This is a genomic window from Streptococcus marimammalium DSM 18627, from assembly GCF_000380045.1.
GTDB lineage: Bacteria > Bacillota > Bacilli > Lactobacillales > Streptococcaceae > Streptococcus > Streptococcus marimammalium.
The window spans coordinates 1-57,671 of the sequence record NZ_KB904360.1; the positions used below are offsets into that span (position 1 = coordinate 1).

Here is a 57,671-nt window from a genome sequence, read left to right on the forward strand (position 1 = left end):
TAGCAAGCTACGGTGATCAAAATGCGTTCCACTTGCATGTATTAGGCACGCCGCCAGCGTTCGTCCTGAGCCAGGATCAAACTCTCATTAAAGTTTGAGTCTCTACTCATTACTGTCCTCTGACAGATTTATTGCTTCTTGATTCTTTTGACAGGTTATTTTATTAACCCTGCACGTTTGGTTTCTTGTCTTGTTCAGTTTTCAAAGGTCATTACTCTTTCGAGACAACTATTATATTCTAGCACCTCTTCTTTGCTTTGTCAATACATTTTTATGTTTTTATTGAAATTTCCTATCAAACATTATGAACCAACTCAAAAATTAGGTTTTAAGTCAAACTTTTGGGCTGGTTCATTACTAGTATGATTAATATAATTAGACTTTATTCATATTTGTCAATATTTCAAGAGTTTCTAATAAGTTTGATTCACTTACTTCTATGGAATCACCACTGGATTTTATTTTGATTTCTATAATACCATCATCAGCTTTTTTTCCGACAATAATTCTAATTGGCAAACCAATTAAATCACTATCTGAAAATTTCGAACCAGCTCTCTCATTACGATCATCTGTTAATACACTATACTTGGCTGTAATTAGTTGATGTTCAATTCTATTTGTCAGTTCTACTGCTACTTCATCTTTAACATTAACAGTAATAAGATGAATATCATACGGAGCCAATTCTTTTGGAAAATTAACACCCCAAGAATAACGAAAATCTCCCTTTGGAGTTTTTGTCACAAAAATTCTAGCGTGTTGTTCCATGACAGCTGATAAAATTCGACTGACACCTATGCCATAAGAACCCATGATAAGTGGTTGACTACTTCCGTGTTCATTTAAAATGTTAGCTCCCATACTTTCGGAATATCTTGTCCCAAGTTTAAAGATGTGTCCAATTTCAATCCCTTTTGTAAATTTCAGTCTTCCAAGGCCGTCAGGTGATATTTCACCTTCTTTTACTTCTCTTAAATCTGCATACTCTGCTTCAAAATCTCTAGTTGGGTTAACATTTCTAAAATGGTAACCATCTTTATTAGCGCCAGTAATTGTATTTGTACAGTTTTTTATATTAAAATCAGCAATAATTCTAATATTATTTGGTAAATCAATTGGTCCAAGAGAACCAAAAGAAACATTTAATATCGTTCTACTATCATTTTCTGTAGCTGCTTCTAAAAAATCAGCACCCAAATAATTTTTTAATTTTACTTCATTAACTTGATCATTACCAACTAAAAGAACAACAATTGGTTTTTTGTCTGCTAAATAAAGAAGTGTTTTAATAGTTTCTGATGGACTTACTCCAAAAAATGAAGCCACTTCTTCAATTGTTTTACTATTAGGAGTCTCAACTTTTTCAAGATTTTGCATCGCTATTACTTTTGAGGTTGGTTTAAATTGACTACTTGCCATTTCAAGATTGGCTGCATAACTTGATTCTGTTGAATAGGCAATAGTATCTTCTCCCGAGATTAACCAAGAAGTTAGTTCTTGTTTAATTGCTTCTAAAACATCTTTAGGAATATCATCAATTTTAGCTATAGTCTTGTCAAGAATTAACCATCTCTTAAGATCAGTTCTATCCGGAGTGATAGCCATAAATTCTTGGCTATCCTTACCGCCCATTGCACCACCATCACCAATAATTGCTTTAAAGTCTAATTCAATCCGATTAAAAATTCTTTCATAGGCATTTTTATAATCATCATATGTTACATCTAAACTATCATAATCACTATGAAAACTATAGGCATCTTTCATAATGAACTCTCGTGTTCTTAATAAACCGTTTCTTGGTCGTTTTTCGTCTCGATATTTAGATTGAATTTGATATACAGTTAGTGGTAATTGTTTGTATGATTTAATAGAATCTCTCATTAAAGCGGTAAAAGTTTCCTCATGTGTCGGTCCCAAAATAAAATCTGATTGCTCTCTATTTTTTAATTGATATAAATCTGGACCATAAGTATCAAAGCGTCCTGATTCTTTCCATAAATCAGCTGTCAATAATGCTGGTGTAAGCATTTCAACAGCTCCAATTTTTTCAAATTCTTCACGCATAATATTTTTTAATTTTTCAATTAAACGGTTAGCTAACGGTAAGTAAGAATATATACCAGATGATACTTGTCGCACATAACCAGCTCTAAGCATCAGAGCGTGACTAATGACTTGTGCATCACTTGGCATTTCCCTAAGTGTTGGAATCAGCATTTTACTTTGTTTCATTATTTGTCTCCATCTATTTATTTCATTTTAAAAGAATGTTCTCAAGATATCATTCCATGTCACTGAAATCATCAAAATTACCATGACAACAACACCTGCTAGAGTAATATACATTTCAGTTTCTTGTTTTAAGGGTTTTCTTCTGATTGCTTCTAAGATGTTCATAACTATTTTCCCACCGTCTAAGGCTGGAATTGGTACAAGATTTAAAATTCCAAGATTCATTGATAACATAGCCATTAAATAAAGAATGTCCGAAAATCCTGAGGCTGCGGCTTGGTTACTTAATTGATAAATAGCAACTGGACCACCTAGTTTATTAATATCAGGATGAAAAATGAGATTTTTAAGACCATTTAAAATGGAAAAAGCTGATGTATAAGCCATTTGAAAACCACCGAATAGTTTATCAGTAAAGCTGGTCTTTAAACTTCTCGTTACACCAATATAATAAGTACTATTATGTTTTTTAGGGACAACAGAAACTGTTTTTTCTCCGTTGTCTCCTTTAACAATCAAGCTAATGGCAGCACCTTCATTTAAATCTTTTGTAGCATCAGCTACACCTTGTGTCAATTCATGCCAATTGGAGATAGTTTTTCCTTCAATAGACAAAATCTGACTATTTTCATCAACTCCTGCTTGAGCTAGTGGCCCATTAGGTATTACTTGTACTCGATTGGTTGTTTCATCTGGCACACCACCTTGTATAAAAGCCAAAAAGATAAAAACAATAATTCCAAGAATAAAATTATTCATCGGACCAGCAAAGTTAGTCATCATTCGTCCTGAAATACTAGCGTTTTGGTATTGAACATCTTTTGGAGCAATTAAAACTTCTGTCCCGTCTTCTTCAATGATAGTAGCCTTGTGATTTACCTTAAATGTCTTTGTCTCTTCAAGAACTAACCCTGTAACTTCCAATTTGTTTTCCAAATCATAAGACACAATGTTCATTGGAAGACTATTAGGCGAGATTGAATGGTTAGAAAGGTTAATTCGTTTTATTTCTGAAGAATCGTTAAATTCTAAATTCACTAAAGCCCCGGTTTTAATATCTGTTTTGTCATCTCCCCAACCCGCCATACGTACGTAACCTCCTAAAGGAAGAAGGCGAATAGTATAAGTTGTACCGTCCTTACCACGATGAGCAAAAATTTTTGGCCCCATACCAATAGAAAATTCTCTTACCAGGATACCTGATTTTTTAGCAAAGTAGAGATGTCCATATTCATGGATGACTACGATAACGCCAAAAATAAAAATAAATGTTAAAATACCAGTCATGTCATTTTCTCCATTTTAAAATAATCCAAATAAATGCATTAGCGGTAGCACAAACAACATGCTATCAAATCTATCTAGAACACCACCATGACCTGGGATAAATCTACCAGAGTCTTTGACGCCAAAGTAACGTTTTATAGCACTTTCAATTAAGTCTCCAAACTGGCCAGCAATACTAAATAAAGTAACCAATAACATCATCACTGGAAAAGAGTATGGTGCATAAACAGAAGCATCAAAAAGCATAAATAAACTTGCGATAACCAATGCAAAAAAGATTCCTCCTAGACTTCCTTCAATGGTTTTATTAGGAGATACTGGAGTTGGAAGTTTTCTACGTCCATAGCGGATACCAATTAAATAAGCACCAGAGTCTGTCGCCCATATTATCAATAAAGCTAACATCACCTTATTAAAGCCAGATTGTTGTGCAATAATAAGATTTTGAAAACCAATACCAACATATAAGCTTGAAGCTACTGGAAAGACTACATCGTCAAAAGAATAGTTTGGATAATTAAAAACGATTCCTACAAATAGTAACAATACAATCAAACTAAATACTGAAAAATTAGCATCAATGGGTAAAAAGTTGAGATAATTACCAATAGGAACAGTCAAAACAAAAGCACCCAACATAGCCAAAACGCCCTCAAACGAAAAAACTTCTAATTGTTTCATTCTAAGAAGTTCTGAAACAGCTAACATTGATAAAAAGCCAATAAATAATTGAAAAGTTATGCCTCCTAAAAATAGTAATGGCATGAAAATAGCTAGTGCTATTAAAGCAAAAATAATTCGTTTATGCATAATTTCCCTTTCTTAAACTTTTCCAAATCGTCTTTGACGATTACTAAATTCCTCTAGTGCTTTAGTATATTCTTCTTGATTAAAATCTGGCCAAAGAACTGAAGTGAAATAAAATTCACTATAGGCAGATTGCCAAGGTAAAAAGTTACTAAGTCTTATTTCACCACTGGTTCGAATAATAAGATCAGGATTTTGGTATAAATCAGGTAATTCCGACGTCATTAGATGATTGGCAATCATTTTTTCAGTAATTTCTTCAAGTTTGATTTCACCTTGACTCACTTTTTTTGAAATTTCTCTTATAGCTAGTGTTAACTCAGCACGCCCACCATAGTTGAGAGCGAAATTAAGAATTAAACCTGTGTTATCTTTAGTCAATTGACAGGCATTATCCAAAGCTCTTAGAGTGTCTTTGGGGAGAGGATTTCTTTCTCCAATTACTTGAATTTTGACATTATTTTCATGTAATCTTGGAACATATTTATCAAAAAAATCCACGGGTAACTTCAAGATAAATGAGACTTCATCTTCAGGACGCGACCAGTTTTCAGTTGAAAATGCATAAACAGTTAATACTTTAACTCCTATTTCAGAAGACATTAATGTAATATCTTGAAGAGCATCCATACCTGCCTTATGACCAAACACACGTGGCTGCATTCTTTTTTTAGCCCATCTACCATTACCATCCATGATGATTCCAACATGTTTTGGAATTATTTCTAGTTCTATTGCTTTACTATTTTTTAAAAAATTAAACATCATTTTATCCTAATCATTAAAATACTACTGTTATTTTACCATATTTTCAGTTTTATAGTAGTTTCTAATAATTTCTAACTATAAAAAATAAAAAATTTCCTTTCGAGGAGGAAATTTTTATCATTTATTCTTCAATAGCTGACTCAATAGTATCGTCTTTAGATTCTTCAACAGCAAGTACTTGTTCATTTGCTCTAGAAACAATACGCTTAATTGATGTTAATTCATAAGTGAGATACACTCCCTCAGCATCAAGAACAACTTTGTTGTTGTCTTTATCTACCTCATCAACTAGGGCAAACATGCCTCCAATTGTCACAACTTCATCACCTTTTGACATGGTTTTTAGCTCATCTAAACGTTTTTGCATTTGTTTTTTTTGTTGGTGTTGCATAAAAAAGGTAATAGCAACAAAAATAGCAAACATGCCAATCATTGTAAGATTAAAATTCATAACTTCCTCCATACTATTAAATTCATTCTTACTATATCAGAATAAGATCAAATAGGCAAGACAATACCATTAATTTCAAGGATAAACATTATTTTTCACTTGAATTATAAACCCTCAACATTATGGTAAACTTTTTGGACATCATCATCAGACTCTAAAGCATCAATTAATTTTTCTACAATTTCCAAATCTTCTTCAGACAAAGTTACCTCTGATTGAGGAATCATCTCAATCTCTGTTACTTGGAATTCTGTAATCCCTTCTGTTTGAAGAGCTTCAACTCCTTTGTGTAAATCTGTAGGGGCTGTGTAAACGGTGATGCTACCATCTTCAACCTCAACATCTTCAACATCGATATCAGCTTCTAGCAATATCTCAAAAATGTGCTCAGGATCTGTTCCTTCAAAAACAATAACACCTTTTTTATCAAACATGTAAGAAACAGCTCCACTAGCTCCCATATTTCCACCATTTTTCCCAAAAGCAGTTCTAATATTGGCAGCTGTACGATTAACATTAGATGTTAAAGTATCAACAATAATCATTGAACCATTTGGTCCAAAACCTTCGTAGCGCCCCTCAACAAATGTTTCATCTGTATTTCCTTTTGCCTTATCAATAGCTTTATCAATAATGTGTTTTGGTACTTGTGCCTGTTTTGCACGTTCTAAAACAAACTTTAGTGCTGAATTTGATTCTGGGTCTGGTTCTCCTTGTTTGGCCGCTACATATATTTCGACACCAAATTTGGCATATATTTTTGAGTTTGCTCCATCTTTTGCAGTTTTTTTGGCAACAATATTAGCCCATTTACGTCCCATTATTAATCTCCTTTATTTTTTTGCCTTATTATTATATCACAAAAATTCTATGATAAAAAAGACTTTATAATCCATTACAATTTTTCTTTACAAGAATCTTTTTAGTCTATTGATTTTTCCATAATAGGAATTCGACCATAGGTTTGTGGTGTCATTTTTTTATTTCCCATTTGATAAATAATATCTGCTTTTTGAGTCATAGAATCCCAAGGTTCTTTACCAATTCTTGTTATCAGCATTTCCTTGTTTTTAAGTTGAGATAAATAACGCTGTCCTTTTTGACTAAATCCAAGAACATGGATTTTCTCAGGCAGTGAACAGTCTTTTGCATTGACTAAAATATAAGTTAATAGTCTTCTGACACGTGATTTAGTATAGCGTTTCGTTACCACTTTGTTGATCAATTCTTCTATGTTATCTACTTTTGTTATTGCTTTTTTAATTCGACTAGCCATTTCTTTATTAACTTGATAAATTTCAGTTAAATGTTGGTGAGATAAAATTTGATATTTAAGTAAATGAAAATAGTTATCCCATGAAACATGTGGTTCTTTTAATAAGTTTTCCCAGATTGGCGTAGATTGTTTTAAAAAAACTTTATCTTCAATATGATGTCTGATAGCAGTAGCTGAAGCAATAAAAGCAGTTTTATCAAGAGAGTGAAAACCAGAACCCACTCTTTTAACAGGCTTTAGCTGAATATCATAAGGTGCAATCGCCTTAATATAAGAAAGTGCCAAGATATGATTAGGTGTTTGTCTTGAAAATGTTATGCCTAAAAATTTTCGCCACATTTCTTGGGATATTTCTGGATAAGATTTTAAATGTGATTGACTTTTTAAAAAGTCTTCCATCTCTTTTTGTTTTGTGCGATAATCTTCTAATATCTGTTGATAACAACTGTTTTCTTCCGTTCCAAAGGCGAGTTCTTGAATTCCTAACTGGTTTAAAATCGCAACAGCCCCTTTAGCAAAATGATCAGCGGATTGGACACTCACTAAAAAAGGCAATTCAACAACGATATCTGCTCCATTTTCAATAGCCATTTGTGCTCTTGACCACTTATCAACAATAGCAGGCTCTCCTCTTTGCATAAAATTACCAGACATGGCAATAATTTTCAAACCAGAGATTTGTTCTAATAAGTAGCGATGACCATAATGAAATGGATTAAATTCAGCAACAATACCAGTAATAGTCATTTTCTTGCCACAAAAAACCAGCGTTTTGAGGTTTCATCTGGCTTTTTGTCCTCAAAATCTGCATAAACCTCGATATTTTTAAAACCAGCCTGCTCTAGTAAAATATCATAAGTTAGTATCTCATAGGTTCTTTCCTCATGAACTTCATCAAAACGTTTAAAGTCACCGGTTTTATCCTTAACAAAAAAAGTGAGCTCATGAACAACAGAATGAGGTGCTTCATCAGCATAGCTATCCCAAAGAAAAGCAAAGTCTTCAGCATTTTCATGATAACTGTAACCAGGAAAAATTTTGTCTGTTTGAAAAGTGGAGTGAACATCAAAAATAAAAACACCATCAGAATCTAATATGTTATAAATCTCTTTAAAAACATTGCCAACTTCTACCTCATCTTGTAAATAACAAATCGAATCCGAATAACAAGTGACCATATTAAATTGTGGCAACTGAGATAAGTCTCTCATATCCCCTTTAATAAAGGTAATATCAAGATTTTTTGAATCACGTCGTTTTTTAGCGATATCTAGCATTTCAGCACTTAAATCTAATCCAGTCACATCAAAGCCTGCCTCAACAAAGTGAATAGATTGGAAACCTGTTCCACAAGCCAATTCTAATAACTTTTTTTTATCTTTAGCGCTAGGTAAATGACGAAGACTAAAATCAGTCCATTTTTGATAGAGAGAGTCATCCATCACACTATCGTAAATCCTAGCAAACATTTCATAATTAATCATTGTTTCATCTTTCTAATAATTCAGACCAACAACACCATCAGAAAAAACCTGTTCTTAAGAACGAGGTTAATTAGTTTATAATGTTTTCTAAGGCTATGAGTGGTGCTTCGTGCCATAATTTTTCTAAATTATAGTGAGAGCGTTCTTCTTCTGAGAAGATATGAACGATGACACTGTTTAAATCAAGCAAAATCCAACCAGCTTTAGCATCACCTTCAATACGACTGCTATCTTGTCCAGAAAGCTTCACCTTCTCACGAATATTATCTGAAATAGCTTCGAGTTGTCTACTATTAGTAGCACTCATGATGACAAAGTAGTCAGTCATACTTGTTAATCCTTGTAAATTTAAAACTACGATATCTTCAGCTCTTTTTTCATCAGCAGCAGATATGATGATTTGTAGTATTTCTTTCTCTAACATAATTCCTCTTTCTCTAGGTTTTAACCAAAACATAACAAAGTAATCATTTTTCGTTTAAATGATGAATATATCTATTATAAGTTTGAAGTGTCTGGGGATGGATTGGAATTCTTTTTTTGACAAGATAACTAATCGTTTGAGCAGTTTCAAAAGCAACTGCCTTATCAAGAGATTCCTCAGCTAATTTTCTAGCTTCTTTAACACCTGGAAAATCACGATTGGGTTCAATATAATCAGCAACATAGACTATTTTATCAAGAAGAGACATATGATTAGATCCAGTTGTATGGCATCTAATGGCTTGAAGAATATCTTTATCTGTTATGCCCAAATCTTCTTGAATCTTATAGCTACCAACGAATCCATGCCAAATATTATTATTCCATTGTTTCAAGTCTTCATCTAGCTGATACTTATCAATTAGATGGATAAATTCAGAATCAGACAAGTTTTTTGCATAGTCATGAAGAAGACCAGTTAAACCTGCTTTTTCAACATCATAATCATTTAGACGTGCTAAGCGGATACAAGTTTCTTCCACACCTATCATATGTTTTAAGCGATCTTTTGTCACTATTTGCTCAAGTTTTTTTATGAGTTGGTCACGACTCATATTAAGGTATTTACGATAAGTCATGATATAATCTTTCTTTTTTTATATAATCCAAGACAGTTTTAGGTAACAGAAAATTAGGCTCTCTTTCTTTTTTTATGAAATCACGAATCATACTAGATGAAATATCCATTAATGGGACATCAACCCAAATTACTGGATAGCTAGTTCCTGATTTATACTTGGGACGTTGAACACCAACAAATTGAACCATCTGAATTAAGTCATCAATTCTATACCATTTTGGTAGATAATCAACCATATCAGCACCAATAATAAAATAATAATCAACTTCAGGATCTTTTTTTATCAACTCTACCATTGTATTGTAAGTGTAGCTGATGCCTTTTCTTTCAAGCTCAATGGTCTCAATCGCTAAACCCTTAACACCTTCGATGGCTAGTTCAAGCATTTTAAGCCGATGTTTTTCATCAATTGTTGTTTTTGTGTCAACATGTGGAGGTTTGTATTCAGGCATCAGTAAAACTTGGTCAAGACCAAGTTGCTGACGTACTTGATCAGCTACAATCAAGTGGGCATTGTGGACCGGATTAAAATTCCCCCCTAAAATACCAATTTGTGGTCGATTGTTGGTTTTTGTTTTTACTTCTAATTCAACTTTTGTAAAAGGTGTTAAAAGTTCAATTGCCATTTATACCTCCGAACAACTTTAAAGTATTTTTACTTTTTCAGAAATTTTGCGATTTTCTTTTCGGCTTGACTCTTTGAATAAAATCAAAATGCGACCAATCTTTAAAACAGTGTCTACACCAATTTCATCTTCTAATGTCTCTGCCACTTCATGAATATCTTCATCAGTATTTTGAAGCAGGGTAACTTTAATCAGTTCTCTAGCGTCAAGAGCATTTCTGATACTAGTTTTAATAGGATTATTCAAGCCATTTTTGCCAATTTGAATAATCGGTTTTAAAGAATGTGCTTGACTTTTTAAAAATGCTCGTTGTTTACTTGTTAATGCCATGTTTTTCCTCTTATACTATTGCCTTACGTAAAATGACTGAGACACCTTCTGGAGCCCAAGCTGCAATTCTAGCTTTCTCTTTGATACGAATCCAACCAAGACCAGCAAAAACGATATCCGTTTTATCGATGATATCAAACTCATGCTTGATCAGATTTGGAAATGTTTCTAATTGATCAACTTTTGGTGGATTTAATAATTTTCCGAGATGTTTTTTATAAAATCCATCAGCACCTTCTAACTTTGTCCGATGTAACGGGAGAGTATTTTCAACAAAAATGGTAAATCCTTGTTTATTTCCTTCAATAAAATCAAATCTTGCTAAACCAGCCATAAAAATAGTTTGACCCTTATTAAGTTGGTATGTTTTTGGTTTGATTTCCTTTTTAGGATTGACATACATTAAATCTTTTTTTGATAAATAATGAGCCATTTGATGACGGTGAATAACTCCAGGAGTGTCAAATAGGTAATGCCCGTCTTCTAGGGGGATTTCTATTTTATCCAAAGTAGTTCCTGGAAAACGAGATGTGGTAATCACATTTTTGTTGCCAGTAATTTCTTGGATGATGGCATTGATCAAGGTGGATTTCCCAACATTAGTCACACCAACAACATAAACATCTCTTCCTTTTCGTAATAAGTCAATTTTTTGGATTAACTCTTTAATAGTTTGACGATTTTGGGCGCTTGTTAAAACAATATCTTTAGGACGAAGACCCTCTTCATGAGCTCTTTCTAGCAACCATTGAGTCACTTTAAAATCTTTAACAGATTTTGGTAAAATATCTTTTTTATTTCCAACTAGCAAAATATCATTATTAGCAACAAACCTTGATAAACCAGGAATAACAGAACCATTAAAATCAAAAATATCAATAACATTGACAATCAAGGCATTGCTTTCACCTACATCATGTAAGAATCTTAAAAAATCATCATCGGACAAATAAACATCTTGAATATCGTTATAATGTCTGAGTCGAAAGCATCTCTGACAATAGATATCACCCATTTCATGATTTTTTTCTAGTGTTGATATCGGGGTATACCCGATTTTGTCTTTATCAGTGGTTTGAATTTTGCAACCACAACCAATACAATACAATTTTTTCACTCAAATTCCTTTTTTATAGTTGATTTTACCATATTTTTTTTCAATTTTAGCAAGTACTCGACGTTCTCTCATACGATTAATTTTTGTGTTCCAAGCATCAGATGTGACAAGTGGTTTCACCAAAATAGATCTTATGCCAGCTCTATGGGCAGCCCTAATGTCAGTCATTAGCTGATCACCTACCATAACAACTTCATCACGATCAAAACCATATCTTTCAATAGCAATATTGATCCCTCTAGCAAAAGGTTTCATTGCGCGACTAACAAAGTCAACACCAAATTTGTCAACAGCTCGCTCAACTCGGTCATGCTTATTATTAGAAACAACCACTACAGGAATATCAGCAATAGTCATTTCATCTAACCAAGCTCGAAGCTCAGCAGTCCCATCTGGATTGTTCCAAGCAATCAAAGTATTATCCAAGTCAGCTAACACAGCGCGAATTCCCTGATTTCTCAAGTTATCCGGCCTTAAATCATAGATAGCTTCGACCGCAAAGGTCGGTATATAATCTTCTATACTCACATCTCTCTCCACAAATATATAATACTTTTATTTTAACATAATTTAGATAAAAAAACATCTTCTTAATATAAGTATCAATTTAAAATAGCATTTCATCCATTATTGATTAAAATTATTACTTTACTTCAATGTATAAGTCAACTTGAAGAGAACAGCTAGTTGAGCTAGTAAACTAACAAATACTTCGCTCTATACTAAAATCACCATTATTAGCCAATCTTACGATGAAATTAGCTTTTTCAACTAATTTTAATAAACAAAAAACCAATGAAGCTATCATTAAACTAAATTAAAACGTGATTGTTTTTACCATTATAACTGTTTTCTCAGTTTTTAAAATACTTTTTCAATCATATAAAATAATTTACCAAAATTTTACACTTAACAACCTTAAAAATCTATCTTTTTAATGCAATAAATATCACCACAAATTAATTTTGTGGTGATACAAATTATTAAGCTGCTGTTGCAATTAGTGCTTCAAGTTTCTGATATTGTTCCTCAGTTAAAAATTGGCGATAAAACTCTAATTCTTTCATTAAATCTTCTTTAGAATAAAAAGAAAGATTATCTTTAATCTGATTGAATAGTTCTTGAAATTCTTCATCTGTTAATTCTGCTTGATAAACTTCTGATGATATTATTTGTAACTCATCTAAACTAATGATTTTTGATGTGCTTGGTACTTTAGGAGCAATATATTTAACTTTTTTCGATACTATTTCAATAGTAATAGACTCAAAAGCGTTATCTAAACCTTCTGCCATCTTAAGATCAATAGTCACATTAGCGCTGCCATCTTTTTCTAATTGGTATGTAACCAAACTGCTATCATCAATGTAAGCAGTCATCATGTTAAAATAAGTATTTGCTGAATCATCCTTAGACATGTCCTTAATCATTTCTAATAATTCCGATATTTTAACTGTTAAAACAATAGCATCACCATCTTTTTTAAATTTTTTAGCATCAAGTTTTTTAAAACTATTTGCCAAGTCATTTGAATTTTCTACGTCATCAAAAACATGACCATAATCCTCACTAAAATCCGCAACATTGACATAACGATCCTTTATGTTGTCATTTTTTATACCTGAAAACATTCCCCAAAATTCGGCATTGATATAAAAATCATCATTGGTGCCAATTACATCAAGTTTAGGGTAAGATGGGTCGAGTTGAGATAAATCAGAAGAGATTGAAAATATTTTATCTTTTAATGATTGAGAAACATTAAAGATGAAAACTTTATTTTTCAAGTTTTCCAATTCAGGCATCGCCACACCATCATTTGGTAGCTTAAGATCTGTCATTTTGACACTATGTATAAAACTTGTTTCTTCTTGTTTAAGATTATTATTATAACGTGAAATAAATTCGTCTCGAGGATTTTTTGAACAAGCTACAAGAAGAATCAGTAATGGTAAGAATAATAAAAATTTTAATTTTTTCATTTTTTATCCTTTCTATATATATATATATATCACTATTATAACTATTATAAAGCGTTTTCACAAGTTAAAATTGAATAATTTAAAAAGATTGAAAGCTGGTTTACCTTCAATCTTTTTATCATTACAGTTTAGCTAATTCATCATTTAATAATCGTTGTGCTACTTGGGGGTTAGCTTGCCCTTTTGTGGCTTTCATTAATTGTCCAATCAATGATTTAGCAGCATTTTTATTACCTGATTTATAATCATTGAGAGCTTTTTCATTGTCAGCAAAGACTTCCTTAATAATTGGAATGAGTTGATCAGGACTTGAAATTTGAATAAGGCCAGCTGATTCAACATATTCTCTTGCACTACCACCATTTTTTGCAAGATGGACAAAAACTTTCTTTGCAATCTTAGAGGAAATAGTGCCATCTGCAATTAAACTTAGCATTTCAACAAGATTCTCAGGTGTTAATAATATATCACTAATCGTCTGATTAACAGTATTTAAATACTGCGCTACCTCTCCTTGAAGCCAGTTGGAAACGAGTTTGGCATCACCTCCAATAGCAACTGCTTTTTCAAAAAAGTCTGATACAGCTTTTGTTGCCGTTAATTGCAAGGAATCGTAAGCTGATAAACCAAATTTTGTTGTGTATTTTTCACGACGTTGTTTTGGAAATTCTGGTAAGGTTGAGCGAACCGCTTCAATCCAGTTATCCTCAATTTCAAAAATTGGAAGATCGGGTTCAGGGAAATAGCGGTAGTCACTTGAACCTTCTTTTACGCGCATTAGAATAGTTTCACCAGTCGATTCATCATATCGACGAGTTTCTTGTTGAATTTGACCACCTGAGCGAAGAATTTTTGCTTGGCGTTCCACTTCGTATTGAAGACCACGACGTACAAAGTTAAAGGAGTTTAAATTCTTCAACTCAGTCTTAGTTCCAAAGGCTTCTTGACCATATGGTCGTAAAGAAATATTAGCATCCACACGCATAGATCCTTCTTCCATTTTGACGTCAGAAATACCGGTATATTGGATGATTTCCTTCAATGCAATTAAATAAGCATAAGCCTCTTCAGGACTTCTCATATCTGCTTCAGAAACTATCTCAATCAAAGGTACCCCTTGACGATTGATATCTACATATGAATAACCTTCACTACCATGCGTGTTTTTACCTGCATCTTCTTCAAGGTGAGCACGTTCAATACGAATTGTTTTTTTCAAGCCATTTTCTAATTCAATCTCAATAGAGCCATTATAGCCAATTGGTTCATCAAATTGAGAAATTTGGTAGGCTTTTGGGTTATCTGGATAAAAATAATTTTTTCGGTCAAAATGCATCCTTTGATGAATATCCATATTTAGTGCTAGGGCTGCTTTAATCCCATAATCAATTACACCCTTATTCATCACTGGAAGAACACCTGGAAAAGCCCAATCAATAATATTGGTATTGGTGTTTGGGTCTTCACCAAAATGGGCTGGGGCAGGTGAGAAGATTTTTGAATTTGTTTTTAATTCGACATGGACTTCAAGCCCAATAACTGTTTCAAAATTCATTACTTTTCACCTCCAAAAATGATTGGTTGTTGTTTATAGTAGTCTGTTGTTGCTTCAAAGGCTTGAGCTACTTGATAGATTATCTCTTCACTATATTTTGGTCCAATTAGTTGTAAACCAACAGGTAACCCTTCAACAAAACCTGAAGGAATGGAAATAGCTGGAAGACCAGCAAGATTAACTGGAATAGTCAACAAATCAGCCAAATACATAGCTACAGGATCATGACTTTGTGTCCCAAGACCATAAGCCACATCAGGAGCTGTTGGTCCAAGTATTAAATCATAATCAGCAAAAACTTGATGAAAGTCATTGATAATTAAAGTCCTTACTTGACCAGCTTTTTTAAAGTAGGCATCATAATAACCTGATGATAAACTAAAGGTTCCAAGCATTATACGACGTTTCACCTCATCGCCAAAGCCTTCACTTCTAGTATTGATATAAACATCTTCAAGATTATTATAATTTTCCGTTCTAAAACCATAGCGAATACCATCAAAACGCTGTAAGTTTGAAGAGGCTTCTGAGGAAGCAATGATATAATAAACAGCAACACCATATTTACTATGGGGTAAACTGACCTCCTCAATGATAGCTCCTAGACTCTCTAAATGTTTTGCTGCTTTTATAATATTATCTTTAACTGCAGGATTGATGCCTTCTCCCATATATTCTTTAGGAAGAGCAATCTTCATTCCTTTAATATTTTGACCAATTTTACTGGTGAAATCAGATACTTCTTTTTTAGATGATGTTGAATCTTTTTCATCAAAACCTGAAATGACATTTAATAACTGTGCATTTTCTTTAACGGTTTGTGAAAATGGACCAATTTGATCAAGAGAACTTCCAAAAGCAATTAATCCAAAACGAGACACACGCCCATAAGTAGGTTTCATACCAACAATACCATTAAATGATGCTGGTTGACGAATTGAACCACCAGTATCAGACCCTAATGATAGACGTACTTGCCCTGAGGCAACTGCTGTAGCAGAACCACCTGATGACCCACCAGGTACTTTAGTTGTATCCCAAGGATTTTTCGTAATTTTAAAGAAAGAATTTTCAGTTGAACCACCCATGGCAAATTCATCCATATTGGTTTTTCCGATAATCACCATATCATTATTATAAAGCTTTTCAACACTTGTGGCATCAAAAATAGGCGTATAATTATGAAGCATCTTCGATGCTGCTGTTGTTAAAATACCTTTTGTTGAAATATTATCTTTAATCGCTAAAGGAATACCACTCATGACATTATGGGGATCAATACCTTTTTCATCAATAGCTTTAGCTTGTTTTAGAGCATCTTCTTCAGAAATAGTGATAAAACTACCAATTTTTTCTTCACGTTCTGAGATATCCTTAAGGGTTTCTTTTGTTAATTCAAGAACTGAAATATCCTTTGACACAAGAAGGTCATGTAATTCGTCGATTGTTTTGTGATTTAAAGACATTAAGCATTTCCTCCTTCATCAATTATAGTAGGCACTTTTATTAAACCATTTTCAGTTTCTGGTACATTTTTAAAGAGTTCGTCTCTATTGCAACCCTTAAAAGCAACATCTTCTCGCATAACATTTACTGTATCAGCCATTGTTGTTGTGATAGCAACATCTGTTGTATCGACTTCATTTAACAATTCAACCATCTCCACTATTTTTGAGAGTGTCTTTGCAAATTCTTTTGTATCTTCGTCATTGAAGGCTAATTTTGACAATTTAGCGACATGACGTACTTCTTCTTCAGAAATTTTCATTTGTTACTAATCCTCCATTTGGTCTATCGTTAAAATTATACCATATTTTCTGATAGTTCGTCTTATGTTTCCAATATTTCCAGTGACCTCTCTTTTTAATCTTTTTCACTTTAAACATTTTCAGAAAAAAACTTTTTTAATATGATGAAAGATTAAAAGTACTTTAATCACAAAGAATTAAAGTACTTTATTTTTATCGATAATCTAATCAACGATTTTAGCTCCTAAAACATGCTCAAAATGATTTAATGCCCATTCATGATTTCTATTATCAATACTTGCTACACAAGACTTTGGAATTTCAATCTGATAACCTAGATTATAAGCATCAATAGCTGTATGTAACACACAAATATCAGTTAAAACACCAGTTAATACAACAGTATGAATCTTTCTTTCACGAAGACGAATATCAAGATCAGTGCCTGAAAAAGCTGAGTAATGACGTTTATCTATCCAAAAAACTTTGTTTGAATCTTTAATTTTTTCAAATAAATCATTTAATTTACCATACAACAAGCGACCTGATGTCTCTTTAATATTGTGAGGTGGGAATAATTTCATTTCTGGATGAAAAACATCATCTTCTGTATGATAATCAATAGTAAAGAAAATAAAATCACCATTATCATACGCCTCTTTCGTTTTTTCAACAATACTTATTTCAATGTTCTGAGCAGGTTTACCTGCTGTTAATTTACCATCGTCAGCAACAAAATCATAAGTATAATCAATTGAAATTAGAGCTTTTGTCATTTTATTCATAATCTTTCATTTTTTGAAAAATGCCATCATTAATGACCTTAAGATAGGTACCTTTCATCCCAAGAGAGCGACTCTCGATAATTCCAGCACTCTCTAGTTTACGAAGGGCATTAACAATCACACTTCTAGTAATACCGATACGATCAGCAATCACAGAAGCTGTCAATCGTCCTTCATTGCCATCCAATTCATTTAAGATAGCTTTTATTGCTTTCATTTCAGAATAAGAAAGGGTGTTGATTGCCATATTGACAGCTGTCTGTTTTCTAACTGTTTCTTCTAAATTTTCATTTTGTAAATTCAATAATTGAACACCTACAACGGTTGAAGCGATTTCACTCAAAACAAGTGCATCGTCTTCAAAAGGCTTATCATTTCTCCAGATAATAAGAGTTCCTAGCCTCATTCCACCACTATAAATTGGTGTTAATGTGGTTAAACCATCAGGGTAAATATCTTTTGATTCTACTGGATAAACAGTTAACGGACTACTGATTGGTAAATTGGCCACTGTATCAAATATACGATTAGCTGCTTCAACATAAGAATCTGGAAATTGATGTGATTCAAAAATTTCTTCTACCCGATCATTATTTGTGCTATATTTCATCGCATAACCAAGCATGTGCCCAGTTGCATTTATTATACAAGCGTTACAGTCAATAATATCAGCTAATTGAGCTGCAGTGGTGTTATAAGGTAATTCTTCTTGAAGTTGATCAATAGCTTTCTGCAAAATTGATGTCATTCTTCTTGTTTTTGTAAGTAAGTTAGCCATAATCCACTCTTTCTATAATAATCATTATCATTATATCAAAGTGATATTCTATTTGCAAACAATTGTCAGAAAATTTATATTATTTCAATGTTTGAGCTGACAATAGTTCCTTAACGACGATATTGATGTAAAAAACGCGTCATTTTTTCTTGTAATTCTGCTAATTCTTCCACTCTTGGTAAATAAACCACTCTGAAATGATCAGCATCTTTCCAATTGAAACCACGACCATGAACTAGAAGCACTTTCTCTTGTTTTAAAAATTCTAAAACAAAATTTTCGTCATCTTTAATATCATACATCTTTTGATCTATTTTAGGAAAAATATAAAGACCAGCTTTAGGTTCAACTGCAGATAGTCCAGGAATATCATTAATCGCTTTTGTTATAAAATTACGTTGTTCAAAAATTCGTCCACCTGGTAATAAAAGGTCATCAACAGATTGATAACCACCTAATGAGGTTTGAACAACTTGCTGTGCTAAAACATTTGAACAAAGTCGCATATTTGACAACATATTTAGTCCTTCTATATAACCTTGAACATGGTCTTTTTTCCCTGAAAGGACCATCCAACCCACTCTAAAGCCAGCAATGCGATGCGACTTTGATAAACCATTCATGGTTACCACAAACACATCCGGTGCAAGACTTGCAATTGGAATATGTTTTAGACCATCCATCACCATACGATCATATATTTCATCAGAGAAAATGATTAACTCATGCTGCCTAGCTAATTCGACAATTGCTTCTAAAATATCCTTTGGATATAAAGCACCCGTCGGATTATTTGGATTAATGAGAATAATAGCTTTTGTTTTTGACGTGATTTTGGATTTCATATCTTCAATGTCTGGATACCACTCTGATTGCTCATCACAAATATAATGAACAGCATGACCACCAGATAAACTAACAGCTGCTGTCCATAAAGGATAATCAGGCATAGGCACTAAAACTTCATCACCTTCATCAAGTAACCCTTGCATAGACATCGTAATCATCTCACTAACACCATTTCCAATGAAAATATCTTCAATATCAATATTTGGAAATTTTTTTGTTTGACAATATTGCATAATTGCTTTACGAGCACTAAAAATCCCTTTGCTGTTAGAATAGCCCTCACAATCTCTTGCATTCATAATGAGGTCTCGAATTACCTCATCAGGTGCAGTAAAGCCAAATTCTGCTGGGTTTCCAGTATTTAATCGTAAAATTTTCTTACCATCAGCAATCATACGATTAGCTTCGTCAAGAACTGGCCCTCTTATATCATAAGCAACATGTTCTAATTTAGATGATTTTTCATATCGTTTCATAGTATTTACCTCGTGTTAAGTATTATAGAACTAATTTTTAAAAAAGTAAAATAGCATTCATTTTTATTTTTTTAGATATAACTGTTATCAAACTATTATCCCTTTTTTATTAAAAATTGTATAATAAAGATAGAAATAAAGGAGGTGCTTACTATGACTTACCAATATAAACGCATTTTAGTTGGTGTTGATGGCTCACCCCAAGCGGAAATAGCTTTAAAAAAAGGGATACAGATTGCTATCAATGATAAGGCAGAACTTATTTTAGCCCATGTTATTGACACTCGTGCTACTCAAAGTGTAGCTACTCTCGATGGTTTTGTTTTTGAACAATTAGAAAATGAAGCCAATCGTATTTTAGAAAAATACAAAGCCTTAGCAAAAGAAAGAGGGCTTGACAAAGTTGAAACTATCATTGAATTTGGGAATCCCAAAACACTTTTAGCAACTGAGATACCTGAAAAGGAAAACATAGACTTAATTATGTTAGGAGCAACGGGTTTAAGTACCTTTGAACGATTACTAATTGGATCTTCTTCTGAGTATATTATGCGTCATGCTCCTGTTGATATTCTCATTGTTAGAAAATAATAAAAATAGAGATTTCTATTTAGAAATCTCTATTTTAGTTCTTGAAGCCTTTTGAATTTGGCGATCTAATTCGCGTTTAATAGCTGGCTCTGGTGCAAAACGTTCTTCCCAGTTATCTGGTTTCAAAATTTTATGAGTAATAGGATCAAAATGAGCTTTACCATCTGGAAAAATTTTTCCCATATTAGCACCATGAACCGTATCAAAAAAAGGTTTAGGGTCAACACCCATGAGAACAAAACTTCCATAGACGAAATAAAGTAAATCTGTCAAAGCATCAACTTGTCCTACAATGCTATCTACATCAATTGGCTTTCTAGCTACCTTTTTAGCAGCATCATCTATGGCTCCATGTAAATCAATCATAGCTTTTTTAAAATCTTGATTATTTCCTTGACTGGTTGCATAGAGAAATTCTACAATTTCTTCAATTTTAAAGGCTGAACGATAACTTGCTTGTTCTAGATTATAGGCCATAGGTACTTGACGAATTTCTCCATCCATTAATTGATGGAAATCTTTAACCTTGTTGAAATTCTCATCTTTACTTTTAAACGTCTGACTCGGATATAAATGAACAAGACCATAATGGTCAAGAGCCTTAGAGATCCCGTCATTATTATTAGTATCTGTAATATAGTGAGCTATTTTTTTAACAGATTGACTAGCATTCCCCATAGCAACACCGATACCAACACCTGATAACATTTCAATATCATTATCAGAATCCCCAAAAGCCATTACTTCAGAAATATCAAAACCAAAAAATTCTCCTACCAAAGAAATACCTTTTAACTTAGATTGATTTTTTGAAATGAGATCAGCAGAGTAAGGACTACTTCTTGTTACTGTTAATTGAGGAAAACGTTTTTCTATTTTTTTTGTTTCTTGTTGACTAGCTACTAACACAACTTGAAAGATGGGTTGTCGCATCATTGTCAATAAACTAGCTCTATTTTGAGGTTTAAAGCGCCTAATTAAATGTTTAAAACTTTTTTCAACAGTTTTGGCCATTTTTTTAGGAATGAGACGGCTGACAATTTGACCAAAACGACTGGTACCCATATTAATAATTTGTGAACCAACTAATCCAGAGACTGTTCCTAAAGAAATTTCTTTTTTTTGATCAGAGGCATACTTAATAACCTTGTAAACAGCTGATTTTGGCAAGGTTTTTTGATATAAAATATGATCTCTCGTAAAAATATATTGTCCATTATAAGTGATAGCAAAATCAAGTCCTAGATTATCCATAAAAGGATCAACAAAACCTGGCCCACGCCCTGTTGCTAATCCAACAACAATTCCTTGTTTTTTCATTTCTTTTATTGCTTGGTGGGTTGATTTTTGGACTGATTTAATATCATTTAAAAGTGTTCCATCAATATCAAAACAAACTGCTTTTATCGCCAATTGAAATTCCTCTATCAAATTTTATGTTAAAATAAGTATAGCATATTTTTTAGAAAGCTGAGATTCTTATGAAAAAAATTCTTGTGCTTCATACTGGGGGAACCATCGCTATGCATAGTGATCGCTCAGGTCACATTGTCACTAATGATAGTAATCCTATGGCTAGTGTTGAAGTAAATTTTAATAATATTGAGGTGACTGTACAAAATGTTTTAAATATCCCTAGTCCTCATATAACTGTTGAGCACATGCTTCTTTTGTTTAGTCATATTAAAGAAGCCGATAAAATATTTGATGGGGTTGTCATTACTCATGGGACAGATACTCTTGAAGAAACTGCTTATTTCCTTGATACCATGGCAATCCCAAATATCCCCATTGTCTTAACTGGTGCCATGAGAAGTTCTAACGCACTTGGGAGTGATGGTATTTATAATTATCTTTGTGCTTTAAGAGTTGCCGCACATCCCAAAGCTTATGACAAAGGTGTCTTAGTAGTAATGAATGAAGAAATTCATGCCGCCAAATACGTCACTAAAACTCACACTACCAATGTTTCAACTTTTCAAACACCAACACATGGTCCACTTGGAATTATAATGAAAGATGATATTCTTTTCTTTAAAGCAGCTGACACACGCATTCGTTTTGATTTAAAAAATATTTCTGGTGTTGTGCCTATTATTAAAGCCTATGCAGGTATGGAAGATGACCTTATCAATCTTCTTCAACCTGATGGTATCGATGGGGTTGTTGTAGAAGCATTTGGTGCTGGAAATATGCCTCCTAAAGCAGCTATCGCCTTGGAAAATTTGATAAAAGGTGGTACACCTGTGGTACTTGTTTCTCGCTGTTTTAATGGAATTGCTGAAGCTATCTATGATTATGAAGGAGGGGGTATTCAATTATCACAAGCAGGGGTTATGTTTGTCAAAGAATTAAACGCTCAAAAAGCCAGACTAAAATTATTAATTGCTCTTAACGCTGGCTTAGCTGGTGATGACTTGAAAGATTACATTGAAGGTTAGATTAAAAATATACTAATAGATTAATACGACAACATAAAGGCAGTAAGTCAATGCTTACTGCCTTTATGTTGATAATAATTTTAGTCAAATGTTTTTTGTGGTTTGAGATTAATAGCCAAAAGTGCCCAATCCGAGCTTTCTTCCCAATTATTTTTAGATACAATTGTTTGTGCCACATGTCTAGCTTCTTCTAAGATATGGTAATCTTCAACAATATCTGCTGTTTTAAATTCTGGAAGTCCTGACTGTCTTGTGCCAAAAATTTCACCTGCACCCCTCATTTTTAAATCTTCCTCAGCAAGAACAAAACCATCTGTTGTCTCTGTCATTAGGGTCATTCGTTTTTTACCATGTTGAGTTTTTGGATTAGATACTAAAATAGCATAGGATTGTTTTTCGCCACGACCAACTCGACCTCTTAGCTGATGCAGTTGACTAAGCCCAAAGCGATCAGCATCCATAATAATCATTATAGTGGCATTTGAAATATTGACTCCTACTTCGATAACTGTTGTTGACACCAAAATATCTATTTCATGATTTTTAAAACTATGCATAATAGCTTCTTTTTCATTAGTTTTCATCTTACCATGTAAAAGTGCAACTCTTGCTTTATCTGCAAAATAATGATTTAACTCTTCATACAGATTCACAGCATTTTTTAAGTCAAGTGCTTCTGATTCTTCAATCAATGGTGAGACAATATAGATTTGTGCTTCTTTAGCAATTTCTTTTTCCAACCATATTAAAACAGATGAGAATTGTTCATGTTTGACCCAACGTGTGATAATTTTTTTTCGCCCAGTTGGTAATTCATCAATGATTGAAGCATCCATTTCTCCAAAAGCTGTAATAGCTAAGGTTCTTGGAATAGGAGTTGCTGTCATCATTAAAACGTCTGGGTTATTTCCTTTTTCACGAAAAAGACGACGTTGATTGACACCGAATCGATGCTGTTCATCTGTAATTACAAGTCCTAATTTTTGATAATTAACGCCTTCTTGGATCAAAGCATGAGTGCCAACAATCATATCAACACTTCCACTAGCAATAGCTTTTAGTGTTGCTTTTTTTCCACTAACAGTCATTCCAGAAATTAAAAGAGCAATTTTATTTTTAGGAAATAATTGAGATAAGCTTTGAAAATGTTGCTCAGCCAGAATTTCTGTTGGTACCATCATTGCTGATTGGAATCCTGCTGTGTAGGCTGCATACATAGCTAACCCAGCAATCACTGTTTTTCCAGAACCTACATCCCCTTGCAAAAGGCGATTCATGTGAGCACCTGAGGTCATGTCAGTTAAAATGTCAGTTAATACTCTGTCTTGAGCTTTTGTTAATTGAAAAGGAAGTTCCTTAATTTTTTTATTAATTTTTTCTTTATTAATGGGTAAACTCAAACCATTTGTTGCTAATTTGTTTTCTTTTTTCAATACTTGTAATTGTAACTGAAAATAGAGCAATTCTTCAAATTTGATACGTCTTAATGCTTGCTTATATTCCTCAATATCTCTAGGAAAATGCATAGCCATAATAGCAGCTTGCCTAGGCAAAAGTCGATAGCGATTTAGCAAAGATTCAGGTAAATTTTCTTTAATCAATTGTCCATAACCTGATTCAAATGCTATTTTTATAACTTTAATAAGTTGGTGTTGAGAGACACCTTTTGTTACATGATAAACTGGTTGAAGCTCATCATCAACTTGAGGTAATAATTTCATTCCCGTTAAAGAAGATTTTAATTGATTCCACTTTCCAAAAATAGCAGTTGTTTTTCCAACAACAATTTTATCTTGTAAAAAAGGTTGATTAAAAAAATTAATAGCAATAACAGCTTCACCTTGTCTTAGTTTAAAGTGTAATCTATTTTTTTTGAAACCATAGTATTGTACACTTGGAGGAGTAAGAACAATACCAGTAATAACTGCCTTTTCCCCATCTACCAATTCTTCTATTATGCGACTTTTAAAATTGTCGTATCTAAAAGGAAAGTATAATAAAAGGTCTTCTATGGAAAAAATACCAAGCGTATTAAATTTTTCAGCAGATTTAGATCCTAATCCTTTAAGCACGGTAATATTATCATTTAAATCCACAGCCTTCCTCCATTTTCTTTTCAATTATCTAAAATAAAACTCTTGTACATCTATTATACAAGAGTTTTCTTTATTTTCACACATATTCTCTAGGAATTCGCTCACTAAGCAAACATAAAACTTCATAATTAATTGTTTTCCTTTGTTGAGCTACTTGAGTTGCAGTAATTATTTGCTTGCCATCTCTACCAATTAAAGTCACTTTGGTGCCTAGAGGATAATAGTTAGGCAAACGAATAGTCATCTGGTCCATCGACACACGTCCAACAATCTCACAAAATAAGCCATCAACTAAAACTGAGAATCCTTGCATATCTCTGGTCCAACCATCTGCATAACCAATTGGAACTGTTCCTATCCATTCAGATTTTTTAGCACAATAAGTAGCACCATAGCCAATCAACTCTCCTCTACTTATCTCTTTGACATTGACCAAAGCAGATTCTAAATGAAGTGCTGGCTTTAAAGGGTAAGGTAGCGCCAATGCATCACCACTAGGATTAAGCCCGTAAATCGCTATTCCTATTCTAACAGCAGTCATGATACTATCAGTATGCCATAAACTAGCAGCTGAATTAGAAGCATGAATAATTGCTGGTTTGTTTTTTAATTGACCAATCAATTCTTTAAAGAAGATTAGTTGCTTTTGATATTGAGTATTATTTTTTTCATCTGCTGATGCAAAATGGGTAAAGATACCTTCAACATTAGCTCCATGCTTTGTTAAACCATTAATGAGTTGATTAGCTTCTTGAAAACTTCTAACGCCTATTCTTCCCATCCCTGAGTCAACTTTAATATGGACAGATAAATGAGATAAACAAACTCCTTCTTTTTTTGCCAATTTTAACCACTCTAGACTGGCAATGGTAATTATCAAATCATACTGGATGGCAACTTTAATTTCATGAGGCAAAATCACGCCTAACACTAAAATAGGTATTTTAATTCCAGATTGGCGCAACTCTAAACCCTCATCAATATTAGAAACACAAAAGGTATCCACTTGATGCTCAATTGATTTTGCAACTTTAACAGCACCATGCCCATAAGCGTTAGCCTTCACAACAGCAAAAAATTGAGTGTTTTTAGGAAGATGAGCTTTAGTAATCTCAATATTGTCACTAATAACTTGTAAATCAACCTTAGCTTTCGTTGGTCGATGTAAACTAGAAACCATCTTAACCCTCCAAAATTACACTAGCTTGTACGAAATGACCGCTATGAGAAATACTAATAAATATCCTTCCTTCAAAAGGAGCTTTGGAGATATAAGGTGCACCTTTAACATTATTTAATACCTCAATATCTTGAAAGCTCACCTTACCAATACCAGTTCCTAAAGCCTTAGCAAAAGCTTCTTTTGCTGCCCAGCGACCTGCCAAATATTCCATCTTACGCTTACCCTTAAATTGATGAAAAACTACTTCTTCTTGACTGGTTAGAATTCGCTTTAAAAAAGAAGTATTTTTATCATAGGCTTTTTGAATAGCTGTCACATCTTGTAGGTCAATACCGTGTCCAATAATCATAATAACCTTCCATAATCTAACCATTATTAGATTTCTTTATTAGCTAATGTTTGGTATATTTCTTTTACTAACAACTCTGTTTTTTTCCATCCTAAACAAGGGTCAGTTATCGATTTACCAAATACATCTGGTTTGTCTTGGCGTCCATCTTCTAGGTAGGATTCAATCATGAAACCTCTAACATGTTGTTTAATTATTTTATTCCAATCACGATTTAATAATGTTTGGCGAACAATTCTAATTTGTTCCAGATGATTTTTTCCTGAGTTATCATGATTGGTATCAATTATCACAAAAGGATTAATCAAATGCATCTCTTTATAATAAGCAATCACTTTCAACAAGTTATCATAATAATAGTTTGGGATGTGCTCACCATATTCATTGATTGCTCCTCTAAGAATGACATGAGCATAAGGATTACCATCTGTTTCGACCTCTTCGTTATGGTAAATAAAATTTTGCTTATTTTGAGCAGCATATATACCATTAAACATCACATTAAGATTCCCTGAGGTGGGGTTTTTCATCCCAACTGGTGTATCAATACCAGAAGCAAGAAATCTATGCTCTTGATCTTCAACTGATCTTGCACCAATAGTATGATAGGAAACAAGATCATCAATCAATGGATAATTGGAAGTATAAACAAGCTCATCAGCTGTGGTTAATCCTGTCTCTGTAATCACACGATAATGAAGCTTTCTAACCATTTTAATACCATTGATTAAATCTGGTAATCCTTGAAAATTGGGTTGGTGGACTAAACCCTTATAACCAATTCCACTTGTTCTAGGTTTTGCTGTATATACACGCATAATTATAAAAAGTTTATCACTGACTTCTTCTTGTAGTTTTGATAAACGTTTAGCATATTCTAATACAGCTTTCTCATTATCTGATGAACAAGGTCCAATTAATAATAAAAGACGTTGGTCTTTTCCTTTTATGATATTTATTAATTCTTTATCCCTTATTTGTTTTTTTCTTAAAAATGTACCTGTTAGTGTGGTCGCTTTTTTTAATCCTTTAATATTTATTTTGCTACTTTTTTGATGTATTCCCATCTTTTTCTCCAACACATTAATTGATATTTTCTATTTCTAAACAAAAATGTCTTTTAATGTGTACAACGATTTTTTAATGAAAAAGAGTCGCACTCATCATTAGTGATGACTTGCGATTCTTTCTCATCATTTTTTAAAGTAACATTGTGAAATCAACTGTTACGCTTTTGACGTCCGTGACAATTTTTAAATTTCTTACCTGAACCACAAAGGCATTTATCATTTCGTCCAACATTAGAGAAATCATATTGAGAAAGTTCTTCTTTTTCTTCTGAGGTTCTAGCAGAAATATTTGCAACTGCTGTTGTTCGTGATTGGATTGGTGCTTTCTCACGTTCTTGTTCATGAATTTGTGCTTTCATCATAGTTCTTGTGACATCAAATTCAATAGCTCCAATCATTTCTTGGAACATTTCAAATCCTTCTGATTGATACTCAACGATTGGATTATTTTGAGCATAACCTCTCAAACCAACAGCACTACGTAGTTGATCTAAAGCATCAATATGGTCAGTCCACTTGTTATCTACAACCATTAGTAACAATACCTTTTGAAATTCAATGACTGCCTCTTCATCACGTAATTTTGAAATTTGCTGTCTGTAAACTTTTTCGGCTCTCTCAAATAACTCTTTTTTAATCTCAGCATCATTAAGGTTTTCAATATCTGATAAGGAAATTGAATCCTCAGGTAAAAGGTTAGTTTGAGCAAAGTTTAAAATAGCTTCAAGGGCAAGTTTTCTTTCACTACGACTATGACCATCAACTGTACGGTCAATTGTCCGCTTAATCATTGACTTGATCTCTGGACCAAGATCACGATTAGCTGTTATTACATCGTAACGTTGCGCATAGATAATTTCTCTTTGTTCACGCATAACATCATCATATTGTAAAACTTGTTTACGAGTATCATAGTTGTTACCCTCAACACGTTTTTGTGCTGACTCCACTTGATTAGTTAACATTCGTGACTTAATCACAGTGTCCTCTTCATCAAGATTCATTCTTTCAAAGAAGCTTTTAATCCTTTCTGAACCGAATCGACGCATTAAATCATCTTCTAGTGAAAGATAAAATTGTGATTCACCGGGATCTCCTTGACGTCCAGAGCGCCCACGTAGCTGATTATCGATACGACGACTTTCGTGACGCTCGGTACCAATAACACAAAGACCACCACGTTCTCTAACACCATCACCAAGTTTAATATCGGTACCACGACCAGCCATGTTGGTAGCAATGGTTACTGCTCCTCTTTGTCCAGCATTCATGATAATTTGTGCTTCTTTAGCATGATTTTTGGCATTTAATACTTCATGAGGAACACCAGCTTCAACAAGCATTTTAGAAAGTAAATCACTTGTTTCAACAGCAACTGTACCAACAAGAACAGGTTGCTCATTTTCATAACGTTGTTTTACATCTGCAACTACAGCTCTAAATTTTGAACTTAGAGTTGGGTATAGTAGATCAGAATGATCAATACGAGCAATTGGTCGATTGGTAGGAATAGGAATAACTCGCATGTTGTAGATTTCACGAAATTCATCTTCCTCAGTTTTACCAGTACCAGTCATACCTGCCAATTTTCGATACATACGAAAGAAATTTTGGTAGGTAATTGAGGCACTTGTTTTTGATTCATCTTGGATTGGCACACCTTCTTTAGCTTCAATTGCTTGGTGTAGTCCATCTGAGAAACGACGACCTTCCATTGTACGACCAGTAAATTGATCAACAATAAGAATCTCTTCTTTTTCACTAACCACATAATCAATATCAAGTGTCATGATAAAGTTAGCTCGAAGTGCATTATCCAAGAAGTGGGTTAAAGCTACATTTTCAATATTATAAAGATTTTCTAAATTGAAATACTCTTCGGCCTTATCAATTCCTGAATCTGATAATCCAATAGTTTTTGTTGGCACATCAATGATATAATCATCCTTTGTCAGAGTTTTAACAAAACGATCAGTCCAGTCATACAATTTGTTTGTTTCAGCACTCTCAGCACCAGAAATAATAAGTGGAGTTCTTGCTTCATCAATTAAAACTGAGTCAACCTCATCGACTAAAGCATAATTTAGAGGACGTTGAACCATAGCTTCTTTACGAACAACCATATTGTCTCTGAGATAATCAAATCCAAACTCTGAGTTAGTTGAATAGGTAATATCACAAAGATAAGCTTCACGTTTTTCTGCAGGAGACTTAGCTGCCAAATTAATCCCAACAGACAGACCTAACCAACTATATAATTCTCCCATTTCTGTCGCATCACGTACAGAAAGATACTCATTAACAGTAACAACATGAACCCCTTCACCTGAAAGAGCATTTAAATAAACCGGCATTGTTGCCGTCAAAGTTTTACCTTCTCCGGTTCTCATCTCAGCGACATCACCGTGATGTAAAACAACTCCTCCCATGATTTGAACATGATAAGGAAATAGTCCTAAAACACGTTTTGAAGCTTCACGAACAACAGCAAAAGATTCCGGAAGCAACTCATCGAGTGTTTCACCTTTTTGATAACGTTTTTTAAATTCCTCAGTCTTAGCTTTTAAGGCGTCATCAGAAAGTGATGCCATTTCATTTTCATAACTTTCAACTTTTTTTGCGATTCTATCTAGTTTTTTTAATTCACCGTTATCATTTTCAATAATTTTACGTATAATATTTGCCATTATCTTTCCTTTCGATACACTTATCGGTTTATTTTATCATATTAATCAATCTATTTCAAGATTTGAAGGCAATGAAAAGACTTATTTTAATTCAAGTCATTTTTAAAAATAACATTTAAAAAAACGAAACTACTCAAGTTTCGTTTTTTTATTAATTTTATCAAAAAATAAAGTATAAAATTCATTAACCAATCGATCAAATTCTTTTTGAAAAAAATCTTCATTTTCCGTATCAAAAAAGAAAGATTTTATCGGATTTGTTTCATAATCAACATAAGAAATGAATTCTACTTTTTTTCCATCGTAAAGAAATTTAAGCATAGGATGTGGTGTATTTTCACCACAAAATCCTGGAACAGAAATAGTCAAACTATAGACATTATCATTATGTGATTTTACGCGATAGTAGCGCCCATTATGATAATCTCGGTTATTATTACAATAGTTTAAAATGATATCAAGCTTCTTCATTCGGAAAGTCCTCTTCATTGCTATAACTAGCAATAATTTCTAATTGTTCTCCACTAAAAGTCCATTGTTTAATCGAATAAGGTAAAATAAAATGATTTCCTTTTTCAATAGGATAGATGTCTTCATCAATTATGAGATTGCCTTTACCTGATAGCACACTAATCAAATAATAAGGTGCTACTTGATTAAAAGTCACTGATCCATCAATTTCCCATTTGTAAACCGTAAAAAAGTCCTCATCTACCAAAAGAGTTGAAGTCAGATGTTTTGTTTTCAACGTATTTGGATAACTATTTTTTGGAACACCAATGGTTAAAACATCAATTGATTTTTTTAAGTGTAATTCTCTTTTTTGACCTTTTTGATCTTTACGATCAAAATCATAAACACGATAAGTTGTATCACTTGATTGTTGTGTTTCTAAAATCATGATACCCTTACCAATAGCATGCATGGTTCCACTTGGAACGTAGAAAAAATCACCTGCTTTTACAGGAATTTTAGTCAACAAGTCATCCCATTTTTTATTTACAATCATTTGGGCTAGTTCTTCTTTATTTTTGGCGGTGTGACCATAGATTATTTCTGCGCCTTCATCTGCTGAAATAATGTACCAGCATTCCGTCTTACCAAACTCTTTTTCGTGTGTCATCGCGTATTCATTATCCGGATGAACTTGGACACTCAACCAATCATTAGCGTCAATAATTTTAGTTAGTAAGGGAAAAACAGAAGTTTTGGGTTGCCCAAATAAATTAGGGTGATTATGATATAGAAAGTCAAGTTTTTGACCTGCATATTGGCCATTTTTAACAACTGAAATACCATTGGGATGTGCAGAAATAGCCCAACATTCACCTGTTTGATCACTAGGAATATTATAGCCAAATACATCTCTTAATTTAGAACCACCCCATATTTTTTCTTGCATAACAGATTCTAAAAATAACGGTTCTGACATAATCTTTCCTTCTTTCTATTTTCTACAATTTTAACACAAAATAAAGAAAAAGAAGAGACTATACTGTCACTTCTTTTTCAAGAAGAACATTGGTAATTGCTTTAAGTTATTGACCAATGTCTATTTTTTATCAGTCATAAATTGATTTAAAAGACCATTAATAAATTTGCTTGATGTAAGGTCAGAATATTTTTTAGCCAATTCAATTGCTTCATTAATTGCTACTCTATCAGGAGTATCCTCAAAAAAGCAAATTTCATACAATCCTAAACGTAGGATTATTTTATCTGGTTTTGTTAGACGTGAAAGAGTCCAACCGGTCTTTAATTTTTCTTCAATCAATTGGTCAAGTTGTGATTGTTTATCAACTACTCCCTTAACAAGAGAAATAAGAAAATTTGGGATTTCCACTTGCCTGTCATCTATTTTTTGTTCTTTATCATAAGTATAAATAAAAGAAATAGCATCATCTATGTTATTGCCATATTCTAAACTAAAAAGAGCTTGAAAGGCACGTTCTCTTAAATCTCTTCTAGAATCCTTAACGTTATTAGTCATCTAGAAAATCCTCATCAAACAAGGATTTCATATCTGGTTTTGGTGCTTTTTCAGGGACGATGCCAACGATATGAACGTTGACTTGAGAAATTGTTATTTCTGCCATATCATATATCGCATCTTTGACTGCTTTTTGGATTGCTATTGATACTGCTGGAGCATTGACACCATATTGCAGGTAAACAAAAAGATCAGCAATCACATCACCCGTCTCCTCAGTTTTGAGATAGACACCACGTCCTCTATGTGCTTTGTTAAAAGTGTCTGCTACTTTTTTATTGTGAAGGGAGTGAACACCATCAACTTTAGTAGCAGCAATACCTGTAATCACTTCAAGCACGCGCGGAGAAATAACAATTTCTCCAATTGATTCATTTGTCATAGATTTGTCCTTTCAAATATCTATCGCTTCACTTTGCTTAATAAAATTAAGCACGAGATACATACGATCCCTCAGCAGTGTTGATGATTAATTTTTGACCCACTTCAATAAAGTCAGGAACATTAACCACTAAACCAGTTTCTAACGTTGCTGGTTTCCCAGAACCAGTTACAGTAGCACCTTTAATTGATGGTTGTGTTTCGGTAACTGTCAATTCAACAGTTGTAGGAACTGTAACACCAATCACCTCTGATCCATAAAATTGAATTTTGACATCGGAATTCTCGAGAATATACTTCAATTCTTCTTCAATGTTAGCCACTGGGATTTCATATTGATCATAGCTGTCTGTATCCATAAAGTAAGCTGTGCCATCCATTTGATATAGATATTGAGCTGGATGCGTTTCTATAATCGCTTGCTCAAATTTTTCTTCAGGACGGTAGCTAGTATCAAAAGTTGAACCAGTGCGAACATCGCGCAATTTCATACGCATAATAGTATTTCCCTTACCTGGTTTATGGTGACTAGCTTCTAATACTTTAATCAATTTGCCATCCGTTGTTTCAAATGTCATTCCTGCTTTAAGCTTACTTGCTTCAATCATTTTTTTACCTCTTATTAATTATATTTATCATCTCATTTTATCATAAAATTGGCCTTGACTCAAATTTTTATGGTAATAGTCTCTTAGTAATCGTTCAATAAGTTTTATTTTGTTATTTTCCTCAGTATTATCCTCCCAAAGTTAATTTGGGAACACCATGCTCTATATATTCTACACCTTTTTGTGCCATTAATTCTTTAGCAAAAGCATGAGGATTGTACGGTGTTTTATAAGTAATTTTTTTGATACCTGCTTGTAAGAGCGCCTTTGTACAGTTGATGCAAGGAAAATGGGTGACATAAATTTCAGTATTATTAGTTGAAATGCCCTCTTTAGCACACTGAATCAAAGCATTCATTTCAGCGTGAACAGTTCTAATACAGTGACCATCTTCCATTTGATGACCTACTTCACTACAGTTTGCTGTTTCAGAGACACCACCATTGTAGCCAGTTGCAATAATACGATTATTCTTCACCAAAACTGCACCAACATAAGCTCTATCACAAGTAGAGCGTTTTGAGATGAGTTCAGCATTGGCCATAAAATAATCCTGCCAGGTTAACCGTTTTTCTGCCATCATTTTTCCTCCTACAAAACAATTAATTCTTTTGGAGCCTTGGTTAGCACTTCGCACCCTGTTTCAGATATCAATAAATCATCTTCAATGCGAACACCATATTTTCCTTCAAAATATATTCCAGGCTCATCTGTGACTACCATACCAGCTTCTAATTTTTTATCACTTTTACCAAAAAATGGAAGTTCATGCACATCTAAGCCCATGCCATGCCCAATACCATGAGTAAAGTAGGAACCATAACCTGCTTTTGCAATAACATCTCTTGCAATGCCATCATAATCTCGATAGCTAAGGCCTGCCTTAGCTTTTTCAATCAATTGTTGATTACTCTGATAAACTACATCATAAATAGCATGTTCTTCATCACTCACCTGACCAATATGGATAGTTCTTGTCATGTCACTGACATAGTGCTGATAAATGCAACCAAAATCAAGGGTCAAGCTTTCACCATTTTCAATAATTTTTTGACTAGCAACACCGTGAGGCATAGAAGAACGATAGCCTGAAGCAACAATGGTTTCAAAAGAAATCCCTGAAGCCCCTAGTTCACGCATACGAAAATCAAGAAAGTTAGCTACTTCAAGTTCTGTTTTACCTGGTTTAATAAAATCAAGGGCATCAATAAAGGCTTGATCAGAAATCTGACAGGCTTTTCTTATCAAAGCAATCTCACTTGTATCCTTAATAGTCCTCAATTCTTCAATAAAATTATCTAAAGGCTGTATATCATACCTTGAAAAAAGTTCTTTAATCGTTTGATAAAAAGCAAAAGAGATTTGTTTATCAAAACCAATTTTCTTGATGTTATTACCTTCAATCACTTTTAAGATTTCAGTTAGTGGGGAACGTGTTTCAATAATTTCAAAGCCTTCAATCGTTTGCTTAGCAATCAAAGAATACCTAGCATCCGTTAAAAAGAGACGGTGATTTTGACTGATAAAAACTGTTCCTGCTGAACCCCAAAATCCGGTTAGATAATAAATGTTTTTTTGACTAGTCACAAGAATGGCGTCGATATTAGCTTGTACTAATTTTTCTTCAAGTTTTTTAACTCTCGCTTCCATATAATTTCTCCTTCAAATAATGACCAGTATAAGAGTCAGAAAATGTTGTAATCTCCTCTGGAGTTCCTTTAGCAATGACGGTTCCTCCGCCTTCACCACCTTCTGGACCTAGGTCAATAATGTAGTCCGCTGTTTTAATGACATCAAGATTATGTTCGATGACTAAAACAGTATTTCCTTCTTCGACAAAATGTTCTAAAACTTTTAAGAGCCTTGCGATATCATCTGTATGAAGGCCAGTTGTTGGCTCATCAAGAATATAAAAACTCTTTCCGGTTGAGCGCTTATGTAATTCGCTAGCTAGCTTCATCCGTTGTGCTTCTCCGCCTGATAGAGTTGTCGCTGGTTGTCCTAGGGTAATATAACCCAAACCAACGTCTTGAATCGTTTTAATTTTTCTAGCAATTTTAGGAATATTGGTAAAAAAATTAACAGCATCATCAACAGTCATTTCTAGAACATCTGCAATATTTTTATCTTTGTAGCGAATATCAAGGGTTTCACTATTATAACGTTTTCCTTGACATACCTCACAAGGAACATAAATATCAGGTAGAAAATGCATTTCAATTTTGATGATACCGTCACCTGAGCAGGCTTCACAACGACCACCTTTGACATTAAAACTGAAACGTCCTTTTTTATACCCTCTAATTTTTGCTTCATTAGTTTTTGCAAACAATTCTCTGATATCATCAAATACTCCAGTATAAGTTGCTGGATTAGATCTTGGCGTTCTTCCTATAGGACTTTGGTTAATATCAATCAAACGTTCAATATTTGAAATCCCTGAAATTTTTTTATGTTTTCCTGGTTTATCAGAATGGCGATTTAGTTTTTGAGCAATTGCTTTTTTAAGAATACTGTTCACTAAAGTAGATTTTCCTGAACCAGAAACACCTGTTACTGCAATGAATTTACCTAAAGGAAATCTGACAGAGATATTTTTCAAATTGTTTTCACTTGCTTCGATTACTTCAATAAATTGACCATTACCTAAACGGCGTTTCTCAGGAATTGGAATCATCTTTTTTCCTGACAAATATTGTCCAGTAATTGAGTTTTTCTTCTTAGCTACTTGTTTAGGTGTCCCAGAAGCAACAATTTCACCGCCAAGTACACCGGCTCCTGGTCCGACATCAATCAACCAATCTGCTTGTTTCATTGTGTCTTCATCGTGTTCAACCACGATTAAGGTATTGCCCAAATCTCTCATTTTTTTCAAACTGTCAATCAAGCGATCATTATCTCTTTGGTGAAGACCAATAGAAGGCTCATCAAGGACATACAAAACACCACTTAGGTTAGAACCTATTTGAGTAGCTAAGCGAATCCTTTGACTTTCGCCACCAGATAAAGTACCGGCAGAACGTGATAAGGTCAAATAGTTAAGCCCCACATTATTTAAAAAGGTCAGTCTATCAGTAATTTCTTTGAGAATTGGCTTAGCAATCATGGCCTCATTGTTTTCTAAGTGTAGGGTTGGAAGAATAGCCAGATGATTTTCAATCGATAAATCAGATAATTCACCAATATGATAACCACTTTCGCCACCAACTCTGACAGATAACGCTTGATCATTTAAACGGTAGCCATGACATAATGAACAAGGGAGTTCGTTCATATAAGAACGCATTTGATTTCTCGTATAATCGCTATTGGTTTCATGGTAACGACGATTGATGTTGGTTAAAATACCTTCAAAAGCAATATCAATATCACGTATGCCACCAAAATCATTTTCGTAATGAAAGTGAAACTCACGTCCCTTTGAACCATTTAATATGATATCTTTATCCTCATTTGATAAATTTTCAAACGGGGTATCCATATCAATACCAAACTGCGTCATGGCCTGTTCAAGCATTTGTGGATAATAGTTGGAAGAAATAGGATTCCACGGGGCAATTGCTCCTTCTCTTAAAGTTTTTTGAGGAACTGGAATAATCAAATCCATGTCAACGATTAACTTATGTCCTAATCCATCACAAGTTGAACAAGAACCAAAGGGAGCGTTAAAAGAAAAAAGGCGTGGCTCTAATTCTGGAACTGTAAAACCGCAAATAGCACAGGCATAGTGCTCCGAAAATAGCAATTCATTGCCATCCATCGTATCAATAACTACATAACCATCAGAAAAATGAAGTGCTGACTCAATCGAATCAAACAAACGACTTCTAATACCTTTTTTGTTAACTAAACGATCAACAACTACTTCAATGGTATGTTTTTTATTCTTTGATAAGTCAGGCACATCATCAAGATCATAAATCTGACCATTGACTCTTACTCTTACAAAACCATCTTTTTGAATTTGATTAAATATAGCCTTATGTTGTCCTTTTTTTCCTCTCACAACTGGAGCAAGAACTTGCATTCGTGTTTTTTCAGGAAGAGTTAATACCTTATCAACAATTTCTTCAACAGAGGATGCTTTAATAGGACCATGACCATTTTTGCAATAAGGTGTTCCGACTCTTGCATAAAGAAGTCGTAAATAATCATTAATTTCTGTCACTGTTCCAACTGTTGACCTTGGATTTTTACTCGTTGTTTTTTGGTCAATCGAAATAGCTGGACTAAGCCCATCAATAGAATCAACATCAGGCTTATCCATATTACCTAGAAATTGTCTCGCATAAGCAGATAAACTCTCAACGTAACGTCTTTGTCCTTCAGCATAGATGGTATCAAAAGCTAAACTAGATTTACCAGAACCCGAAAGACCAGTCACCACGACAAATTTGTTTCTTGGAATTTCAACATCGATATTCTTTAAGTTATGGGCTCGTGCTCCCCGAATAATTAATTTATTTTGCATGATTAGACTCTCTTTCATCTCACAATGCTTTTAAAAAGCATTGTCTTTATTATATCAAAATTTCTATTAATCAGTTACCCACAAAACTGATAATTTATAGTATAATAGTACAATACACGAAAATATTAAGGAGGGCTACTAATGAAACAAATGTTTCTTTCACGAGCAACACATTTTGAAGAGATTAAAACATTTGAGCCAGGTGCTTGGATTAATTTGGTAAACCCTTCCCAGGAAGAATCTGTTAGTTTAGCTGAGGCCTTCAACATAGATATTGCCGATTTAAGAGCACCTCTTGATGCAGAGGAAACTTCTCGTGTATCGGTTGAAGATGATTATACACTCATTCTAGTTGACGTCCCAACCCATGAAGAGCGTAACAACAAAACCTATTATGTCACTATTCCTTTAGGGATAATCATTACAAAAACAGCTGTTATTACAACTTGCTTAGAAGAATTAAGTCTTTTTGATATTTTTTTTAGTAAGCGTGTCAAAAACTTCAATACTTTCATGAAAACTCGATTTGTATTTCAGATTTTATATCGTAATGCTGAGCTTTATCTATCAGCCTTAAGAACAATTGACCGCCAAACAGATCGAATTGAAGCTAGATTAGAAAGAGCAACAAGAAACGAACAGCTAATTGACATGATGGAACTTGAAAAATCGATTGTCTATCTGAAAGCTTCTTTAAAATTCAATGAGCGAATTGTTAAAAAATTAGCCAGTCATAATAGTAGTTTAAAAAAATATGTTGAAGATGAAGATTTATTAGAAGACACTTTGATTGAAACTCAGCAGGCAATTGAGATGGCAGGGATTTATGAAAATGTCCTTAATGCCATGACAGAAACTACAGCTTCAATTATATCGAACAATCAAAATACAATTATGAAAACTCTTGCCTTGATGACAATGGCACTTGATATTCCAACGGTGGTATTTTCTGCCTACGGGATGAACTTTAAAAATAATAATCTCCCTTTAAATGATATGCCACAAGCTTTTTGGCTAATTGTTTTATTAGCTGCGATTGGTAGTGCCTCAGTAGTTATTTACTTTTTCAGGAAAAAATGGTTTTAAACGACAAAAATAGGAGAAATACATGCAAATGCTTAATAAACTTACTAAAAAAAATCAAGAATTTATCCATATCGCAACTAATCAATTGATTAAAGACGGTAAAAGTGATGGTGACATCAAAACTATTCTTGAGGATATCATTCCTCAAATATTAGAACAACAACAAAAAGGTGTCCCTGCAAGAACATTTCTTGGAGCACCAACAATCTGGGCTAGTCAGTTTAGTGATGAAGCGTTGCAAAAAGAAAAAGAAACTGCAACAAAAAATACTAACCCATGGCTAATGTGGTTAGATACTTCTCTATTATTTATTGCTATCGTCGCCTTTGTTAATGCAGCTATGAGCCTTGTTAATCCTGCAGCTACAACGACTGGTATTTTATCACTGATTCTCCTTGGATTTGGTGGGGGTGGCGCTATGTATGCCGTTTATCATAATATTTATCGTCATACAGGTAAACCCAAATCACAGCGTCCTAGCTTTTTAAAAACAGTTGGTATATTAACACTAGCAATGGCACTTTGGCTCTTGGTTTCTGCTTCATCAAGCTTTTTACCAACAAGTATTAATATTCCTCTACCTTTTATGGGGCTATTATTTGTTGCAGCTGTTGCTTTTGGAGCACGTTATTACCTACAAAAAAAGTATAATGTTTTAAATGCAATGACTCCTAAACGTTAAAAATCCTATTAATCAATTAAAATAGTAGTTAAAAAGGATGACCTTAGTCATCCTTTTTACGTTAATTAATTTAAATTCAAATATCTATCAGCTATTAAAGCTCAGCAATTTGATACAATTCTAATTCTGCAGCTGTTTCTGTACCAAACATATTAAGCATAATTTTAACCTTGTTATTTTCAATTTCAACCACACGTCCTTCTTGTCCAATAAAAGCACCGTCAATAATTTGAACCATATCACCTTCTTTGATATTGGTATCAATAACATCAACAGATTGTCCCATTGAAATTAAGATAGATCTAATTTCTTCTTCAAGAAGTGGGGTTGGTTTAGAACGATTCCCGTGAGAGCCAACAAATCCAGTAACATTAGGGGTGTTACGAACAACAAACCAAGCCTCATCAGTCATAACCATTTCTACTAAAACATAACCTGGGAAACGATTTTCTTCAACTTCTTTAGTTTGACCATTTTTTTCAACATTAACTGTTTGTGTTGGAATTTCAACACGTAAAATATTTTCAAGCATATTGTATGTTTGTGCTCGTTGTAATAAATTTTCTTTTACTTTATTTTCATATCCTGAATAAGTTTGTAACACAAACCATCCTTTATCAAAACTATCTAACATAGCGCTTCCTTTCATAATAAAAAAGCCGGAATCGGCTTTATGTTTATTGTTTATTTTATTATATCACAAAATCCTAGAGGCTTGCAAATCTAAAATCGATTTAATAAATCTAAAATCCCTAAAGAAAGTAGATGGTCAAAAATGAAAATCACTAATGCAAAAAAGGCAGTGTATTCTAAAATAGAAATGAAATCATACCAACGTTTTTTTCTACTTGGCCATGTTGTTTCTTTTAATAATGTGAAAATACCCTTAATAAATGCCACGAGAGTCTCCTTATCTGGTTTCTTTATGTAATGTGTAGTGAGCACAATGTTTACAAAATTTATTAACTTCTAGTCTAGTTGTTTTTGGGGTAGAGCTTATCGTTATTGAATAATTTCTTGAACCACAATCAATGCAAGCTAGACTTGCTTTTTTTTGAGTCATAACGCCTCCGTAAATTTCATTTTATCATTATTTTTTCATTCACGCAAGTTATCTGAAATAATTAATAATATCTTGCCATGTATCTTGAACACGTTCAATAATACCTGACTCATCAACAGCACTTCTAATATTTTTTGCCGCTTCTTGAACAGATTCTTGAAGACTATCAATAATACTTTGAGATTGCTCTTCAGTAGCTGTATTGGTGATAGCAGAAATTCCATTTTCTGCATAGGTACTACTTTCACTAAAGGCTGTTCCTTCGGTATAAGGCAAGATATAGCTAGCTTGCATACTAAAAATAGTCGATGCTGTTCCTGCACTTGAATCACTCAAATAGTGATTTTCATCAGGTTTATCAAAACCAATCCACTGACTTATAACAACATCTGGCGTATAGCCAATAACCCATTGATCTGTTGCTAAATCAGGATTAAAGTCTGCTTCTGTTGTTCCTGTTTTTCCAGCTAAAGTATAGCCATAAACATTAGCATTGATACCTGTACCATTTGAAAAAGTTCCAAGCATCATACTGGTCATTTTTTTGGCATCTGATTGATTTAATACCTTTGTTGAAGTTGGTTTAAACTCTTTTATAACGGTGCCACTAGCTGTTTCAATTCTCGTTATTAGATGAGCTTTTGGCATGACACCATTATTTGCAAAAACAGCATAAGCTTGAGCCATTTCTAATGGATTGCTGGATACTCCTGAACCAAGAGCCACCCCCAACTCCTTATTAGTTTTTGATAAATTTAGTCCAAATTTTTTACCATAAGAAAAGGCTTTATTGATACCCAATTCTTTGAGTGTATAAACAGCAGGAATATTATAAGAATTTGCTAAGGCTTGATACATTGGTATAGGATCTGATTCAAAGCCACCATAGTTATGCGGGGTATACCCATCAAAATCTTGAACTATATTTGGTAATTCTCTTTCAGGTTCCCAGCCTGAAGCAATTGCTGGGGAATAAACCATTAAAGGTTTAATGGTTGATGCTGGGCTTCTTTTAGCTTGTGTAGCATAATTAAAACTCCTAAAAATCATTTCTTCTGAGCTGTTAACACGTCCTACAAGACCTCGCACCCCTCCATCTTTTGGATCAAGAGCAACACTCGCGCCTTGAGCACTTGTGCCATCGACATAAGAAGTGGGGAATAAAGTATCGTTATTAAAGGTTTCTTGCATCCCAATTTGATAATTTTGGTCTAAAGTAGTATAGATTTTATAACCATTATTGACAATATCTTTTTCACTTAAACCATATTCAGAAATGGCTTCATTAATAACAGCATCAAAGTATGATGGGTATCTATAATCATCAACTTTTCCTTCATAAGTATCGTTTAGACGGCTTTCCATATTTATAGCCATGTATTCATCTGCAACAATTTGTTCAAGTTTACCAGCAGAAACCATGGATTGAAGAACTGTATTTCGTCGATTGGTTGCATTTTCAATAGAATAATAGGGATTGTATATTTCAGGCCCTTTTAACATCCCTGCTAGGGTAGCTGCCTCATCAAGAGTAAGCTGACTGGCAGAGACGCCAAAATATTTCTGACTAGCATCTTCAACACCCCAAACACCATTCCCAAAGTAAGAATTATTGAGATACATGGTTAAAATATCGTCTTTACTATATTTTTTTGTCAATTCGAGTGCTAGAAAAAATTCACGCGCTTTTCGCTTAATTGTTTGATCTTGTGTAAGATAAGCATTTTTTGCTAATTGCTGAGTAATGGTCGAACCACCTCCTGAACGACCCAATGTTAAAACAGCAAGGAAAGTTCTTTGGAAGTTAATTCCATTATTTTCATAAAAACTTCTATCCTCAGTCGCAATGACAGCCTTCTCTAAATCATCACTAATAGCATCAAGTTCTACATAATTCCCTTTTTGCCCTGATAGGGTTCCTGCATACTCGCCTTTACGATCATAAATAACAGTTGTTGCTCTTAAAGCACTTTGAAGGTCTGATACATTAGCAGTTTTTGCAAGATAAAACAAATAGCCACAAGTCAGTAAAATCAGAGTTGAAAAAGCAATAATCATTATTTTTGTCAAATTATAGCGATGCCAAAACTTTCTAATTGGATTATTTGGCGACAATTGAAAGCGATGAAAAAATCCTTTTTTCTTCGTTTTTTCATGTGAAACGGAACTACTACGTTGATAAGAGTTTCTCCTTTCATAAAACTCGTTTTTTGGTGGTATCTCATCTTCTTCAATTATTTTTTCTTCTGCCATTTCTTGCTCAGATAATGTTTGCTCATTATCTAGGAAAAATTTTTTCTTTAATAAATCTAAAATAGTCATACCCACATTATAGCAATTTCTAAGAAAATCGTCATAATAAAATTGTCTTTATGTTTCTTTGGTAAGAATCATTTTTCAACGAGTCATGCTTAAGAAAAAATTAAGAAGATGGTATAATAAGACCATGACTTTAAAAATATCATTTACTAACCACTATGGACAAGTGACCGTCAAAGAACTATTGGAAGAAAAATGCTTAATTCCTAGAAAAATTCGTCACTTTTTACGTCTGAAAAAAAATATCCTCATAAACGGTAAGCCAGTTCATTGGCAAGAATTAGTTGAAAAGGGAGATCAAATTGTCTTATTGTTTGATGAAGAGGATTATCCTGAAAAAATAATTCCATTTGGACAAAAAGAGCTTATTGATTGCCTGTATGAAGACGAACACCTCATTATTGTTAACAAACCCGAAGGAATGAAAACTCATGGCAATGAACCAGCTGAAATAGCTCTGCTTAATCATGTCTCTGCCTATGTTGGGCATGCTTGTTATGTTGTTCATCGTCTCGACATGGAAACAAGCGGACTTGTCCTGTTCGCTAAAAACCCTTTTATTCTACCCATTTTAAATCGTTTATTAGAGCAAAAAAAGATTAAGCGTGACTATCTAGCCCTAGTTTTCAATCAATTTCCACAAACAACTATGTCTTTTACAGATAAAATAGGACGCCACAGACATGATAGGCGAAAACGAGTAGTAGATGAGCAAAATGGACTAATAGCTCTAACAATTGTTAAAGCTCTTCAGTATTTCCCAAAGACAACACTTGTTAGATGTCAGTTGGAAACGGGAAGAACACATCAAATTAGAGTCCATCTTGCTTATCACCACTATCCAATCGTTGGTGATCCTTTATATAGCCCTAAAAAATCAAATAACCGTTTAATGCTTCATGCTTACCAACTACGTTTTAGACATCCTTTAACATTAGAAGAAATTTGTATTAAAGGAGATTCAAAAACTTTTCAAAAAGGACTTGCCTAGGCGAGCCCTTTTTGAGTTTTATCTAATAACTTAGTTAATCTTAGTCATCTTAGGGCTGATATAGCCTTGCGAGTAATCAATGGCTTGGTCTTTTGAACCTGACCAAATAACCAGATTAATTTCATTTTCCTTGATGATAATACCATAATCATAGACGATATTAACACCGCCTAAACCAGATAAAATTGTGAAAGTAGTAACATCTGATTCAGAAGTATACATAAAGCGATAGGTGTTTTCACCAGTTTCGATAAGTTCTTCTACTCTAGCAGTACCCACTTCATCTTTTTTATTCTTATCATTAAAGACGGTTTTCTTAGAAACCGTTCCATCTTCTGCAAAGGTTAGTGTTGCTGTATAATCTTTATCCTTGATTTGCCATGTTCCTATGAGATGTTTAGGGAAAATACCAGGTCTTTTGACTTGATTGTTCTCACTGATTACAGCTAATGGAACATGCCCACTCTTAGCAAAAATCATACCGTCTTTAGCCACCTTGATGATAGCTTCACCAGTTAATCTTTGATAGAGATGTCCAGTTGTTCCATTTTGTGGATCTGTTGATTCATCATAATAGTAATCATAAGTGGTTGAATAGTTTAATGCGTAACTATCAACTCCTACTTGAGTGACATGGTTAATTACAATTTCTGGAATTGATAAACTAGAGGCTCTCCTAGAGTCGCTTTGTGTTTTAGCTTTGATACTTTCTTTTAACAATTTATAATAGTCGTTATTAGCACCATTTTCAAAAATAGTTTTAATATCAGAAGCATCTTGAGCACTGCTGTAATAGATTAGCAATTTATTGAAGGAGTCCACCAAAACCTGACCTGCTTTTTCAACATCAAGAGCTTTGTCACTATTTAATTCAACAACAACATTATCTTCAATACTATTCATAGCAACTTTATTAGATATCAAATCCCCATCAGGAAATTGCTTTTTGACGTAAACATCTACAGAATCAGATGTTGGATATTCAGAAACATCAAATTCCCCATTTTTCAAATTGCCAATTCGTCTTTCATCAAAATAGAGTTCTCCCGTTGTGATATTGCTTTTAACCTTAAAGGTTTTAAAGAGTACACTTAAATCAATAACAGTTTCTTTACCATCATAGCTTTTACTAATGTCAACTTTTTTCCCTTTATAAAAACCACTGATAGAAGCTGTATAATCTGCTGTTGGTAATTTATCAAGAGTCACACTATAATTATCACTGTTACTTTGAACAACTTTTTTATCATTTAATAAAATATCCATCTTATTAACGTTAGTTTTAATTGTTAGTGACATTGGTTTGACAGCTATCTTATAGTCTGGAAAAATACCAAATTTACTGCCAACACTTTTGACGTAGAAATTGGCTGTTTCGTCTGCTTCTTGTAGCTCTTTTTTTAAAGCTTCTTTTTCTTTTTTATTTTCTAACTTTGTGAACGTTGTATATTTAGCATCATTCATTGAGATAATAGTATTGTCATCTGCCCAGACAATATAAGGTTTAATATTTTCAAACACATCACCATCTTTAGTTCTAGCTGAAACGTATCGATCAATACTTGCTTCTTTGGAATAATAGGAAAAGCCAATTATCCCTAATATTAAGATAGAAACAGCTGTGATGATTAAACTAATTTTAACCTTTTTCATTTTGAGAAACATTTTAATAGTTTCCATTTTCATCTCCTTTGTTTAGTATAACATTGATAATGTTATCATATTTACTCTCATTATAACAAATTTAGGCTATAAGAAGAAAGCCAAATAGTGGTATTAGCAGGAAAAACCTTCTTTTTTACCAAAAAATTAAACTTTGATAACTAATATTCAATGTCCTTCATTAATTTATTCGAAAAACAAACTTTTTCTTTCTCTTTTCTCTAAAAAGTATTTTTAAAACAAATAAAAACCCTTGATAAACAAGGGTTTCTATTTTACATCATGCCACCCATCATTGAAGGATCCATTGTTGGGGTAGGGCTTGTTGGTTCTGGTTGATTAGCAACAACAGCTTCTGTTGTTAAAATAAGACTTGCTACACTAGCAGCATTTTGAAGAGCTGAGCGAGTTACTTTCACAGGGTCAATAATTCCGGCTTCAATCATGTTAACCCATTCTCCGTTGGCAGCATTAAAACCAATGCCAACAGGACTATTTTTTAGCTTATCAATCACAACTGAACCCTCGTAACCAGCATTATATGCAATTTGACGAACTGGTTCTTCAAGGGCACGAAGAACGATATTACGTCCAGTGTTTGCATCATCAGTCAGTTCAATAGCAGCAACTTTTTCGATAATGTTAACAAGAGCAGTACCTCCACCAGCAACAATACCTTCTTCAACAGCAGCTCGTGTTGCATTTAAAGCATCTTCAATGCGTAATTTCATCTCTTTTAACTCAGTTTCTGTAGCAGCACCAACTTTAACAACTGCTACACCACCAGCTAGTTTAGCTAGGCGTTCTTGTAATTTTTCACGGTCAAAATCAGATGTAGTCGTTTCTAATTGAGATTTAATCATATTAACTCGGTTGCTAATTGCATTTGAATCACCTGCACCCTCAACAATGACTGTATTATCCTTATCAATTGATACTTTGCTTGCTTGACCAAGAGCATCCATTGTCGCGTCTTTTAATTCTAGACCAAGATCTTCAGTGATGACAGTACCACCTGTTAAAATAGCAATATCTTCAAGCATAGCTTTTCTTCTATCACCAAAGCCTGGTGCTTTAACAGCTACCACGTTAAATGTTCCACGAATCTTGTTTAAAACAAGAGTTGGAAGAGCTTCCCCATCAACATCATCAGCAATAATAAGAAGAGGACGACTAGTTTTTAGAATTTCTTCTAAAAGAGGTAAAATATCTTGAATGTTAGAAATTTTCTTATCAGTGATTAAAATAAATGGGTTATCAAGGTCTGCAACCATTTTTTCGTTATCAGTAACCATATATTGGGATAAATAACCACGATCAAATTGCATTCCTTCGACCACTTCAAGTTCTGTTGCCATTCCTTTTGATTCCTCAATAGTGATAACACCATCTTTACCAACACGCTCCATCGCTTCACTGATGTATTCACCGACTTTTTCACTACGAGACGATACAGCAGCTACTTGAGCGATGGATTCTTTGTTTTTAACCTCTTGAGAAATAGCTTGCAGTTCTTCTACTGCAACAGCAACGGCTGATTCAATCCCACGACGAATACCAATTGGATTGGCACCTGCTGTCACGTTTTTTAATCCTTCACGGACAATAGCTTGAGTTAAAACTGTGGCTGTTGTCGTTCCATCTCCTGCAATATCATTAGTCTTAGAAGCAACTTCTGAAACAAGTTTTGCACCCATATTTTCAAAATGATCTTCTAATTCAATTTCTTTTGCGATAGTGACCCCATCATTAGTAATAAGCGGGGATCCAAAAGATTTTTCAAGAACCACATTACGTCCCTTAGGACCAAGTGTTACTTTAACAGTATCTGCTAAAATATCAACGCCACGTACCATACTAGCACGTGCGTCAGCTGAAAATTTAATATCTTTTGCCATGAGTTTCTCCTTATTCTACAATTGCTAAAATATCTGATTCACGAACAATAACTAAATCTTGGTCATTATACTTGACTTCTGTTCCAGAAAAACTATCCATTAAAATAGTTTGACCAACTTGAACACTTGGTGCAACAAGTTCACCATTAAGTGTTCTGACACCATCACCAACAGCCATAATTTCTGCTGTCTTTGTTTTTTCTTGACTAGCACCGGCAATAACAAAGCCACCAACTTTTTTTTCTTTTTCTTCACTTACTTTTACGACCAGACGATCGCCTAATGGTTTTAACATATAGTACCTCCGAAAATATTTTATTAGCACTCTTATACGTTGAGTGCTAATGCTACCTCTTATTGTATCACTTGGTCAAAAATAGTCAAGAAAAAAGCAATCTCTATGATTACTTTTTCGAATTTTTTAAAAAGGAAGTTCTTCCTCATCCAAGACAAGGTCAGCAATGTCAGTGGAGATATTGTTTTCACGCATAGCACGCTGAGTTTTACTTTCTAACAATTGAAAGGACGAGCATAGAAGTTCACTAACATAGTGGGTCACCTTATCTTTGTCATACTTTCTTGTACGCCACTCACCGTCGACAGCAATAAGGCTACCTTTTGTCCCATAGCTGACTAAAACTTCTGCTAGTTTCCCCCAGACAACAACGGAGATAAAATCAGTTTCTCTTTCACCATCTTTTCCTTTGAAACGTCTACCAACAGCTAAAGTTGCTCTTGTGACACTCTTATCATTGGGTGTCGTGACAAGTTCGGGTGTGGCAGTCAATCTGCCAATCATTAAGACTTTATTAAACATTTATCTTCCTCCTTATCTCTTTATTCGAAATAAAATTAGAAAAATACAATATAAATTTTAACTCACATCTATCCTATCATTCTTTAAAAAAGAAAAAAGAAGACTTTTCATCTTCTCTTTTTATCTTCTTATATTCTTTTACTGCCAGTGTTTTTTAATATCAAAGGCTTCACCAATGATGGCACTATCATCTAATTCGATAATGCCTCTTTTTTGTGGCGCATTAGGTAGGGCTAATTCTCGTGGTGAGCACATCATCCCAAAGCTATCTTCACCCCTTAGTTTTCCTGAGAAGATAAGACTGCCATTTGGCATCATTGCACCATCTAGGGCAACAATCGTTTTAAGACCAGTGCGAGCATTTGGTGCCCCTGCAACAATTTGAATCTCTTTATCTGCAGCAACTTTCACTTGGCAGATATTGAGGTGGTCACTATCAGGATGAGCTTCCATAGCTACAATTTCACCAACAACAAAACTTGGTTCTTGAGGATTTTCTAAAGATTCAGAAAAACCAGCTTTTGCTATTTCTTGATTAAATGCAGCTAATTCAACATCAGAAAGCGTGATTTGACCATTGCCTTCAATCGCTATCACTTCTGAAGCATCAAAAATATTCCATGCTACTGTTTTCTTGGTATCTTGTAAAAAGACGCGTGCCACACGCCCTTTTCTCTCAACAGCAACAGACTTACCATTATCATTTCCTACAATAACCATCAAGACATCGCCGACATGGTTTTTATTATAAGTGAAAATCATATGTCCTCCTTAGCCTAGACTTGCTAAAAATTGATTGATTTCTTCTTTTGTTTTACGATTTTTATTAACAAGTCGTCCTAATTCTTTACCATTTTGAATAGCAACGAAACTTGGAATACCAAAAATATCCCATTTTTGTGCCAATGGCATATATTTATCACGATCTACTTCTACAAACACAAATGAATCATTTTCTGCTTCAATTTCAGGCATAGTTGGATGGATAAAACGGCAGTCTCCACACCAGTTAGCAGTGAAAAATAATACTACTTTATCAGGTCCTTCTACTAATGTTGCGATATCTTCTAATGATTTTGGAATAATCATTGTTCACTCTCCTTATAATTAATATCCCCTTCTAGATAATGAAAGAAAAAGGTGATGTCATCATCAAAAACAACTCCCCCTTGTGCTTCTTTTTTAGCAGGGTTAAATGAACTGATATAAACCACCTTAATGACACCAAAAGAAGCAAAAAAAGAACGAACTTCACCCAAAATCTCAGATTCCGTTTTTTGATTCTTAACTTGTTTTTTATGGCCTAAAAAAGCGGCAATACCTAAAAATGCTGGTGTCCCCAATAATAAGCCTGTGGATAACCAAAATTTCTTTTTATTCATATCTTATATTCTAACATAATTCTTTTAATTTTTATGCTTAAAATGTTTTTAATTTTTGCTATAATAGAAACTATAGAAATGAGGTAAATATGACAAGTTTATTTAATAAAATTAAGGAAGTCACTGAATTAGATGGGATTGCTGGCTATGAACACAATATCCGTCACTTTTTACGTCAAAAAATAACACCACTCGTTGATAATGTAGAAACAGATGGTCTGGGTGGTATTTTTGGTATCAAAAATAGTCAAATAACTGATGCTCCACGCATAATGGTGGCTGCTCACATGGATGAAGTTGGTTTTATGGTGAGTGAGATTAAATCAGATGGTACCCTACGTGTCGTTCCAATCGGTGGTTGGAATCCGCTTGTGATTAGCTCACAACGCTTCACCCTCTACACAAGAAATGGACAAGCCATTCCTTTAATTTCCGGATCAGTTCCTCCACATCTCTTAAGAGAATCAGGTGGTGCATCTAGTCTGCCTAAAGTGTCAGATATTATTTTTGATGCTGGTTTTACTGATAAAAAAGAAGCTGAAGCGTTTGATATTACCCCTGGTGATATTATTGTCCCGGCTTCTGAAACTATTCTTACTGCTAACCAAAAAAATATTATCAGTAAGGCTTGGGATAATCGTTACGGTGTTTTAATGGTAACTGAACTTATAGAAAGCCTAAAAAATACCAAATTGTCAAATAGCCTCATTGCTGGTGCCAATGTTCAAGAAGAAGTTGGGCTTCGTGGTGCCCATGTTGCAACAACCAAATTTGACCCCGAATTGTTCTTTGCTGTTGATTGCTCTCCAGCAGGTGATGTTTACGGTGACCAAGGTAAAGTCGGTGAGGGTACTCTGATTCGATTCTATGATCCAGGCCACATCATGCTCAAAGACATGCGTGACTTCCTCCTTGATACTGCTGAGTCTGCTGGTGTTAAATATCAGTATTACACAGGAAAAGGTGGCACAGATGCAGGAGCAGCTCACCTAAAAAATGGTGGAATTCCGTCTACAACCATTGGTGTTTGTGCTCGCTATATCCATTCTCACCAAACACTTTATGCTATGGATGACTTCCTAGAAGCACAAGCCTACTTGCAAGCCATCATCAAACGTCTTGATCGATCAACAGTTAATACGATTAAAGGCTACTAAGAAAACATAAAAACATTTGAGGTTTTCTCAAATGTTTTTTTCGTTTAGCAAAAAGCCTAACCCATATTCAAAAAAATCAATAAAAAGGCAATCAGATTATTGAAAAAATGTAGTAAGATACTGTATTCAATTCTCTTGGTCTTATAAACCACAAAAGTTAGAACACTACTCATTAACCCATAGATAATAAAACTACCAAAGTCTGTCGGCATATGAAATAAAGTGAACAAAAGACCACCAACGACTAAACCAAGAGTTGGTTTATCTTTAAAAAGATAATAGGGTAAAAACTTTCTAAACAAAAGCTCTTCCATGATAGGTGCTGCAAGGACAATCATGACAAACATGACAGGCATCGGTACACGACTAATTAAATCGAGGATAAGTTGCTGATTGTTGGTTGTAACCTGTCCTTCAGAAGATATTAAAAGACTACCTAATATACTACCAAGTAATATCATTGGATAACCAATAGCAACAACAAGGATAGTTATGATGGGGGATAGTTTTTCTTTAAGTGAGATAAATTGCTTTTTAACAGCAAAATAAAGAAAGGCAAAAATAGTCGCTAACTGTATCAAAATAGTCATAATAATCTGAAAAAGATCAAACTCACTATTTGCTAATTCATTGACACCAACAAAAAAGCCAATCGGTATCTGTCCTAAAAGAAGAACACCTACCCAAAGTAATAAAACAAGTACGCCAAAGGCAATTGATTTTAATTTATTCATTTTCTAATAGTAACTCCTTAAAGTAATTTTCTAATAATAATTTGATGAGTAAAATATTATATACCTAAATGATGATAATAGTTATCTGTAATAACTAGATAGAAGTAGCGAGATAAAAATGGTTGTAAAAACTAAAACGCTGGGGAAGAGGGTTGCAATGATTTGGGTGATTTGAGCTACCAAATTTTGAAGATAGGACTGACGTTCGTCAGCAAACTTGATAAAAAAAGCATTAAAATTTTCTTATTGCCAAGCAAATACCTTTGATAAAGGCTGATAGTGATAATCCCTAAAAAATAACTCATTAAAGAGATTGTTAATCCTCGTCTTCCTCAAATAAAAAAATATCCTCAATCGATTGGTTAAAAAATTTGGCAATCTTAAAAGCCAATTCTAAAGATGCCGTATACTTCCCCCTCTCAAGAGAGATAATCGTTTGGCGCGTGACACCTAAAGATTCTGCTAGTTCTGCTTGACTGAGTTTTCGCACCTTTCTCAGCTCCTGAATTCTCGTTTTCATCGCTTGTCTTTCTATCACCTGAAATGTATAGTTTACTTTACATTAATAGTATAATCGCCAAATACTATTTTGTCAAGATATAAAGACTGAAAAAACTGTTAGATAACTCTAACAGTTTTGATTATCGCTTAAACTCTTTCAAAAAGTTGTCAAACTCTGTCTGTGCTTTCGGTGTTGTGCCTTTGAGCTGCCTTAGCATAGTCAGTAAATCTTGGCTTTGCTTTTCAATATTGGCATAACTAGCTTTCTTTTGATGCCTCCCTTTTTGAAAGAATGTTATCAATAAATCTAGTGTCCATGATTTCAAATAATTCGTTATTATACTCTGATGATTTTTTTCAAGACAACCTATTACAGAAAAAACAAGAGAGGATAAATTTTCAACATAAATTCTTAAAAAATTATTCAACTCTACCATCTGCTTATTTAACGAAGAATTGTCAGAAATAGCAAAAAATTTTGACAAATAAATACTCAATTGACTAGTATTTGCATAATGAAAACCATTAATTTTAAAAACTCCTAAATCCGGTTATCCAAAACTTTTTACATATGATTTCTGAAAAAAATTATAATCTGTTTTTAAAATTCGTAATCTTTCATATCCCTCTTTTTTTAATTTTTTATTGGCTTTATTCGGCATTTTATCAGAATATAATTTAATACTTACTCTAGTATATTTAACAAATTTATCAAAAGGAACGCTTCCTATATTAGTAAATTCAATTTTTTTTAATTTCAACTTCTCTATTAGTCCATCTACTATAGAAGAAAGAAAGGGAATCAATCCAGTATATAACTCATAATGATTAAAATCTTGTGAGTTTATTATTTGATATATGATTTGCTGGACTTCAAAAGTCTCTTCAAACAGTATTCTTAAAGAAACTGCTTCTAACATACCCATAACGATTCTCTCCTACCTCCCCACTTTCAATAGCTCATTAACCAAGTAGATCCAGATAATCCCAACTTATTCCAAATAGTTAGTGCTGACTACAGACCAATCACCTGCACCCCAATGCACTTCCATCTCTAAAAAACCATCAGCATTGACACGATATTTGGTCCATCTAGGATTTGTATGAATACCATCAGGAGAGTTAACACGATGATACATATCGGTGATTGTGATGTACACTAAACCATCAGACAGCATCTCACTTTCTGCATGAACATCATTATAGCTGACATCTCTATCATTGTATTGAGAAAGATAAATGTTAATCGCCCAAGTGTTCACTTCATCAGTGGTCAGATTTTTCTGCTTAATGGTATTTCCAATGTTAACATCATCGGTTGATGTCCTGTCTTCATAGTATGGAATGTCTCCGTAATACTTAACACCTTTTATATTACCACCATTTTTATAAATTTTTTCAGCGCTCAAACCATCTTTAACAACCCATATCTGTGGATAGATATTGCCATTGTCTAAGTATACACCTATGTCTATACGCTTTGTTTTGTTAGCTCTATCAGTTTTTTTCAAATACGCTCCACCTAAACCTGGCTTTGCAAACAAGTGGAAATTATTTGCATTGTCTTCTATGACAAATCGGTATGCATGGTCTGTCACTTTAGCAACACCAGTCAGCTGGAATTCTTTTGCCTCTCTGACACCATCAACGTAGGAATACTCTGTCACCTTACCATCTTCATCATACTCTAAATACATAGGTGTAGAGTTATTAAGTTCTACAAACCATGTTCCCTGTATCTCTTTGGGAATTCCTTTTTCTATGTCAACATCAGTACTATCTTCTGCGTTATCATCTTTATTGTCAGCTAAATCACTTAACACTTTAGCAGACTTCATTGCATCAGATTTCACCATGTCATTTTCTCTGCTTGCTTTCATCCAGAGATACCCTAGTATTAGAGCAACTACAATTAAGCCTGTTGCACTAAAAATGATATATTTGTTTTTTAAATGTTTCATACACAGTCACTTCCTTTATATGTTTTCAAATTATTTAATAGATATACTATATTTAAACTCAGATGTATCAAAATTTGCATCACTAACATCTTTTTCATTTATTTTTTATCTCTGTATTCACTAACAAAAGTAATGGTACCATTTGTTCACTTATAATTAGAAAAAAGGTAATGGATGGAGATTTAGATAGTTTTTGCCATGACATCTTCCCGTATCTTTATACTTTTTTATATTATACCATATTTAGAGCCTTTTCACTGATGATATTTCAAGAATAATTGACTTGTTATTTGAAAAAAACTTGTTTTGCAATTTGGCTTTGATAGCACTATAGTATTAGACAATTCTTGCTTTAATCAGTATGATTATCCATAAAATGGTTTTTTTAAGCGCGTTTTATACGGGTATTTATGCTTTTTATCAGCAACAAAAAAGCCGTTAGTTGCCTAACGACTTCCTTAATTTTCTTACTTATTTTGGTTTTTCAAGCGTTCCACGTCACGTGTTATCATCAATTCTTCATCAGTTGGAACTGACAAAACAGCCACACGAGACTTCTCGCTTGAGATGATACCATGGTTCCCAAAGACATTTTTTTCTGGGTCAAGTTCTAAACCAAACCATGAGAGACCATCAATGATGTCTTGACGCATTTCTGTACCATTTTCACCCATACCAGCAGTAAAGACAATGGCATCTGCACCATTTAAAACAGCTAGGTATTGTCCGATGAATTTCTTAATGCGATCAACAAACATCTCGTATGCAAGAGTTGCTTTTTCATCGCCATTTTCTTTAGCATTTTCAATGTCACGCATGTCATTTGAAAGAGCAGAAACACCAGCAAGACCTGACTCTTTGTTAAGCATATTAATAACTGCAGCAGCGTCTTTTAATTCTGATACTTCATTAACCAAGTAAGGAATGATAGCTGGATCGATATCTCCAGAACGAGTTCCCATCATTGGTCCAGCTAGAGGTGTGAATCCCATTGAAGTATCAACACTCTTACCATATAAGTTAGCGGTGATTGAAACACCATTTCCGATATGAGCGGTAATGATTTTCAGCTCGTCAACGGGTTTCCCTAAAAGTCTTGCTGCCTCTCTTGAAACATAGAAATGACTTGTTCCGTGTGCTCCGTATTTACGAACTTTAAAGTCAGTGTAGTATTTTTCAGCAATTGGGTAGCGGTAAGCCACTTCCGGCATACTTGAATGATAAGCGGTATCAAAGACAGCTACACTCGTAATGTTTGGCAATAATTTCTTAAATGCTCTCATCCCATCAGCAGCTGCACCATTATGAAGAGGTGCCAATTTGGCAAGTTCAGCCACTTTTTCAATAGCTGCATCATCTAAAATAACAGAATCACTAAAGTCTTCTCCACCAGCCACAACACGATGACCAACGCCTGTAATTTCTTCAAATTCTTGGATGATACCATATTTTTTAAGATCAGAAAGTAGTAATTTAACTGCTTCTGTATGGTCTAGGATTTCAAGAATCTCTTCTTCTTTTTTATCTCCATATTTTACAGTAGAGATAGCATCTGATTTACCAATTCTCTCGATAGCCCCTTTTGCTAATACCTCTTCATCTGGCATTCTATAAAGTTGCCATTTAAGACTTGAACTTCCAGCGTTAATTGCAATCGTTTTTGACATAATTCACCTCAATAAAGCCTTTCTTTCTATTGTTCCATTATAGCAAAATTTAACTTAATTGTAATGGTCTTTAACCCATTTTTTAAAATTTCCCATAAAATCAACAAGACTTTCTTTATTTTGCAAATCCGATATCGGATAAACAAATGTTTTGATACTTTTATGAGATTTTTTTCTCATTAGAAAAAGTGACTTAGCATTTTCTTTACTTCCAAAAATATTTTCTGGTAAGGTGATGACCCCTAATAAATCCACCGCATCTATCAACCAATGCTTTAGAGAATCCCTCTGCTTACTCGTTAAAAGATTTACAGGTGCTAAAAAAATAGCAACGCCATCTTCTTTAAGGTATTTAACAGCTTGTTCCATCATCAAATGATGGGCATAGGTATGACCTTCTTTGGCTACCACCTGATACCTTGAAGCAATAGCATCATTAGGGTAATAGCCTACTGGTAAATCACTGATAATCACATCACTTTCTTTTAAAATATGAGGACGAACGGCATCTGCTTGGAAAAAACTCACTGATGAGTCGATAATTTCAGAAATACTGGCTGCTAAATCGATTAATAAATCATCTAATTCAATTCCCAAGTAAGTGAGTTCTTTCTTACTATTAGTGATGATAGTCTGAGCAAGATTACCTGTCCCACTTCCCATTTCTATCACTGTTAGTGGCTTATCAGCTGTCAGTGTTTCCATTAAAAACAAAATCAAAAAACCAATAGCATCTGGTGTAAATTGGTGGTTGGTCTGTAATTTTTCATATTGATTGATTTTGATAAAGAGGTATTCAAAAGTTTTGCGCCATTCTTCCTTACTTAGAGATAAATGGTGAAGCTTGCTATTATTTTCTTTGATAGTTGGTGTTTCTTCTTTGCCTTCTAAGTAATACCCATTTTGCTCAATTAAAGCATCATAAAGACTTGTCTTCAATTGATTTGAAAGGAGCTGTGTGTTCTCCCAAATGAGATGAAAGGCTTGTTCAATAGTCTCGAAATTCATATTTTCCTCCTTGTCTAATCATATCAAAAATAAAGACAAAAGAAAAGAAAGCCTTTTCTGGCTTACTTCGTTTTTTGGCGACTCTCTAAAGAGGAGGTCAAAAAAGTGTAGGAAAAAGTCTGATGATTTGTCAGTTGCACTTGGATGGCGATATTCTCTTTTGTTTTTTTGTAGCTTGTTTGTCCTTCTTTAAAGATGAGTTGACCCATATCTTTACTAGCTATTCTAGCAGTCATATGTGCCATTAAATAAGACTGACTTTGACTGATTTGAGCTTGGTGCTGTCTTTGACTGGCAATAACTCGTCCTAAGTAAAATTGTAAAAGAGTGGCAAAAATTGTTGAAATAAGAAGAGCATAGATGAGAATACCTGCCTTAACTTTTTTCTTTAAAAGCATAGACAAAACTCCTTTCTTTCCCATCGTTAAAAGTTAGTTTTAAGCTGACAATTTGTTGTTTTTTTTCAAATATTACTTCTTTGACTTGATAAATCATGGGCTGATAACCTCGACCACTAGCACTTGTTTTTCTAAAATCATCTTTTTTGTACTTCCCAAAGGCTAATGCTTTCTGATTTTTAGTGAGGTATAATTTTTGATTTTCTATCCTGTCAAAATGACTACCCTCCCACTCTTTTCGTAATTGTTGACAAAATAGTAACCACTCTTCATCATCATGTATCAAAAGGTGAGTGATGTGACTATTCAGGCTTTTTGTGAGTCCTTGATAAATAGTCAAACTTCCTGCAATAACTAAAAGAGATACAAGGCATTCTAATAAAGTGAAGGCTTTAACATTATTTTTCAGCAACTGACATCACTTCCTCTCCCTCATGAAAGACTCTTATACTACTAGATGTTTCTTTGACGGTAACGGTTATTCCATCAACTGTTATCTCACTTTGGTTGATCTGAATTAGCATACTAGCAACATTTAAAATTTGTTCTTGCTTAATGTTGTCTTTGATTCTTTGACTATCTTTACTGAGTTCTCCTAAAATAAGAGTTGTCACCATAACCAATAAGGATAGAGCTATCAAACTTTCAAGGAGAATGTAGGCTTTCAATGTCTTTTTTATATTTTCCACTCCCTATATATAATTGATATTTAATCATCTGATGGTCTGTTTCAAAGATAATTTTCTTTAAAGATGAATTCCCTCCAGTCTGACTAAAAGTTATTGTCAGACTTTCTTTTAAATGAACACTTTCAGGTATCTTTAATATTTCACGATCTGTTGAAACTGTCTGTTTATT

The 57,671-nt window shown here is 33.8% G+C and carries 63 protein-coding genes and 1 rRNA gene (1 of these 64 running past the window's edge); 6 read left to right on the forward strand and 58 right to left on the reverse strand.

Translation table 11 applies throughout. The features are described from left to right. From A3I1_RS0106640 to A3I1_RS0106750, 22 genes are all read right to left on the reverse strand, one after another. Positions 1-92 (reverse strand): 16S ribosomal RNA (locus A3I1_RS0106640); the annotation flags it as partial. Between the two features lie 283 nt (positions 93-375). Further along, positions 376-2,238, reverse strand: a complete 1,863-nt coding sequence (locus A3I1_RS0106645; protein WP_018370503.1) for a proline--tRNA ligase — start codon at positions 2,236-2,238, stop codon at positions 376-378. A gap of 27 nt (positions 2,239-2,265) precedes the next feature. Next, positions 2,266-3,525 (reverse strand): RIP metalloprotease RseP, encoded by a 1,260-nt coding sequence (rseP, locus tag A3I1_RS0106650; RefSeq protein ID WP_018370504.1) that lies wholly within the window; start codon positions 3,523-3,525, stop codon positions 2,266-2,268. A 15-nt stretch (positions 3,526-3,540) separates the two neighbouring features. Continuing rightward, on the reverse strand, positions 3,541-4,335 hold the full coding sequence (locus A3I1_RS0106655) for a phosphatidate cytidylyltransferase (RefSeq protein WP_018370505.1): 795 nt from the start codon (positions 4,333-4,335) through the stop codon (positions 3,541-3,543). Between the two features lie 12 nt (positions 4,336-4,347). Further along, a complete protein-coding gene (locus A3I1_RS0106660) occupies positions 4,348-5,097 on the reverse strand; it encodes an isoprenyl transferase (RefSeq protein WP_018370506.1) in 750 nt (249 codons plus the stop codon). A gap of 124 nt (positions 5,098-5,221) precedes the next feature. Further along, positions 5,222-5,551 carry a preprotein translocase subunit YajC gene (gene yajC / locus A3I1_RS0106665; RefSeq protein WP_018370507.1) on the reverse strand — a complete coding sequence of 110 codons (330 nt, stop codon included), beginning with the start codon at positions 5,549-5,551 and terminating at the stop codon, positions 5,222-5,224. A 104-nt stretch (positions 5,552-5,655) separates the two neighbouring features. Then, positions 5,656-6,372: a YebC/PmpR family DNA-binding transcriptional regulator gene (locus tag A3I1_RS0106670; RefSeq protein WP_018370508.1), complete on the reverse strand. Its 717-nt coding sequence runs from the start codon at positions 6,370-6,372 to the stop codon at positions 5,656-5,658. Positions 6,373-6,473: 101 nt separating this feature from the next. Then, the gene (locus A3I1_RS0106675; protein WP_018370509.1) at positions 6,474-7,574 is read right to left on the reverse strand and encodes a nucleotidyltransferase; all 1,101 of its coding nucleotides are present in this window, start codon (positions 7,572-7,574) and stop codon (positions 6,474-6,476) included. Beyond that, on the reverse strand, positions 7,571-8,311 hold the full coding sequence (locus tag A3I1_RS0106680) for a class I SAM-dependent DNA methyltransferase (protein WP_018370510.1): 741 nt from the start codon (positions 8,309-8,311) through the stop codon (positions 7,571-7,573). The genes A3I1_RS0106675 and A3I1_RS0106680 overlap by 4 nt, the downstream gene beginning before the upstream one ends. A 70-nt stretch (positions 8,312-8,381) precedes the next feature. Next, complete coding sequence (gene rsfS, locus A3I1_RS0106685) at positions 8,382-8,735, reverse strand: ribosome silencing factor (protein ID WP_018370511.1); 354 nt, start codon at positions 8,733-8,735, stop codon at positions 8,382-8,384. A gap of 43 nt (positions 8,736-8,778) precedes the next feature. Continuing rightward, positions 8,779-9,372, reverse strand: coding sequence for a bis(5'-nucleosyl)-tetraphosphatase (symmetrical) YqeK (gene yqeK / locus A3I1_RS0106690; protein WP_018370512.1), 594 nt, complete (start codon positions 9,370-9,372; stop codon positions 8,779-8,781). Continuing rightward, the gene (locus A3I1_RS0106695) at positions 9,359-10,000 is read right to left on the reverse strand and encodes a nicotinate-nucleotide adenylyltransferase (protein ID WP_018370513.1); all 642 of its coding nucleotides are present in this window, start codon (positions 9,998-10,000) and stop codon (positions 9,359-9,361) included. The genes yqeK and A3I1_RS0106695 overlap by 14 nt, the downstream gene beginning before the upstream one ends. 18 nt (positions 10,001-10,018) lie before the next feature. Next, positions 10,019-10,330, reverse strand: a complete 312-nt coding sequence (gene yhbY, locus A3I1_RS0106700; protein ID WP_018370514.1) for a ribosome assembly RNA-binding protein YhbY — start codon at positions 10,328-10,330, stop codon at positions 10,019-10,021. A 10-nt stretch (positions 10,331-10,340) separates the two neighbouring features. Next, entirely contained in the window at positions 10,341-11,447 is a 1,107-nt protein-coding gene (yqeH, locus tag A3I1_RS0106705) for a ribosome biogenesis GTPase YqeH (RefSeq protein WP_018370515.1), read from the reverse strand. Continuing rightward, positions 11,448-11,975 carry a YqeG family HAD IIIA-type phosphatase gene (locus A3I1_RS0106710; protein ID WP_018370516.1) on the reverse strand — a complete coding sequence of 176 codons (528 nt, stop codon included), beginning with the start codon at positions 11,973-11,975 and terminating at the stop codon, positions 11,448-11,450. It lies immediately after the preceding gene. Between the two features lie 455 nt (positions 11,976-12,430). After that, complete coding sequence (locus tag A3I1_RS0106715; RefSeq protein ID WP_018370517.1) at positions 12,431-13,429, reverse strand: hypothetical protein; 999 nt, start codon at positions 13,427-13,429, stop codon at positions 12,431-12,433. A gap of 121 nt (positions 13,430-13,550) precedes the next feature. Next, positions 13,551-14,984, reverse strand: coding sequence for an Asp-tRNA(Asn)/Glu-tRNA(Gln) amidotransferase subunit GatB (gatB, locus tag A3I1_RS0106720; RefSeq protein WP_018370518.1), 1,434 nt, complete (start codon positions 14,982-14,984; stop codon positions 13,551-13,553). Then, on the reverse strand, positions 14,984-16,450 hold the full coding sequence (gatA, locus tag A3I1_RS0106725; RefSeq protein ID WP_018370519.1) for an Asp-tRNA(Asn)/Glu-tRNA(Gln) amidotransferase subunit GatA: 1,467 nt from the start codon (positions 16,448-16,450) through the stop codon (positions 14,984-14,986). The genes gatB and gatA overlap by 1 nt, the downstream gene beginning before the upstream one ends. Further along, complete coding sequence (gatC, locus tag A3I1_RS0106730) at positions 16,450-16,752, reverse strand: Asp-tRNA(Asn)/Glu-tRNA(Gln) amidotransferase subunit GatC (protein ID WP_018370520.1); 303 nt, start codon at positions 16,750-16,752, stop codon at positions 16,450-16,452. Before gatC ends, gatA begins: the two co-directional genes overlap by 1 nt. Before the next feature lie 204 nt (positions 16,753-16,956). Continuing rightward, on the reverse strand, positions 16,957-17,508 hold the full coding sequence (locus A3I1_RS0106740; RefSeq protein ID WP_026216800.1) for a cysteine hydrolase family protein: 552 nt from the start codon (positions 17,506-17,508) through the stop codon (positions 16,957-16,959). 1 nt (position 17,509) lies between these two features. Continuing rightward, entirely contained in the window at positions 17,510-18,295 is a 786-nt protein-coding gene (gene codY, locus A3I1_RS0106745; RefSeq protein ID WP_018370522.1) for a GTP-sensing pleiotropic transcriptional regulator CodY, read from the reverse strand. Between the two features lie 110 nt (positions 18,296-18,405). Continuing rightward, positions 18,406-19,620, reverse strand: a complete 1,215-nt coding sequence (locus tag A3I1_RS0106750) for a pyridoxal phosphate-dependent aminotransferase (protein WP_018370523.1) — start codon at positions 19,618-19,620, stop codon at positions 18,406-18,408. A 153-nt stretch (positions 19,621-19,773) separates the two neighbouring features. On the opposite strand from A3I1_RS0106750, the gene A3I1_RS0106755 reads away from it, so the two are divergent. Beyond that, entirely contained in the window at positions 19,774-20,211 is a 438-nt protein-coding gene (locus A3I1_RS0106755) for a universal stress protein (RefSeq protein ID WP_018370524.1), read from the forward strand. A gap of 15 nt (positions 20,212-20,226) precedes the next feature. On the opposite strand, the gene A3I1_RS0106760 is transcribed toward A3I1_RS0106755, so the two are convergent. Continuing rightward, on the reverse strand, positions 20,227-21,624 hold the full coding sequence (locus tag A3I1_RS0106760) for a Cof-type HAD-IIB family hydrolase (RefSeq protein ID WP_018370525.1): 1,398 nt from the start codon (positions 21,622-21,624) through the stop codon (positions 20,227-20,229). Positions 21,625-21,692: 68 nt separating this feature from the next. Between A3I1_RS0106760 and A3I1_RS0106765 the strand changes: the two genes are divergently transcribed. After that, complete coding sequence (locus tag A3I1_RS0106765) at positions 21,693-22,652, forward strand: asparaginase (RefSeq protein WP_018370526.1); 960 nt, start codon at positions 21,693-21,695, stop codon at positions 22,650-22,652. An 80-nt stretch (positions 22,653-22,732) separates the two neighbouring features. On the opposite strand, the gene recG is transcribed toward A3I1_RS0106765, so the two are convergent. The 13 genes from recG to uvrA form a co-directional block, all read right to left on the reverse strand. Beyond that, on the reverse strand, positions 22,733-24,748 hold the full coding sequence (gene recG, locus A3I1_RS0106770; protein WP_018370527.1) for an ATP-dependent DNA helicase RecG: 2,016 nt from the start codon (positions 24,746-24,748) through the stop codon (positions 22,733-22,735). Positions 24,749-24,824: 76 nt separating this feature from the next. Continuing rightward, positions 24,825-25,928 (reverse strand): alanine racemase, encoded by a 1,104-nt coding sequence (gene alr, locus A3I1_RS0106775; RefSeq protein ID WP_018370528.1) that lies wholly within the window; start codon positions 25,926-25,928, stop codon positions 24,825-24,827. Between the two features lies 1 nt (position 25,929). Continuing rightward, complete coding sequence (gene acpS / locus A3I1_RS0106780) at positions 25,930-26,280, reverse strand: holo-ACP synthase (protein ID WP_018370529.1); 351 nt, start codon at positions 26,278-26,280, stop codon at positions 25,930-25,932. Positions 26,281-26,306: 26 nt separating this feature from the next. Further along, positions 26,307-27,347, reverse strand: coding sequence for a 3-deoxy-7-phosphoheptulonate synthase (locus tag A3I1_RS0106785; protein WP_018370530.1), 1,041 nt, complete (start codon positions 27,345-27,347; stop codon positions 26,307-26,309). A 152-nt stretch (positions 27,348-27,499) separates the two neighbouring features. Further along, entirely contained in the window at positions 27,500-30,037 is a 2,538-nt protein-coding gene (secA, locus tag A3I1_RS0106790) for a preprotein translocase subunit SecA (protein ID WP_018370531.1), read from the reverse strand. Between the two features lie 129 nt (positions 30,038-30,166). After that, positions 30,167-30,508: a hypothetical protein gene (locus tag A3I1_RS0106795; protein ID WP_018370532.1), complete on the reverse strand. Its 342-nt coding sequence runs from the start codon at positions 30,506-30,508 to the stop codon at positions 30,167-30,169. Beyond that, a complete protein-coding gene (gene manA, locus A3I1_RS0106800) occupies positions 30,495-31,469 on the reverse strand; it encodes a mannose-6-phosphate isomerase, class I (protein ID WP_018370533.1) in 975 nt (324 codons plus the stop codon). The genes A3I1_RS0106795 and manA overlap by 14 nt, the downstream gene beginning before the upstream one ends. 120 nt (positions 31,470-31,589) lie before the next feature. Then, positions 31,590-32,027, reverse strand: coding sequence for a transcription antitermination factor NusB (gene nusB, locus A3I1_RS0106805; protein ID WP_018370534.1), 438 nt, complete (start codon positions 32,025-32,027; stop codon positions 31,590-31,592). Next, positions 32,020-32,409: an Asp23/Gls24 family envelope stress response protein gene (locus A3I1_RS0106810; RefSeq protein ID WP_018370535.1), complete on the reverse strand. Its 390-nt coding sequence runs from the start codon at positions 32,407-32,409 to the stop codon at positions 32,020-32,022. The genes nusB and A3I1_RS0106810 overlap by 8 nt, the downstream gene beginning before the upstream one ends. 46 nt (positions 32,410-32,455) lie before the next feature. Continuing rightward, complete coding sequence (gene efp / locus A3I1_RS0106815) at positions 32,456-33,016, reverse strand: elongation factor P (RefSeq protein WP_018370536.1); 561 nt, start codon at positions 33,014-33,016, stop codon at positions 32,456-32,458. 127 nt (positions 33,017-33,143) lie between these two features. Continuing rightward, positions 33,144-33,596, reverse strand: coding sequence for a deoxycytidylate deaminase (locus A3I1_RS0106820; protein WP_026216801.1), 453 nt, complete (start codon positions 33,594-33,596; stop codon positions 33,144-33,146). Positions 33,597-33,607: 11 nt separating this feature from the next. Then, positions 33,608-34,666, reverse strand: a complete 1,059-nt coding sequence (locus tag A3I1_RS0106825; RefSeq protein WP_018370538.1) for a M24 family metallopeptidase — start codon at positions 34,664-34,666, stop codon at positions 33,608-33,610. Then, on the reverse strand, positions 34,650-37,487 hold the full coding sequence (gene uvrA / locus A3I1_RS0106830) for an excinuclease ABC subunit UvrA (RefSeq protein WP_018370539.1): 2,838 nt from the start codon (positions 37,485-37,487) through the stop codon (positions 34,650-34,652). The genes A3I1_RS0106825 and uvrA overlap by 17 nt, the downstream gene beginning before the upstream one ends. 141 nt (positions 37,488-37,628) lie before the next feature. Between uvrA and A3I1_RS0106835 the strand changes: the two genes are divergently transcribed. Beyond that, positions 37,629-38,573 (forward strand): magnesium transporter CorA family protein, encoded by a 945-nt coding sequence (locus A3I1_RS0106835; RefSeq protein ID WP_018370540.1) that lies wholly within the window; start codon positions 37,629-37,631, stop codon positions 38,571-38,573. 22 nt (positions 38,574-38,595) lie between these two features. After that, entirely contained in the window at positions 38,596-39,255 is a 660-nt protein-coding gene (locus A3I1_RS0106840) for a DUF1129 domain-containing protein (protein WP_018370541.1), read from the forward strand. A gap of 94 nt (positions 39,256-39,349) precedes the next feature. Here the strand turns inward: A3I1_RS0106840 and nusG are convergent, their stop codons facing one another. The 4 genes from nusG to pbp2a all read right to left on the reverse strand — a co-directional run bounded on the left by nusG (position 39,350) and on the right by pbp2a (position 42,640). Continuing rightward, positions 39,350-39,889, reverse strand: a complete 540-nt coding sequence (nusG, locus tag A3I1_RS0106845) for a transcription termination/antitermination protein NusG (protein WP_018370542.1) — start codon at positions 39,887-39,889, stop codon at positions 39,350-39,352. Positions 39,890-39,978: 89 nt separating this feature from the next. Then, positions 39,979-40,155 (reverse strand): preprotein translocase subunit SecE, encoded by a 177-nt coding sequence (gene secE, locus A3I1_RS0106850; protein WP_018370543.1) that lies wholly within the window; start codon positions 40,153-40,155, stop codon positions 39,979-39,981. Positions 40,156-40,165: 10 nt separating this feature from the next. Next, the gene (rpmG, locus tag A3I1_RS08400) at positions 40,166-40,318 is read right to left on the reverse strand and encodes a 50S ribosomal protein L33 (protein ID WP_083899806.1); all 153 of its coding nucleotides are present in this window, start codon (positions 40,316-40,318) and stop codon (positions 40,166-40,168) included. Positions 40,319-40,366: 48 nt separating this feature from the next. Continuing rightward, the gene (pbp2a, locus tag A3I1_RS0106855; RefSeq protein WP_018370544.1) at positions 40,367-42,640 is read right to left on the reverse strand and encodes a penicillin-binding protein PBP2A; all 2,274 of its coding nucleotides are present in this window, start codon (positions 42,638-42,640) and stop codon (positions 40,367-40,369) included. Between the two features lie 124 nt (positions 42,641-42,764). Here pbp2a and A3I1_RS0106860 point away from each other — a divergent pair, with 124 nt between their 5' ends. Then, positions 42,765-43,628 (forward strand): RluA family pseudouridine synthase, encoded by an 864-nt coding sequence (locus A3I1_RS0106860; protein WP_018370545.1) that lies wholly within the window; start codon positions 42,765-42,767, stop codon positions 43,626-43,628. 30 nt (positions 43,629-43,658) lie between these two features. On the opposite strand, the gene A3I1_RS0106865 is transcribed toward A3I1_RS0106860, so the two are convergent. The 7 genes from A3I1_RS0106865 to A3I1_RS0106895 all read right to left on the reverse strand — a co-directional run bounded on the left by A3I1_RS0106865 (position 43,659) and on the right by A3I1_RS0106895 (position 49,387). Further along, positions 43,659-45,308 (reverse strand): TcaA 3rd/4th domain-containing protein, encoded by a 1,650-nt coding sequence (locus A3I1_RS0106865; protein ID WP_018370546.1) that lies wholly within the window; start codon positions 45,306-45,308, stop codon positions 43,659-43,661. A gap of 257 nt (positions 45,309-45,565) precedes the next feature. Continuing rightward, positions 45,566-47,188 (reverse strand): chaperonin GroEL, encoded by a 1,623-nt coding sequence (gene groL, locus A3I1_RS0106870; protein ID WP_018370547.1) that lies wholly within the window; start codon positions 47,186-47,188, stop codon positions 45,566-45,568. Positions 47,189-47,198: 10 nt separating this feature from the next. Continuing rightward, the gene (gene groES / locus A3I1_RS0106875) at positions 47,199-47,483 is read right to left on the reverse strand and encodes a co-chaperone GroES (RefSeq protein WP_018370548.1); all 285 of its coding nucleotides are present in this window, start codon (positions 47,481-47,483) and stop codon (positions 47,199-47,201) included. A gap of 126 nt (positions 47,484-47,609) precedes the next feature. After that, positions 47,610-48,005 (reverse strand): single-stranded DNA-binding protein, encoded by a 396-nt coding sequence (locus tag A3I1_RS0106880; protein ID WP_018370549.1) that lies wholly within the window; start codon positions 48,003-48,005, stop codon positions 47,610-47,612. Between the two features lie 138 nt (positions 48,006-48,143). After that, positions 48,144-48,767 (reverse strand): YtpR family tRNA-binding protein, encoded by a 624-nt coding sequence (gene ytpR, locus A3I1_RS0106885; protein ID WP_018370550.1) that lies wholly within the window; start codon positions 48,765-48,767, stop codon positions 48,144-48,146. 9 nt (positions 48,768-48,776) lie between these two features. Beyond that, the gene (locus tag A3I1_RS0106890; protein WP_018370551.1) at positions 48,777-49,094 is read right to left on the reverse strand and encodes a thioredoxin family protein; all 318 of its coding nucleotides are present in this window, start codon (positions 49,092-49,094) and stop codon (positions 48,777-48,779) included. Further along, positions 49,091-49,387: a DUF4651 domain-containing protein gene (locus A3I1_RS0106895; protein ID WP_018370552.1), complete on the reverse strand. Its 297-nt coding sequence runs from the start codon at positions 49,385-49,387 to the stop codon at positions 49,091-49,093. The genes A3I1_RS0106890 and A3I1_RS0106895 overlap by 4 nt, the downstream gene beginning before the upstream one ends. Before the next feature lie 89 nt (positions 49,388-49,476). Here A3I1_RS0106895 and pepA point away from each other — a divergent pair, with 89 nt between their 5' ends. Continuing rightward, a complete protein-coding gene (pepA, locus tag A3I1_RS0106900; RefSeq protein WP_018370553.1) occupies positions 49,477-50,544 on the forward strand; it encodes a glutamyl aminopeptidase in 1,068 nt (355 codons plus the stop codon). 56 nt (positions 50,545-50,600) lie between these two features. Here pepA and A3I1_RS0106905 read toward each other — a convergent pair whose 3' ends face one another. The 11 genes from A3I1_RS0106905 to comGD form a co-directional block, all read right to left on the reverse strand. Then, positions 50,601-51,278 (reverse strand): CPBP family intramembrane glutamic endopeptidase, encoded by a 678-nt coding sequence (locus tag A3I1_RS0106905; RefSeq protein ID WP_018370554.1) that lies wholly within the window; start codon positions 51,276-51,278, stop codon positions 50,601-50,603. Positions 51,279-51,594: 316 nt separating this feature from the next. Beyond that, positions 51,595-51,798 carry a helix-turn-helix transcriptional regulator gene (locus A3I1_RS0106910; protein ID WP_026216803.1) on the reverse strand — a complete coding sequence of 68 codons (204 nt, stop codon included), beginning with the start codon at positions 51,796-51,798 and terminating at the stop codon, positions 51,595-51,597. Between the two features lie 121 nt (positions 51,799-51,919). Continuing rightward, positions 51,920-52,264: a hypothetical protein gene (locus tag A3I1_RS08270; protein ID WP_018370556.1), complete on the reverse strand. Its 345-nt coding sequence runs from the start codon at positions 52,262-52,264 to the stop codon at positions 51,920-51,922. A 66-nt stretch (positions 52,265-52,330) separates the two neighbouring features. Continuing rightward, on the reverse strand, positions 52,331-52,705 hold the full coding sequence (locus A3I1_RS08275) for a hypothetical protein (protein ID WP_018370557.1): 375 nt from the start codon (positions 52,703-52,705) through the stop codon (positions 52,331-52,333). Positions 52,706-52,771: 66 nt separating this feature from the next. Further along, the gene (locus A3I1_RS0106925) at positions 52,772-53,740 is read right to left on the reverse strand and encodes a hypothetical protein (RefSeq protein ID WP_018370558.1); all 969 of its coding nucleotides are present in this window, start codon (positions 53,738-53,740) and stop codon (positions 52,772-52,774) included. Between the two features lie 467 nt (positions 53,741-54,207). Then, on the reverse strand, positions 54,208-55,407 hold the full coding sequence (locus tag A3I1_RS0106930) for an acetate kinase (protein ID WP_018370559.1): 1,200 nt from the start codon (positions 55,405-55,407) through the stop codon (positions 54,208-54,210). A 54-nt stretch (positions 55,408-55,461) separates the two neighbouring features. After that, the gene (locus tag A3I1_RS0106935; protein WP_018370560.1) at positions 55,462-56,415 is read right to left on the reverse strand and encodes a class I SAM-dependent methyltransferase; all 954 of its coding nucleotides are present in this window, start codon (positions 56,413-56,415) and stop codon (positions 55,462-55,464) included. Positions 56,416-56,477: 62 nt separating this feature from the next. Next, positions 56,478-56,813, reverse strand: coding sequence for a competence type IV pilus minor pilin ComGG (comGG, locus tag A3I1_RS0106940; RefSeq protein ID WP_018370561.1), 336 nt, complete (start codon positions 56,811-56,813; stop codon positions 56,478-56,480). Beyond that, positions 56,791-57,225: a competence type IV pilus minor pilin ComGF gene (gene comGF / locus A3I1_RS0106945; protein WP_018370562.1), complete on the reverse strand. Its 435-nt coding sequence runs from the start codon at positions 57,223-57,225 to the stop codon at positions 56,791-56,793. Before comGF ends, comGG begins: the two co-directional genes overlap by 23 nt. Next, positions 57,212-57,430 (reverse strand): competence system putative prepilin ComGE, encoded by a 219-nt coding sequence (gene comGE, locus A3I1_RS0106950; RefSeq protein WP_149031815.1) that lies wholly within the window; start codon positions 57,428-57,430, stop codon positions 57,212-57,214. The genes comGF and comGE overlap by 14 nt, the downstream gene beginning before the upstream one ends. 28 nt (positions 57,431-57,458) lie before the next feature. Then, positions 57,459-57,671: the final stretch of a competence type IV pilus minor pilin ComGD gene (comGD, locus tag A3I1_RS0106955; RefSeq protein WP_018370564.1), read on the reverse strand. It continues 231 nt past the right edge of the window; the window shows 213 of its 444 coding nt (coding positions 232-444); the start codon falls outside the window, past its right edge; its stop codon occupies positions 57,459-57,461.

Coding starts and splice junctions, on each gene's coding strand:
- A3I1_RS0106645 (WP_018370503.1), bottom strand. CDS start 2,238: ATGAAACAAAGTAAAATGCTGATTCCAACACTTAGGGAAATGCCAAGT.
- rseP (WP_018370504.1), bottom strand. CDS start 3,525: ATGACTGGTATTTTAACATTTATTTTTATTTTTGGCGTTATCGTAGTC.
- A3I1_RS0106655 (WP_018370505.1), bottom strand. CDS start 4,335: ATGCATAAACGAATTATTTTTGCTTTAATAGCACTAGCTATTTTCATG.
- A3I1_RS0106660 (WP_018370506.1), bottom strand. CDS start 5,097: ATGTTTAATTTTTTAAAAAATAGTAAAGCAATAGAACTAGAAATAATT.
- yajC (WP_018370507.1), bottom strand. CDS start 5,551: ATGAATTTTAATCTTACAATGATTGGCATGTTTGCTATTTTTGTTGCT.
- A3I1_RS0106670 (WP_018370508.1), bottom strand. CDS start 6,372: ATGGGACGTAAATGGGCTAATATTGTTGCCAAAAAAACTGCAAAAGAT.
- A3I1_RS0106675 (WP_018370509.1), bottom strand. CDS start 7,574: ATGACTATTACTGGTATTGTTGCTGAATTTAATCCATTTCATTATGGT.
- A3I1_RS0106680 (WP_018370510.1), bottom strand. CDS start 8,311: ATGATTAATTATGAAATGTTTGCTAGGATTTACGATAGTGTGATGGAT.
- rsfS (WP_018370511.1), bottom strand. CDS start 8,735: ATGTTAGAGAAAGAAATACTACAAATCATCATATCTGCTGCTGATGAA.
- yqeK (WP_018370512.1), bottom strand. CDS start 9,372: ATGACTTATCGTAAATACCTTAATATGAGTCGTGACCAACTCATAAAA.
- A3I1_RS0106695 (WP_018370513.1), bottom strand. CDS start 10,000: ATGGCAATTGAACTTTTAACACCTTTTACAAAAGTTGAATTAGAAGTA.
- yhbY (WP_018370514.1), bottom strand. CDS start 10,330: ATGGCATTAACAAGTAAACAACGAGCATTTTTAAAAAGTCAAGCACAT.
- A3I1_RS0106715 (WP_018370517.1), bottom strand. CDS start 13,429: ATGAAAAAATTAAAATTTTTATTATTCTTACCATTACTGATTCTTCTT.
- gatB (WP_018370518.1), bottom strand. CDS start 14,984: ATGAATTTTGAAACAGTTATTGGGCTTGAAGTCCATGTCGAATTAAAA.
- gatA (WP_018370519.1), bottom strand. CDS start 16,450: ATGTCTTTAAATCACAAAACAATCGACGAATTACATGACCTTCTTGTG.
- gatC (WP_018370520.1), bottom strand. CDS start 16,752: ATGAAAATTTCTGAAGAAGAAGTACGTCATGTCGCTAAATTGTCAAAA.
- A3I1_RS0106740 (WP_026216800.1), bottom strand. CDS start 17,508: ATGACAAAAGCTCTAATTTCAATTGATTATACTTATGATTTTGTTGCT.
- codY (WP_018370522.1), bottom strand. CDS start 18,295: ATGGCTAACTTACTTACAAAAACAAGAAGAATGACATCAATTTTGCAG.
- A3I1_RS0106750 (WP_018370523.1), bottom strand. CDS start 19,620: ATGAAACGATATGAAAAATCATCTAAATTAGAACATGTTGCTTATGAT.
- A3I1_RS0106755 (WP_018370524.1), top strand. CDS start 19,774: ATGACTTACCAATATAAACGCATTTTAGTTGGTGTTGATGGCTCACCC.
- A3I1_RS0106765 (WP_018370526.1), top strand. CDS start 21,693: ATGAAAAAAATTCTTGTGCTTCATACTGGGGGAACCATCGCTATGCAT.
- alr (WP_018370528.1), bottom strand. CDS start 25,928: ATGGTTTCTAGTTTACATCGACCAACGAAAGCTAAGGTTGATTTACAA.
- acpS (WP_018370529.1), bottom strand. CDS start 26,280: ATGATTATTGGACACGGTATTGACCTACAAGATGTGACAGCTATTCAA.
- A3I1_RS0106785 (WP_018370530.1), bottom strand. CDS start 27,347: ATGGGAATACATCAAAAAAGTAGCAAAATAAATATTAAAGGATTAAAA.
- secA (WP_018370531.1), bottom strand. CDS start 30,037: ATGGCAAATATTATACGTAAAATTATTGAAAATGATAACGGTGAATTA.
- A3I1_RS0106795 (WP_018370532.1), bottom strand. CDS start 30,508: ATGAAGAAGCTTGATATCATTTTAAACTATTGTAATAATAACCGAGAT.
- manA (WP_018370533.1), bottom strand. CDS start 31,469: ATGTCAGAACCGTTATTTTTAGAATCTGTTATGCAAGAAAAAATATGG.
- nusB (WP_018370534.1), bottom strand. CDS start 32,027: ATGACTAATAACGTTAAGGATTCTAGAAGAGATTTAAGAGAACGTGCC.
- A3I1_RS0106810 (WP_018370535.1), bottom strand. CDS start 32,409: ATGACAAATGAATCAATTGGAGAAATTGTTATTTCTCCGCGCGTGCTT.
- efp (WP_018370536.1), bottom strand. CDS start 33,016: ATGATTGAAGCAAGTAAGCTTAAAGCAGGAATGACATTTGAAACAACG.
- A3I1_RS0106820 (WP_026216801.1), bottom strand. CDS start 33,596: ATGGCAGAAAAACGGTTAACCTGGCAGGATTATTTTATGGCCAATGCT.
- A3I1_RS0106825 (WP_018370538.1), bottom strand. CDS start 34,666: ATGGAAGCGAGAGTTAAAAAACTTGAAGAAAAATTAGTACAAGCTAAT.
- uvrA (WP_018370539.1), bottom strand. CDS start 37,487: ATGCAAAATAAATTAATTATTCGGGGAGCACGAGCCCATAACTTAAAG.
- A3I1_RS0106835 (WP_018370540.1), top strand. CDS start 37,629: ATGAAACAAATGTTTCTTTCACGAGCAACACATTTTGAAGAGATTAAA.
- A3I1_RS0106840 (WP_018370541.1), top strand. CDS start 38,596: ATGCAAATGCTTAATAAACTTACTAAAAAAAATCAAGAATTTATCCAT.
- nusG (WP_018370542.1), bottom strand. CDS start 39,889: ATGTTAGATAGTTTTGATAAAGGATGGTTTGTGTTACAAACTTATTCA.
- rpmG (WP_083899806.1), bottom strand. CDS start 40,318: ATGACTCAAAAAAAAGCAAGTCTAGCTTGCATTGATTGTGGTTCAAGA.
- pbp2a (WP_018370544.1), bottom strand. CDS start 42,640: ATGACTATTTTAGATTTATTAAAGAAAAAATTTTTCCTAGATAATGAG.
- A3I1_RS0106860 (WP_018370545.1), top strand. CDS start 42,765: ATGACTTTAAAAATATCATTTACTAACCACTATGGACAAGTGACCGTC.
- A3I1_RS0106865 (WP_018370546.1), bottom strand. CDS start 45,308: ATGGAAACTATTAAAATGTTTCTCAAAATGAAAAAGGTTAAAATTAGT.
- groL (WP_018370547.1), bottom strand. CDS start 47,188: ATGGCAAAAGATATTAAATTTTCAGCTGACGCACGTGCTAGTATGGTA.
- groES (WP_018370548.1), bottom strand. CDS start 47,483: ATGTTAAAACCATTAGGCGATCGTCTGGTCGTAAAAGTAAGTGAAGAA.
- A3I1_RS0106880 (WP_018370549.1), bottom strand. CDS start 48,005: ATGTTTAATAAAGTCTTAATGATTGGCAGATTGACTGCCACACCCGAA.
- ytpR (WP_018370550.1), bottom strand. CDS start 48,767: ATGATTTTCACTTATAATAAAAACCATGTCGGCGATGTCTTGATGGTT.
- A3I1_RS0106890 (WP_018370551.1), bottom strand. CDS start 49,094: ATGATTATTCCAAAATCATTAGAAGATATCGCAACATTAGTAGAAGGA.
- A3I1_RS0106895 (WP_018370552.1), bottom strand. CDS start 49,387: ATGAATAAAAAGAAATTTTGGTTATCCACAGGCTTATTATTGGGGACA.
- pepA (WP_018370553.1), top strand. CDS start 49,477: ATGACAAGTTTATTTAATAAAATTAAGGAAGTCACTGAATTAGATGGG.
- A3I1_RS0106905 (WP_018370554.1), bottom strand. CDS start 51,278: ATGAATAAATTAAAATCAATTGCCTTTGGCGTACTTGTTTTATTACTT.
- A3I1_RS0106910 (WP_026216803.1), bottom strand. CDS start 51,798: ATGAAAACGAGAATTCAGGAGCTGAGAAAGGTGCGAAAACTCAGTCAA.
- A3I1_RS08275 (WP_018370557.1), bottom strand. CDS start 52,705: ATGGGTATGTTAGAAGCAGTTTCTTTAAGAATACTGTTTGAAGAGACT.
- A3I1_RS0106925 (WP_018370558.1), bottom strand. CDS start 53,740: ATGAAACATTTAAAAAACAAATATATCATTTTTAGTGCAACAGGCTTA.
- A3I1_RS0106930 (WP_018370559.1), bottom strand. CDS start 55,407: ATGTCAAAAACGATTGCAATTAACGCTGGAAGTTCAAGTCTTAAATGG.
- A3I1_RS0106935 (WP_018370560.1), bottom strand. CDS start 56,415: ATGAATTTCGAGACTATTGAACAAGCCTTTCATCTCATTTGGGAGAAC.
- comGG (WP_018370561.1), bottom strand. CDS start 56,813: ATGCTTTTAAAGAAAAAAGTTAAGGCAGGTATTCTCATCTATGCTCTT.
- comGE (WP_149031815.1), bottom strand. CDS start 57,430: ATGGTGACAACTCTTATTTTAGGAGAACTCAGTAAAGATAGTCAAAGA.